This is a genomic window from Enterobacter cloacae complex sp. 2024EL-00214 (assembly GCF_043945575.1).
Taxonomy (GTDB): domain Bacteria; phylum Pseudomonadota; class Gammaproteobacteria; order Enterobacterales; family Enterobacteriaceae; genus Enterobacter; species Enterobacter cloacae_P.
In genome coordinates this window covers 228,932-286,602 of the sequence record NZ_JBIMRC010000003.1, presented here as the reverse complement: position 1 = coordinate 286,602, position 57,671 = coordinate 228,932, and the positions used below count along the sequence as shown (strand labels likewise).

Annotated in this window: 50 protein-coding genes (2 of these 50 running past the window's edge); 31 read left to right on the top strand and 19 right to left on the bottom strand. The window is 53.9% G+C overall.

All coding sequences use genetic code 11. The annotated features are described in order from the left end of the window. Nucleotides 1–651, bottom strand: partial view of a 30S ribosomal protein S2 gene (rpsB, locus tag ACHHZ6_RS05495; protein WP_013095653.1) — the 5' portion only. 75 nt of this gene lie to the left of the window's left edge; 651 of the gene's 726 nt are visible here — the first part of the coding sequence; the start codon lies at nucleotides 649–651; its stop codon lies beyond the left edge, outside the window. A 322-nt stretch (nucleotides 652–973) separates the two neighbouring features. On the opposite strand from rpsB, the gene map reads away from it, so the two are divergent. The 4 genes from map to ACHHZ6_RS05475 all read left to right on the top strand — a co-directional run bounded on the left by map (nucleotide 974) and on the right by ACHHZ6_RS05475 (nucleotide 5,865). Further along, entirely contained in the window at nucleotides 974–1,768 is a 795-nt protein-coding gene (gene map / locus ACHHZ6_RS05490) for a type I methionyl aminopeptidase (protein WP_182273808.1), read from the top strand. Between the two features lie 63 nt (nucleotides 1,769–1,831). Then, entirely contained in the window at nucleotides 1,832–4,507 is a 2,676-nt protein-coding gene (glnD, locus tag ACHHZ6_RS05485; protein ID WP_182919435.1) for a bifunctional uridylyltransferase/uridylyl-removing protein GlnD, read from the top strand. 32 nt (nucleotides 4,508–4,539) lie between these two features. Further along, entirely contained in the window at nucleotides 4,540–5,364 is an 825-nt protein-coding gene (dapD, locus tag ACHHZ6_RS05480; protein ID WP_008501915.1) for a 2,3,4,5-tetrahydropyridine-2,6-dicarboxylate N-succinyltransferase, read from the top strand. Nucleotides 5,365–5,475: 111 nt separating this feature from the next. Then, nucleotides 5,476–5,865, top strand: coding sequence for a DUF3461 family protein (locus ACHHZ6_RS05475; protein WP_008501916.1), 390 nt, complete (start codon nucleotides 5,476–5,478; stop codon nucleotides 5,863–5,865). Between the two features lie 59 nt (nucleotides 5,866–5,924). Here the strand turns inward: ACHHZ6_RS05475 and ACHHZ6_RS05470 are convergent, their stop codons facing one another. The 3 genes from ACHHZ6_RS05470 to dgt form a co-directional block, all read right to left on the bottom strand. Further along, nucleotides 5,925–7,082 (bottom strand): CdaR family transcriptional regulator, encoded by a 1,158-nt coding sequence (locus tag ACHHZ6_RS05470; RefSeq protein WP_182919434.1) that lies wholly within the window; start codon nucleotides 7,080–7,082, stop codon nucleotides 5,925–5,927. Between the two features lie 155 nt (nucleotides 7,083–7,237). After that, nucleotides 7,238–8,683 (bottom strand): serine endoprotease DegP, encoded by a 1,446-nt coding sequence (gene degP / locus ACHHZ6_RS05465; RefSeq protein WP_182919433.1) that lies wholly within the window; start codon nucleotides 8,681–8,683, stop codon nucleotides 7,238–7,240. Nucleotides 8,684–8,814: 131 nt separating this feature from the next. Continuing rightward, nucleotides 8,815–10,329, bottom strand: coding sequence for a dGTPase (gene dgt, locus ACHHZ6_RS05460; protein ID WP_182919432.1), 1,515 nt, complete (start codon nucleotides 10,327–10,329; stop codon nucleotides 8,815–8,817). Nucleotides 10,330–10,411: 82 nt separating this feature from the next. On the opposite strand from dgt, the gene mtnN reads away from it, so the two are divergent. The 3 genes from mtnN to ACHHZ6_RS05445 are packed head-to-tail and all read left to right on the top strand — an operon-like array spanning nucleotide 10,412 to nucleotide 12,562. Continuing rightward, on the top strand, nucleotides 10,412–11,110 hold the full coding sequence (gene mtnN / locus ACHHZ6_RS05455; RefSeq protein ID WP_182273803.1) for a 5'-methylthioadenosine/S-adenosylhomocysteine nucleosidase: 699 nt from the start codon (nucleotides 10,412–10,414) through the stop codon (nucleotides 11,108–11,110). Continuing rightward, complete coding sequence (gene btuF, locus ACHHZ6_RS05450; protein ID WP_196390834.1) at nucleotides 11,103–11,903, top strand: vitamin B12 ABC transporter substrate-binding protein BtuF; 801 nt, start codon at nucleotides 11,103–11,105, stop codon at nucleotides 11,901–11,903. The genes mtnN and btuF overlap by 8 nt, the downstream gene beginning before the upstream one ends. Nucleotides 11,904–11,938: 35 nt before the next feature. Then, nucleotides 11,939–12,562: a TRIC cation channel family protein gene (locus tag ACHHZ6_RS05445; protein WP_182273801.1), complete on the top strand. Its 624-nt coding sequence runs from the start codon at nucleotides 11,939–11,941 to the stop codon at nucleotides 12,560–12,562. Between the two features lie 60 nt (nucleotides 12,563–12,622). On the opposite strand, the gene erpA is transcribed toward ACHHZ6_RS05445, so the two are convergent. Beyond that, nucleotides 12,623–12,967, bottom strand: coding sequence for an iron-sulfur cluster insertion protein ErpA (gene erpA, locus ACHHZ6_RS05440; protein ID WP_182273800.1), 345 nt, complete (start codon nucleotides 12,965–12,967; stop codon nucleotides 12,623–12,625). A gap of 86 nt (nucleotides 12,968–13,053) precedes the next feature. Continuing rightward, nucleotides 13,054–14,454, bottom strand: a complete 1,401-nt coding sequence (clcA, locus tag ACHHZ6_RS05435) for a H(+)/Cl(-) exchange transporter ClcA (RefSeq protein WP_182919430.1) — start codon at nucleotides 14,452–14,454, stop codon at nucleotides 13,054–13,056. A 176-nt stretch (nucleotides 14,455–14,630) separates the two neighbouring features. Here clcA and hemL point away from each other — a divergent pair, with 176 nt between their 5' ends. Next, nucleotides 14,631–15,911, top strand: coding sequence for a glutamate-1-semialdehyde 2,1-aminomutase (hemL, locus tag ACHHZ6_RS05430; RefSeq protein WP_395121889.1), 1,281 nt, complete (start codon nucleotides 14,631–14,633; stop codon nucleotides 15,909–15,911). Nucleotides 15,912–16,050: 139 nt separating this feature from the next. Here the strand turns inward: hemL and mrcB are convergent, their stop codons facing one another. Next, on the bottom strand, nucleotides 16,051–18,579 hold the full coding sequence (gene mrcB, locus ACHHZ6_RS05425; RefSeq protein WP_182273797.1) for a bifunctional glycosyl transferase/transpeptidase: 2,529 nt from the start codon (nucleotides 18,577–18,579) through the stop codon (nucleotides 16,051–16,053). 189 nt (nucleotides 18,580–18,768) lie between these two features. Continuing rightward, on the bottom strand, nucleotides 18,769–21,198 hold the full coding sequence (gene hrpB, locus ACHHZ6_RS05420; protein ID WP_395121888.1) for an ATP-dependent helicase HrpB: 2,430 nt from the start codon (nucleotides 21,196–21,198) through the stop codon (nucleotides 18,769–18,771). A 73-nt stretch (nucleotides 21,199–21,271) separates the two neighbouring features. Between hrpB and thpR the strand changes: the two genes are divergently transcribed. The 16 genes from thpR (at nucleotide 21,272) to ACHHZ6_RS05340 (ending at nucleotide 35,552) form a co-directional block, all read left to right on the top strand. Beyond that, entirely contained in the window at nucleotides 21,272–21,826 is a 555-nt protein-coding gene (thpR, locus tag ACHHZ6_RS05415) for an RNA 2',3'-cyclic phosphodiesterase (protein ID WP_182273795.1), read from the top strand. Further along, a complete protein-coding gene (gene sfsA, locus ACHHZ6_RS05410) occupies nucleotides 21,816–22,520 on the top strand; it encodes a DNA/RNA nuclease SfsA (protein WP_395121887.1) in 705 nt (234 codons plus the stop codon). Before thpR ends, sfsA begins: the two co-directional genes overlap by 11 nt. Nucleotides 22,521–22,696: 176 nt before the next feature. Further along, nucleotides 22,697–23,152: an RNA polymerase-binding protein DksA gene (gene dksA, locus ACHHZ6_RS05405; RefSeq protein WP_001155232.1), complete on the top strand. Its 456-nt coding sequence runs from the start codon at nucleotides 22,697–22,699 to the stop codon at nucleotides 23,150–23,152. A gap of 57 nt (nucleotides 23,153–23,209) precedes the next feature. Then, on the top strand, nucleotides 23,210–24,100 hold the full coding sequence (gene gluQRS, locus ACHHZ6_RS05400) for a tRNA glutamyl-Q(34) synthetase GluQRS (protein ID WP_182919427.1): 891 nt from the start codon (nucleotides 23,210–23,212) through the stop codon (nucleotides 24,098–24,100). 42 nt (nucleotides 24,101–24,142) lie between these two features. After that, complete coding sequence (pcnB, locus tag ACHHZ6_RS05395; protein WP_196391345.1) at nucleotides 24,143–25,540, top strand: polynucleotide adenylyltransferase PcnB; 1,398 nt, start codon at nucleotides 24,143–24,145, stop codon at nucleotides 25,538–25,540. Beyond that, nucleotides 25,537–26,016 (top strand): 2-amino-4-hydroxy-6-hydroxymethyldihydropteridine diphosphokinase, encoded by a 480-nt coding sequence (folK, locus tag ACHHZ6_RS05390; protein WP_182919426.1) that lies wholly within the window; start codon nucleotides 25,537–25,539, stop codon nucleotides 26,014–26,016. Before pcnB ends, folK begins: the two co-directional genes overlap by 4 nt. Before the next feature lie 121 nt (nucleotides 26,017–26,137). After that, on the top strand, nucleotides 26,138–26,929 hold the full coding sequence (gene panB, locus ACHHZ6_RS05385) for a 3-methyl-2-oxobutanoate hydroxymethyltransferase (protein ID WP_182919425.1): 792 nt from the start codon (nucleotides 26,138–26,140) through the stop codon (nucleotides 26,927–26,929). Nucleotides 26,930–26,940: 11 nt separating this feature from the next. Next, nucleotides 26,941–27,792 (top strand): pantoate--beta-alanine ligase, encoded by an 852-nt coding sequence (gene panC / locus ACHHZ6_RS05380; RefSeq protein WP_395121886.1) that lies wholly within the window; start codon nucleotides 26,941–26,943, stop codon nucleotides 27,790–27,792. A gap of 58 nt (nucleotides 27,793–27,850) precedes the next feature. Further along, nucleotides 27,851–28,231, top strand: coding sequence for an aspartate 1-decarboxylase (panD, locus tag ACHHZ6_RS05375; RefSeq protein ID WP_003856284.1), 381 nt, complete (start codon nucleotides 27,851–27,853; stop codon nucleotides 28,229–28,231). Nucleotides 28,232–28,589: 358 nt separating this feature from the next. Then, complete coding sequence (locus ACHHZ6_RS05370; protein WP_182273789.1) at nucleotides 28,590–29,174, top strand: fimbrial protein; 585 nt, start codon at nucleotides 28,590–28,592, stop codon at nucleotides 29,172–29,174. A gap of 63 nt (nucleotides 29,175–29,237) precedes the next feature. Further along, on the top strand, nucleotides 29,238–29,957 hold the full coding sequence (locus ACHHZ6_RS05365) for a fimbrial chaperone (protein WP_395121885.1): 720 nt from the start codon (nucleotides 29,238–29,240) through the stop codon (nucleotides 29,955–29,957). Between the two features lie 63 nt (nucleotides 29,958–30,020). Continuing rightward, complete coding sequence (locus tag ACHHZ6_RS05360; RefSeq protein WP_395121884.1) at nucleotides 30,021–32,627, top strand: outer membrane usher protein; 2,607 nt, start codon at nucleotides 30,021–30,023, stop codon at nucleotides 32,625–32,627. 27 nt (nucleotides 32,628–32,654) lie between these two features. Then, a complete protein-coding gene (locus ACHHZ6_RS05355) occupies nucleotides 32,655–33,230 on the top strand; it encodes a fimbrial protein (protein WP_395121883.1) in 576 nt (191 codons plus the stop codon). 18 nt (nucleotides 33,231–33,248) lie between these two features. After that, a complete protein-coding gene (locus tag ACHHZ6_RS05350; RefSeq protein ID WP_182273786.1) occupies nucleotides 33,249–33,812 on the top strand; it encodes a fimbrial protein in 564 nt (187 codons plus the stop codon). 23 nt (nucleotides 33,813–33,835) lie between these two features. Beyond that, complete coding sequence (locus ACHHZ6_RS05345) at nucleotides 33,836–34,438, top strand: fimbrial-like protein (RefSeq protein WP_182273785.1); 603 nt, start codon at nucleotides 33,836–33,838, stop codon at nucleotides 34,436–34,438. A gap of 22 nt (nucleotides 34,439–34,460) precedes the next feature. Then, complete coding sequence (locus ACHHZ6_RS05340) at nucleotides 34,461–35,552, top strand: fimbrial protein (RefSeq protein ID WP_395121882.1); 1,092 nt, start codon at nucleotides 34,461–34,463, stop codon at nucleotides 35,550–35,552. Here ACHHZ6_RS05340 and ACHHZ6_RS05335 read toward each other — a convergent pair whose 3' ends face one another. From ACHHZ6_RS05335 to ACHHZ6_RS05320, 4 genes are all read right to left on the bottom strand, one after another. Further along, complete coding sequence (locus tag ACHHZ6_RS05335) at nucleotides 35,553–36,800, bottom strand: polysaccharide deacetylase family protein (protein ID WP_182919417.1); 1,248 nt, start codon at nucleotides 36,798–36,800, stop codon at nucleotides 35,553–35,555. A gap of 63 nt (nucleotides 36,801–36,863) precedes the next feature. Next, nucleotides 36,864–37,304, bottom strand: coding sequence for a PTS sugar transporter subunit IIA (locus ACHHZ6_RS05330; protein ID WP_395121881.1), 441 nt, complete (start codon nucleotides 37,302–37,304; stop codon nucleotides 36,864–36,866). A gap of 105 nt (nucleotides 37,305–37,409) precedes the next feature. Then, nucleotides 37,410–38,180, bottom strand: coding sequence for an ABC transporter permease (locus ACHHZ6_RS05325; protein ID WP_182273781.1), 771 nt, complete (start codon nucleotides 38,178–38,180; stop codon nucleotides 37,410–37,412). Then, nucleotides 38,177–39,103 (bottom strand): ABC transporter ATP-binding protein, encoded by a 927-nt coding sequence (locus tag ACHHZ6_RS05320; protein ID WP_182273780.1) that lies wholly within the window; start codon nucleotides 39,101–39,103, stop codon nucleotides 38,177–38,179. Before ACHHZ6_RS05320 ends, ACHHZ6_RS05325 begins: the two co-directional genes overlap by 4 nt. Nucleotides 39,104–39,210: 107 nt before the next feature. On the opposite strand from ACHHZ6_RS05320, the gene can reads away from it, so the two are divergent. Further along, entirely contained in the window at nucleotides 39,211–39,873 is a 663-nt protein-coding gene (gene can, locus ACHHZ6_RS05315) for a carbonate dehydratase (RefSeq protein ID WP_182273779.1), read from the top strand. Between the two features lie 109 nt (nucleotides 39,874–39,982). Here can and hpt read toward each other — a convergent pair whose 3' ends face one another. Then, nucleotides 39,983–40,519, bottom strand: a complete 537-nt coding sequence (gene hpt, locus ACHHZ6_RS05310; RefSeq protein WP_182273778.1) for a hypoxanthine phosphoribosyltransferase — start codon at nucleotides 40,517–40,519, stop codon at nucleotides 39,983–39,985. A 207-nt stretch (nucleotides 40,520–40,726) separates the two neighbouring features. Between hpt and ACHHZ6_RS05305 the strand changes: the two genes are divergently transcribed. After that, nucleotides 40,727–43,117 carry a glucose/quinate/shikimate family membrane-bound PQQ-dependent dehydrogenase gene (locus ACHHZ6_RS05305; protein WP_395121880.1) on the top strand — a complete coding sequence of 797 codons (2,391 nt, stop codon included), beginning with the start codon at nucleotides 40,727–40,729 and terminating at the stop codon, nucleotides 43,115–43,117. Nucleotides 43,118–43,209: 92 nt separating this feature from the next. Here the strand turns inward: ACHHZ6_RS05305 and cueO are convergent, their stop codons facing one another. Further along, nucleotides 43,210–44,778 carry a multicopper oxidase CueO gene (gene cueO / locus ACHHZ6_RS05300; RefSeq protein ID WP_395121879.1) on the bottom strand — a complete coding sequence of 523 codons (1,569 nt, stop codon included), beginning with the start codon at nucleotides 44,776–44,778 and terminating at the stop codon, nucleotides 43,210–43,212. Between the two features lie 146 nt (nucleotides 44,779–44,924). Between cueO and ACHHZ6_RS05295 the strand changes: the two genes are divergently transcribed. From ACHHZ6_RS05295 to speD, 3 genes are all read left to right on the top strand, one after another. Next, a complete protein-coding gene (locus tag ACHHZ6_RS05295) occupies nucleotides 44,925–45,272 on the top strand; it encodes a YacC family pilotin-like protein (RefSeq protein WP_014882582.1) in 348 nt (115 codons plus the stop codon). A gap of 114 nt (nucleotides 45,273–45,386) precedes the next feature. After that, a complete protein-coding gene (gene speE / locus ACHHZ6_RS05290) occupies nucleotides 45,387–46,256 on the top strand; it encodes a polyamine aminopropyltransferase (RefSeq protein ID WP_182273775.1) in 870 nt (289 codons plus the stop codon). Continuing rightward, nucleotides 46,257–47,051 (top strand): adenosylmethionine decarboxylase, encoded by a 795-nt coding sequence (gene speD / locus ACHHZ6_RS05285; protein WP_182273774.1) that lies wholly within the window; start codon nucleotides 46,257–46,259, stop codon nucleotides 47,049–47,051. Nucleotides 47,052–47,082: 31 nt separating this feature from the next. Here speD and yacL read toward each other — a convergent pair whose 3' ends face one another. Together yacL and acnB are read right to left on the bottom strand one after the other, a co-directional pair. Then, the gene (yacL, locus tag ACHHZ6_RS05280) at nucleotides 47,083–47,445 is read right to left on the bottom strand and encodes a protein YacL (RefSeq protein ID WP_182273773.1); all 363 of its coding nucleotides are present in this window, start codon (nucleotides 47,443–47,445) and stop codon (nucleotides 47,083–47,085) included. Between the two features lie 189 nt (nucleotides 47,446–47,634). Continuing rightward, nucleotides 47,635–50,232, bottom strand: a complete 2,598-nt coding sequence (acnB, locus tag ACHHZ6_RS05275; protein WP_182273772.1) for a bifunctional aconitate hydratase 2/2-methylisocitrate dehydratase — start codon at nucleotides 50,230–50,232, stop codon at nucleotides 47,635–47,637. A gap of 897 nt (nucleotides 50,233–51,129) precedes the next feature. On the opposite strand from acnB, the gene ACHHZ6_RS05270 reads away from it, so the two are divergent. Further along, a complete protein-coding gene (locus ACHHZ6_RS05270; RefSeq protein ID WP_395121878.1) occupies nucleotides 51,130–52,722 on the top strand; it encodes a DUF3300 domain-containing protein in 1,593 nt (530 codons plus the stop codon). Nucleotides 52,723–52,732: 10 nt separating this feature from the next. Then, the gene (locus ACHHZ6_RS05265) at nucleotides 52,733–53,524 is read left to right on the top strand and encodes a DUF2950 family protein (protein ID WP_182273770.1); all 792 of its coding nucleotides are present in this window, start codon (nucleotides 52,733–52,735) and stop codon (nucleotides 53,522–53,524) included. 67 nt (nucleotides 53,525–53,591) lie between these two features. Here ACHHZ6_RS05265 and lpdA read toward each other — a convergent pair whose 3' ends face one another. The 3 genes from lpdA to aceE form a co-directional block, all read right to left on the bottom strand. Beyond that, nucleotides 53,592–55,016 (bottom strand): dihydrolipoyl dehydrogenase, encoded by a 1,425-nt coding sequence (gene lpdA, locus ACHHZ6_RS05260; protein ID WP_182920003.1) that lies wholly within the window; start codon nucleotides 55,014–55,016, stop codon nucleotides 53,592–53,594. A 197-nt stretch (nucleotides 55,017–55,213) separates the two neighbouring features. After that, complete coding sequence (gene aceF / locus ACHHZ6_RS05255; RefSeq protein WP_395121877.1) at nucleotides 55,214–57,097, bottom strand: pyruvate dehydrogenase complex dihydrolipoyllysine-residue acetyltransferase; 1,884 nt, start codon at nucleotides 57,095–57,097, stop codon at nucleotides 55,214–55,216. A gap of 14 nt (nucleotides 57,098–57,111) precedes the next feature. Beyond that, nucleotides 57,112–57,671, bottom strand: the 3' end of a protein-coding gene (aceE, locus tag ACHHZ6_RS05250; RefSeq protein ID WP_182273768.1) for a pyruvate dehydrogenase (acetyl-transferring), homodimeric type. Its footprint extends 2,104 nt past the window's final position; the window shows 560 of its 2,664 coding nt (coding positions 2,105–2,664); its start codon lies beyond the right edge, outside the window; it ends in the stop codon at nucleotides 57,112–57,114.

Sequence of the window (57,671 nt, the reverse complement as noted above, 5' to 3'; positions counted from 1 at the left end):
TACAGCGCTCAGGTACAGGCTAACAGCACGGATGGCGTCGTCGTTACCCGGGATAACGAAGTCAACACCGTCCGGATCGGAGTTGGTATCAACGATAGCGAATACCGGGATACCCAGGTTGTTAGCTTCTTTGATTGCGATGTGCTCGTGGTCTGCATCGATTACGAACAGCGCGTCTGGCAGGCCGCCCATATCTTTGATACCGCCCAGGCTGTTTTCCAGCTTGTCCAGTTCACGAGTGCGCATCAGCGCTTCTTTCTTAGTCAGCTTGTCGAAAGTACCGTCCTGAGACTGGGTTTCCAGATCTTTCAGGCGTTTGATGGACTGACGAACAGTTTTCCAGTTAGTCAGCATGCCACCCAACCAGCGATGGTTCACGAAGAACTGGTCGCAGCTGTTAGCAGCATCTTTCACAGCTTCGCTTGCAGCGCGCTTAGTACCAACGAACAGAATCTTACCTTTACGGGAAGCAATCTTGTTCAGCTCAGCCAGGGCTTCGTTGAACATTGGTACAGTTTTCTCAAGGTTGATGATGTGAACTTTGTTACGTGCGCCGAAGATGAAAGGCTTCATTTTCGGGTTCCAGTAACGGGTCTGGTGACCAAAGTGAACACCAGCCTTGAGCATGTCGCGCATGGAAACAGTTGCCATGTTTAAAACCTCTATAGTAAAAGTTGGGGTTATGCCTCCACGTATCCCATATTACCGACCCCAAAGGGCACCCCGGAATATGTGCCGATACGTGTGTGTTGTTACACAAAGTGAGATTTGTCGCTTCCGTCCAACCTGTGTAGTCTTCGATGGATCGGAAGTCCGGCGCGCTTTATACCACAAAACACGACCAGAAACCAATAATTGTTGGCGGAGTGTGCTGTTAATGATTCTCAATTTGGCACGGGGTGCGCCTGACTGATACCATTGAGGACACGTAGATTTATATTGTCGAAAAAATCGACACCGATGGACAGATTACATGGCTATCTCTATTAAGACACCTGAAGAAATTGAAAAGATGCGCGTCGCCGGTCGTCTGGCCGCGGAAGTGCTGGAAATGATTGAACCGTTCGTTAAACCGGGCGTCAGCACCGGCGAGCTGGATCGCATCTGTAACGACTACATCGTCAACGAGCAGCACGCGATCTCCGCCTGCCTCGGCTACCACGGTTTCCCGAAATCCGTCTGTATCTCAATTAATGAGGTGGTTTGCCACGGTATTCCGGATGATGAAAAACTGCTGAAAGATGGCGACATCGTCAACATCGACGTCACCGTCATTAAAGATGAGTACCACGGTGACACCTCGAAGATGTTCATCGTTGGTAAACCCACTATTCTGGGCGAGCGCCTGTGCAAAGTGACTCAGGAAAGCCTCTACCTGGCGTTGAAGATGGTTAAACCCGGTATCCGCCTGCGCACCATCGGTGCCGCTATCCAGAAATTCGTTGAAGCAGAAGGTTTCTCTGTGGTGCGTGAATATTGCGGTCACGGTATCGGCCGCGTCTTCCACGAAGAGCCGCAGGTTTTGCACTACGATGCCGATGACGGCGGCGTGGTGCTGCAAAAAGGCATGACCTTTACTATCGAGCCAATGGTCAACTCTGGCGACTACCGCATCCGTACCATGAAAGATGGCTGGACGGTGAAAACCAAAGACAGAAGCTTGTCTGCGCAGTACGAGCATACTATTGTGGTAACAGACAACGGCTGTGAGATTATGACGTTGCGCAAGGATGACACCATCCCGGCGATACTGACGCACGATGAATGATAAAAAAGCCGGCAAATGCCGGCTTTTTTAATGGCGATAGCTTTTTCTTATGGGTGGCACGCGATGAGTAATCTATTACCCGAACAGTATGCGAATACAGCACTTCCCACCCTCCCCGACCAGCCCGACAACCCGGGCGTCTGGCCACCGCACGAGCTGACCTGCGCCCATATCAAAGCGCATATGGATGTTTTCCATCGCTGGCTGGGTAGCGCGTTTGATGCGGGTATTTCTGCCGAGCAGCTCATCGAAGCACGCACCGAATTTATTGACCAGCTCCTGCAGCGCCTGTGGATTGACTATGGTTTCGGTCAGATTAGCGACGTCGCACTGGTCGCCGTCGGGGGCTATGGCCGTGGCGAGCTTCATCCGCTTTCCGATATCGACCTGCTGATCTTAAGCCGTAAAAAGCTGCCAGACGAACAGGCGCAGAAAATTGGCGAACTGCTGACGCTGCTCTGGGACGTGAAGCTGGAAGTGGGTCACAGCGTGCGCACGCTGGAAGAGTGTCTGCTGGAAGGGTTATCTGACCTCACCGTTGCCACCAACCTGATTGAAACCCGTCTGCTGATCGGCGACGTTGCGCTGTTCCTGGAACTGCAAAAACACATTTTCAGCGACGGGTTCTGGCCGTCAGAGAAATTCTTCGCCGCAAAGGTCGAGGAACAAAATCAGCGCCACCAGCGCTATCACGGTACCAGCTATAACCTGGAGCCTGATATCAAAAGTAGCCCTGGCGGTCTGCGCGACATCCACACCCTGCAGTGGGTCGCCCGTCGTCATTTTGGCGCAACGTCGCTGGACGAGATGGTCGGGTTTGGTTTCTTAACCGAAGCCGAACGTAATGAACTGAACGAGTGTTTGCATCTCCTGTGGCGCATTCGCTTTGCCCTGCATCTTGAAGTCAGCCGTTACGATAACCGTCTGCTGTTTGACCGCCAGCTCAGCGTGGCTCAGCGCCTCAATTACAGCGGTGAGGGCAACGAGCCGGTTGAGCACATGATGAAGGATTTCTTCCGCGTTACCCGCCGCGTGACCGAACTCAACCAGATGCTGCTGCAGCTGTTTGACGAAGCGATCCTGGCGCTGACGGCGGACGAAAAACCACGGCCCATTGATGATGAATTCCAGCTGCGCGGCACGCTTATCGATCTGCGCGACGAAACGCTGTTTATCCGAGAGCCGGAAGCGATCCTCCGCATGTTCTATACGATGGTGCGCAACAGCGCGATCACCGGGATCTACTCCACGACCCTGCGCCATCTGCGCCACGCGCGCCGCCATCTGACGCAGCCGCTGTGTTATATCCCGGAAGCGCGAGCCCTGTTCCTCAGCATGCTACGCCACCCGGGAGCCGTCAGCCGGGGCCTGCTGCCGATGCACCGCCACAGTGTGCTGTGGGCCTATATGCCGCAGTGGTCGCATATCGTCGGGCAGATGCAGTTCGATCTTTTCCACGCTTATACGGTGGATGAACACACGATCCGCGTCATGCTCAAGCTGGAGAGCTTTGCCAAAGAAGAGACGCGCTCCCGCCATCCGCTGTGCGTTGAGCTGTGGCCGCGTCTTTCCCACCCGGAACTGATCCTGATTGCCGCCCTGTTCCACGATATCGCGAAAGGTCGCGGTGGTGACCACTCGGTACTGGGCGCACAGGACGTGCTGAAATTTGCCGAGCTGCATGGTCTGAACTCGCGCGAGACGCAGCTGGTCGCCTGGCTAGTGCGCCATCACCTGCTGATGTCAGTTACCGCACAGCGTCGTGACATTCAGGATCCGGAAGTCATTAAGCAATTCGCCGAAGAGGTGCAAACTGAAAACCGCCTGCGCTATCTGGTCTGCCTGACGGTAGCGGATATTTGTGCCACCAACGAAACGCTGTGGAACAGCTGGAAGCAAAGCCTGCTGCGCGAGCTTTACTTCGCGACGGAAAAACAGCTGCGTCGCGGAATGCAAAACACCCCGGACATGCGCGAGCGTGTACGTCACCATCAGGTGCAGGCGCTGGCGTTGCTGCGGATGGATAACATTGATGAAGAGGCATTACATCAGATTTGGGCCCGCTGTCGCGCCAACTACTTTGTGCGTCATAGCCCAAACCAGCTTGCCTGGCATGCGCGGCATCTGCTCCAGCATGATTTGTCGAAACCGATGATCCTGCTCAGCCCGCAGGCCACGCGCGGCGGCACAGAGATCTTTATCTGGAGCCCGGACCGGCCTTATCTGTTTGCCGCCGTCTGCGCCGAGCTGGACAGACGCAACCTCAGCGTTCACGACGCACAGATTTTTACCACCCGAGACGGCATGGCGATGGATACCTTTATCGTACTGGAGCCGGACGGCAGCCCGCTGTCGTCGGACCGTCATGAAGGGATACGCTTTGGTCTGGAACAGGCCATCACCCAGCGCAGCTGGCAACCGCCGCAACCGCGTCGTCAACCGGCCAAATTGCGTCACTTTACCGTCGATACCGAGGTCAATTTCCTGCCGACCCACACCGACCGCAAATCGTTCCTGGAGCTTATCGCCCTCGACCAGCCAGGGTTGCTCGCCCGCGTCGGCCAGGTTTTTGCCGATCTGGGAATTTCGCTTCATGGAGCCCGAATTACAACCATTGGTGAGCGAGTAGAAGATTTATTTATAATCGCAACGGCCGACCGGCGTGCCCTTAATAATGACCTGCAGCTGGAAGTGCAACAACGGTTGACAGCAGCCCTCAATCCAAACGATAAAGGGTGACGTGTTTTTTAGTGAAATGGAAAGAGTAAACAATGCAGCAGTTACAGAACGTTATTGAGTCCGCTTTTGAGCGTCGCGCCGAGATTACCCCGGCAAATGTGGATACCGTTACCCGTGAAGCGGTTAATCAGGTGATTTCTCTGCTGGATTCCGGCGCGCTGCGCGTGGCAGAAAAAATCGACGGTCAGTGGGTAACTCATCAGTGGCTGAAGAAAGCCGTGCTGCTCTCTTTCCGTATCAACGATAACCAGGTTATCGACGGAGCAGAAAGCCGCTACTTCGATAAAGTACCAATGAAATTCGCTGACTACGATGAAGCGCGTTTCCAGAAAGAAGGTTTCCGTGTTGTGCCTCCGGCGGCAGTTCGCCAGGGCGCATTCATCGCACGCAATACCGTGCTGATGCCATCCTACGTGAACATCGGTGCGTATGTTGATGAAGGCACAATGGTAGACACCTGGGCAACCGTCGGTTCTTGCGCGCAGATCGGTAAAAACGTTCACCTGTCCGGCGGCGTCGGCATCGGTGGCGTTCTGGAGCCACTGCAGGCGAACCCAACCATCATCGAAGACAACTGCTTCATCGGCGCACGCTCCGAAGTGGTTGAAGGTGTGATCGTTGAGGAAGGCTCCGTTATTTCTATGGGCGTCTACATCGGTCAAAGCACCCGTATTTACGATCGTGAAACCGGCGAAGTTCACTACGGTCGCGTACCTGCGGGTTCCGTCGTCGTCTCCGGTAACCTGCCGTCAAAAGATGGCAAATACAGCCTGTACTGTGCGGTTATCGTGAAAAAAGTCGATGCAAAAACCCGCGGTAAAGTGGGTATCAACGAACTGCTGCGCACCATCGATTAATCGGGTATAACAAAAAGCGGGGGCAACCCCGCTTTTTTTATATCTGAGGGTGGCGAAAATAGATTTTTTCGTTAATTATTCAAAGGTTATGTTGAGATCAAGGGTACCGCTATGTACGATAATCTGAAAAGTCTGGGCATTACCAATCCTGATGAAATTGATCGTTACAGCCTCCGCCAGGAAGCGAATAACGATATTTTGAAAATCTATTTTCACAAGGATAAAGGCGAGTTTTTCGCCAAGAGCGTGAAGTTTAAATATCCACGCCAGCGTAAGACCGTCGTCGCTGACGGCGTAGGACAAGGGTACAAAGAAGTACAGGAAATCAGCCCTAACCTGCGCTATGTGATCGATGAACTCGATCAGATCTGCCAGCGCGATCGCACCGAAGTCGATTTGAAACGTAAGATCCTCGATGACCTGCGTCATCTGGAAAGCGTTGTCACGAACAAGATCAGCGAGATTGAAGCGGATCTTGAGAAGCTTACTCGTAATAAGTAATGACAGGTGCGGCCTGATGCCCTCACCCCGGCCCTCTCCCACAGGGAGAGGGTGAAACCTCATCTCTGCTCATCTAACTGCAGCGCCAGGTACAGCAGCAGCCTGTCGTCAAAATTCCCCAGCTCCAGCCCGGTCAGTTCCGAGATCCGGTTAAGCCGGTATTCCAGCGTATTGCGGTGAATAAACAGCGCTTTCGACGTTGCCAGCGGCTGCACGTTATGATGAAACCATGCCTGCAACGTGCGGTACAGCAAACCGTTGTTGTCCATCGCTTTCAGACGGGCTAACGGACGCGCCAGCTCATCGGCCTGCCAGCCACCGCGCAGGCCATCGAGCAGCACCGGCAACATCAGTTCCTGGTAGAAGTAGCTCCGGCTTTCCGGCATCCGCTGTTTACCTGACATCATCGTGGTACGCGCCGTGCGCCATGAGCGGGCGATACTGCCCGGCCCGGTAAAGTAATTTCCCAGGGCAACGCGAAAACGCGGTTGTCCGCCCTCCTTCATGTGTGCAATCAGCTGCTCCACCCAGCGACGGTGATCTTCAACATCCCAGCGGCCAAACGGGTTAAGCGCCGGTTTGAGCACCACAATTTCAGTCAGAGAAACAATTGCCGCCAGGTTGTTGCGCTCCGGTGTGACCAGTGCATTTTGCAGCTGCTGCAGTTCGGCCATCGTGCTGTCTACGCCAGACTGGCCGCTATCGACTTCAATGACCACCGCCACGCGTGGCTGATCAAGATCGATGCCCAGACGCTGCGCCCACTCGCTCAGCGCAGGTGTATGTTCTTCTGCCTGGATCAGGTTCATGACCAGCTCTTCACGCAGGCGGCTATCCTGTGCCAGCAGGTGCATCAGACGCGACTGCTCCAGCATCATTTCGGCGGTCATGCAGACCAGCTCGCCATATTTACGCAGCGACTCCGGTTCGCCCGTCAGGCCGATCACGCCAACAATTTCCCCCTCCAGCCGCAGCGGGAAATTGATCCCCTGACGGACACCGTGAAGGTGTTTCGCAACCGCATCGTCGATATCCACCACGCGCCCCTGAGAGAGCACCAGCAACGCACCTTCGTGCACTTCCCCAATGCGTTCACGATCGCCACTGCCAATAATGCGCCCGCGAGCATCCATTACATTGATATTGGTATCAATGATGCGCATGGTACGCGCCACAATATCCTGCGCCATTTTGGTATCAAGATGCCTGCCAGCCATGTAACCCTCCTGTGAGCAGGGCTCAAGAATAGGGAAGTTCAGTCACGGCTGCATTGTGCAAATGCACAAAGCCACGGAGAGAAATATGGACTTGTGGAAAGGGTCACAGAAACAAAAATGGCCCCTGCTCGTGGTTGAGCAGGGGCGCGGAGGGATTACTGCATCAGAAGGTAAATTGAAGAATCACCACGCTGAATATTCAACGCCAGCACGGAAGGTTTGCTGTCGAGGATTTTGCGCAGTTCAGCGATGTTTTTCACCGGTTGCTGGTTAGCCCCCATGATCACATCGCCTTTTTTCAGGCCGATACGGGCAGCCGGGCTGTTCGCTTTCACGTTGTTCACCACAACGCCTTTATCTTCGCCTTTGTTGCTCATCTCAGCACCTTCAATACCATTGAAGATGGTGCTGGAGTCCACCTGATTCTGGCTGCTCTGCTGCAGTTCCAGGCTCACGTTAACCGGCTTACCTTCACGCAGCAGACCGAGGGTGATTTTGCTACCAATCGGCATGGAACCCACTTCAGCACGCAGGGCCGCAAAGCTGCTGATCGGTTTACCGTTCAGAGAAGTGATCACATCACCGGCTTTAATCCCCGCTTTCGCCGCAGAGGAGTTCGGCAGCACCTGGCTGACAAATGCCCCACGCTGGGCGTCCACTTTCATTGCTTTCGCCAGCTCGGAGTTCAGCTCAGTCCCCAGGATACCCAGCTCACCGCGTTTCACCTGGCCATACTGCACCATCTGTGCGGTCAGGTTTTTCACCATATTACTTGGGATAGCAAAGCCGATACCGATGTTACCGCCGTCCGGAGCCAGGATTGCGGTGTTGATACCAATCAGTTCACCGTTCAGGTTCACCAGCGCACCGCCGGAGTTACCCCGGTTAATCGCCGCATCCGTCTGGATAAAGTTCTCGTAGTTCTCTGCGTTCAGGCCGCTACGACCCAGCGCGGAGACAATACCAGAGGTCACGGTTTCACCCAGACCGAACGGGTTGCCGATGGCTACGGTGTAGTCACCCACACGCAGCGCGTCGGAATCGGCGAGCTTAATCGCCGTCAGGTTTTTCGGATCCTGAATCTGGATCAGCGCGATATCCGAACGTGGATCTTTACCCACCACTTTAGCGTCGAATTTACGTCCGTCGCTCAGCTGAACTTTAATGGTGTTGGCGTTATCAACAACGTGGTTGTTGGTCACCACGTAGCCTTTTGCCGCATCAATAATGACGCCCGAACCGAGTGCCATGAATTTCTGTTGCTGGCCGCCACCGTTACCGCCCTGGCTTTCATCCCCTGCACCACCGCCCTGACAGAACGGGGAGCTCTGGAAGGGTGAACCGTCCTGGCAGAACGGTGAGTTATCACCGAAGAACTGCTGGAAGTTACGCGGCATACGCGGCGTATTGACGGTCGTACTGCCCTCAACGTTAATACTCACCACCGATGGCATCACTTTTTCGAGCATCGGTGCCAGGCTTGGCATCTGCTGCGCGGTTGCTGCCGACGATGAGCTCTCAGCTGCAGTAGCAGTCAGAGGAGACAGCGCTAAACCTAAACTCAGAGCCAGTGCACTCATTGCTAATGTGGTTTTTTTCATGTTTCTCAATCTCGATTTACAGGTAACGCAAAATTGCTGTGTAACTCAGATTCGTTTTATACCGCTTAGTTCCGGGATTAAGTTTATGGAAAAAGTAAAAATTTATTGGCCGTCTTTACAAAACTCAGCGTTTATTCGACAGCCATGAGCTTGCGGTATTCATCCCAGGCATACAAATCCGTCATGCCGCTGATATAGTCCTGAATAAGACGGCAACGAGAATAATATTCCATAATAGGCCATTGAGGTGATTGTCGATCCAGTCTGCTGACTGCTTCAACATAAGCCAGGCGATGGCGGGTAGAAAGTTTTTGATAAAGCCGGGATTCAATTGGCAATCGCCGCACGCGCTCTTGTTCCACCAGCTCGCTGAACTCGTTGACCGATAGCTGAAGCAGTGGGCGGTAAATCTCCAGTAAACCGCTGATAACCCGGTATCCCTGCAGCTCCAGCTGCTCGACATCCGGATGGCTGAACACATGACGCATCGCCACGTTTTTATATAACTCAAGAAGCTGACTGAAGCTGCTGTCATCTTCCAGCAACGCGTGATTGAATTCCCCGCTAAAAATCATCGGCAAGTTGTCAATAAAACGCGAAGCCGCATACGGCACCAGTTTATTTAATGTATTGACCCGCAAATACATAAAGAACTGATCTTCCGTGCTGCGGCTTAATGAATTTGAGCGCGATTTTTCCCAGGCATTTTCGACAACCTGAGCAAACAGCGACCCTTTTTCATGTTTACCCCAGGCAACATAAAGATGCTGATAAAGTTCCTCAACACTGAATATTCTTTTCTCAACGGCGTCTTCGAGGTCGGCAACGCAATAGGAAATATCGTCAGCGGCTTCCATTATCCATGTCAATGGAAAGCGGCCATTCGGGGTCAGTGAAAGTTCTTTACGTAACCGCTCTATATAGGCTTCTTCAGATAAATAATAGCCCGGCTTTTTCATCAAATAACTGTGTGAGGCAGGTGTTTCCCCCATCCACCAGGCGGGGCGCGTATATTTGAGAATGCAGCCCACCTGCGCCCAGGTCAGGTTCATACGCATCAGGGAGTGTACCAGGCGGATCCCCTGCGCGTTACCCTCAAAGTGGCAAAGATCCTGACGCACTTTGCGGCGCAGATCGTTTAATCCTTCTTCACCTTCACGCAGGCGTAAATCCCTGACTACACAGCGATCATCACTGAGCGGCTGGCTTATCGCATCCGAAGGATAAAGTCGCTGTTTAAACCAGTCATTTATCGCCGCCTCCCCAAAATGGCCAAACGGCGGGTTGCCGATATCGTGCATCAGGCAGGCCATCTCGACGATGCTTTCGAACGGCCCCGTTAGCTCATCAAGACCATAGGTTTCCAGCAAACGCTGCTCTTTAAGGCGGCTTAAAATCTCTTTGGCAATGTAGCGCCCAACCTGCTGAACTTCCATTGAGTGGGTTAAGCGCGTGCGTACTGCCGCGTTACGCTCGAGCGGGAACACCTGGGTCTTTTGCTGTAAGCGACGGATTGCAGGTGAGTTAATAATGCGCCCACGATCGCTTTCGAAGATGCGCAGGATCTCATGTTCGCTCTTTTCGCCCTGTGGCGAACGGAAACGTCGGTGCCAGTTAATTTTGGTGCGAAAATCGATTGGTGCCATGTGCTCCCCCGCGTGAGAATGCGTTTCCCCTTAACCGCATGATAGACTATGCATCTTAACGAAGCACATCGCGAGTAAATCTATGAAAATCGGCATTATTGGTGCAATGGAAGAAGAAGTTACGCTACTGCGTGACAAAATTGAGAACCGTCAGACCCTCTCTCTGGGTGGTTGCGAGATCTACACCGGCCAGTTGAACGGCGTTGACGTTGCTCTGCTGAAATCTGGCATCGGTAAAGTTGCTGCAGCACTGGGCGCAACCCTGCTGCTCGAACGCTGCAAGCCGGACGTGATCATCAACACCGGTTCCGCTGGCGGTCTCGCACCAACGCTGAAAGTCGGTGATATCGTTGTCTCTGACGAAGCGCGTTACCACGATGCAGACGTGACTGCGTTCGGCTACGAATATGGCCAGCTCCCAGGTTGTCCGGCCGGGTTTAAAGCTGACGATAAACTGATTGCTGCAGCAGAAACCTGCATCGCAGAGCTGAACCTCAACGCCGTGCGCGGTTTGATTGTCAGCGGCGATGCCTTCATCAATGGCTCAGTTGGTCTGGCTAAAATCCGCCATAACTTCCCTCAGGCCGTTGCCGTTGAGATGGAAGCAACCGCGATTGCCCACGTTTGCCATAACTTCAGCGTCCCGTTCGTGGTGGTTCGTGCGATCTCTGACGTGGCTGACCAACAGTCTCATATCAGCTTCGACGAATTCCTGGCCGTTGCGGCAAAACAGTCCACCGTGATGGTGGAAAGCCTGGTGCAGAAACTGGCACGTGGCTAAACACCCTTTTAGGGCACTGGTTGCCCTGCTTCTGCTCGCACCGGCATGGCTTTATGCTGTGCCGCGTGTGATTACCCTCTCCCCCGCTAACACCGAGCTGGCCTTTGCCGCCGGGATCACTCCCGTTGGCGTAAGCAGTTTTTCGGATTACCCACCGCAAGCGGCTGGCATTGAAGAGGTATCGACCTGGCAAGGGATGAACCTTGAGCGCATCGTGGCACTTAAACCCGATCTCGTGCTGGCCTGGCGCGGTGGCAATGCCGAGCGGCAGGTCAACCAGCTCACTTCACTTGGGATCAAGGTGATGTGGATAGACGCGGTGAGCATTGAGCAAATTGCTCAGGCGCTGCGCGCGCTGGCACCTTATAGCCCAACGCCGAAGAAAGCCGAAAGTGCAGCACAACAGATGCTCAGCGACTATGCGGCACTGAAAGCCAGATACGACACCCCGACGAAAAAACGCATCTTCCTGCAGTTTGGCAGCCAGCCGCTGTTCACTACCGGGCAAGGCTCTATTCAGAACCAGGTGCTTGAGATTTGTGGCGGTGAAAATATCTTTGCTGCCAGCCGGGTTCCGTGGCCGCAGGTCAGCCGGGAGCAGGTTCTGGCTCGCCATCCGCAGGCTATCGTGGTGGTCGGAAATGCGAGTGAGATTCCTAAAATTGAACAATTCTGGCAACGCCAGCTAAAAATTCCGGTGATCCCACTCAACAGCGACTGGTTTGAACGCGCCAGCCCGCGTATTATCCTCGCCGCAAAACAACTCTGTGCCGCACTGGCAGAGAGTCACTAACATAGAAACAGACACAAAAGTTCGAGGATTTAACGATGCTCGTTTATTGGCTGGATATTCTTGGCACCGCCGTTTTTGCTATCTCCGGCGTTTTGCTCGCCGGGAAATTACGCATGGATCCGTTTGGCGTGCTGGTACTTGGCGTGGTTACTGCCGTTGGCGGCGGAACGATCCGCGATATGGCGCTGGCAAATGGCCCGGTATTTTGGGTGAAAGATCCCACCGATCTGGTGGTGGCAATGGTCACCTGCCTGTTAACGATCGCGTTAGTTCGACAGCCCCGCCGTTTACCAAAATGGGTGCTCCCGGTGCTGGATGCCGTCGGCCTGGCTGTGTTTGTCGGCATTGGGGTGAATAAAGCCTTTAATGCGGGAACCGGCCCAATGGTGGCTATCTGCATGGGGGTCTTAACCGGTGTGGGCGGCGGGATCATTCGTGACATTCTGGCGCGCGAAGTGCCGATGATCCTGCGAACGGAGATTTACGCGACAGCCTGTATCGTCGGCGGCATTGTTCACGCCACGGCGTATTATACCTTTGCCATTCCACTGGAGAATGCAGCAATGCTGGGGATGGTTGTGACGCTGGGGATACGTTTAGCGGCGATCCGCTGGCACCTGAAGCTGCCGACGTTTGCGCTGGATGATAATTCAAGATAAGGCCGTTTATAAGCCCGGTAGCGCGACGCTTTACCGGGCCCACAACGACACCAGACGCTATCAGATGCTGAACGAAGAACCACACCCACAGGTGCTTTTCGCGTTCGGGTTGGTCACAACAAAGCGAGAGCCTTCCAGACCTTCGGTGTAGTCAACCGCACCGCCCACCAGATATTGCAGGCTCATTGGGTCAACCACCAGCGCGACGCCCTGCTTCTCGATAGTCATATCACCATCGTTCACCTGGTCATCAAAGGTAAAACCGTACTGGAAGCCGCTACAGCCGCCACCGGTAATATAAACACGCAGTTTCAGATCCGGATTGTCTTCGTCGGCAATCAGGGTTTTCACTTTGTTGGCTGCTGCTTCGGTAAACTGCAACGGCAGCGCTACATCATCACTCATCTTATGCTCCCATGAATACTGCTTACTGCTATTGGGTAAAAATCACCCAATTCTTTTTTTCATTATCTAATACCCTGGTAATTCATTCAAGTATTCTGCTTCGCGGCCTGCTCAGCCTCAACTTTTGCCAGGGTACGGGCAAGAATGGTGGAGTATAGCGGTTTTCCACCCAGGAATTGGGCTAATAGTGTCGCGCCGAGACAGGTAATGATCATTGGCAAAATGAGCTGATAATTATCCGTCATCTCCAGCACCAGCACGATCCCGGTCAACGGCGCACGCAAAGACGCGGCCAGCAGCGCCCCCATCCCGGCAATGGCAAACGTCCCTGCATCCAGATGATACGCCGGGAACCCGGCAGCTGCCGCCATCCCAAACGCCGTTCCCAGTAGTGTTCCCAGCGCCAGCATCGGAGCGAAAATCCCGCCCGGCGCACCGGAAGAAAAGCAAAGCACCGTGGTTACCACCCGGGAAATAAACATAAACAGCAGCAGACCCACGCTGAAATTGCCCGCCGCCGCAATGGGGATCAACCCAAAACCACCGCCCGCTGCATTGGGTTCAATAACGCCGAGGATGCCACAAGCCCCGCCGAGGAAACCACCGACCAGCACCCATTTGGTCGTGTTACCGCCGTGGATGCGCTGGAACATATCCTGAGCGCGTAAAATCAGCGTATTAAAAAGCGGCCCTACTACGCCAAAAATCATGCCAAGAACCAGATACAACCACAGCGTATTCACTGGCGCATTGGTCAGTTTTCCCACTTCGATCACCGCCCCTTCGCCATTAAAAATGCGAAAGACGATGCTCGACATAATCACACCGGTAAAAACCGCTTTTATGGAGATCAGGTTGTAACGGAACTGGGCGCGCATCTCCTCGATAATAAACAGGATCCCCGCCAGAGGGGCATTGAATGCGGCAGAAAGCCCCGCCGCGGCACCCGTTGCCAGCAACGTATGGCGCGCTTCGGCACTGCGCATCCGAAACAGATCGCCCACCATGCGTCCCACATTACCGCCCAGTTGTACCGTCGGCCCTTCCCGCCCGAGCACCATCCCTGCCCCCAGCGTTCCCATGCCACCGATAAACTTAACGGGGATCACCCGCCACCAGCGAACCGGACGTAGTTCTTCAAGCGCCCCTTCAATCTCCGGGATACCAGACCCTCCGGCCTCAGGTGCAAATTTACGCACCAGAAAATAGCCCACCATCGCAAACACGGCAGACAAACCAAACGCCCACACCCAGACCAGCCATCCGCTATTGGCGAAACCGGCAATGGTGCCAATGCGCCAGTTCAGTACCGTGTTCACTGCCTTTTCGAACGCGACACCCGCCAACCCGGCTACCGAGCCCACCACGGCGGCGGCCAGCAGAATTGCCAGCGGCGTTTTATCGCGATTGAGCAATCGCCGGATGCTGATACGGTGTCTCGCACGTGTAAACTGTTGTTCTTCAAAAGAGGGAGATTCTGCTTTCATTGTCCGTTTTTTTCATCATACAAATCACTGCGGAAATTTTACCAGAGACTGTCTTCTCGTCCCCTGAAAAATCCTTAACAATTGTTTATGCATTAATGGGGCAAAAATTTCATAACCTTTCGCGAATCACTTAGAATAGTGTGCTTAATCATTTTATACGAACCAGGAACGACGCCATGAGCAAGTCTGAAAACCTCTACAGTGCAGCCCGCGAGCTTATTCCGGGTGGCGTAAACTCGCCTGTTCGCGCCTTTACCGGCGTAGGTGGAACCCCGCTGTTTATTGAACGTGCTGACGGCGCGTACCTGTTTGATGTCGACGGCAAAGCCTATATTGATTACGTCGGTTCCTGGGGACCGATGGTGCTGGGACATAACCACCCGGCGATCCGCAATGCGGTCATTGAAGCGGCCCAGCGCGGTCTGAGCTTCGGTGCACCAACCGAGATGGAAGTCAAAATGGCGGAGCTGGTCACTGAACTGGTCCCCACAATGGACATGGTGCGTATGGTGAACTCCGGTACTGAAGCCACCATGAGCGCCATTCGTCTGGCGCGCGGCTTTACTGGCCGTGACAAAATCATCAAGTTTGAAGGCTGCTACCACGGCCATGCGGACTGCCTGCTGGTAAAAGCCGGTTCCGGTGCGTTGACCCTCGGCCAGCCAAACTCTCCGGGCGTACCTGCTGATTTCGCTAAGCACACCCTGACCTGCACCTATAACGATCTGGACACCGTTCGCGCCGCATTCGAACAGTATCCGCAGGAGGTTGCCTGCATCATCGTTGAACCGGTTGCGGGCAACATGAACTGCATTCCACCACAGCCTGATTTCCTGCCGGGCCTGCGCGCACTGTGCGATGAATTCGGCGCGCTGCTGATCATCGACGAGGTGATGACCGGCTTCCGCGTGGCACTGGCGGGTGCGCAGTCTTACTATGGCGTCGAGCCGGATTTAACCTGTCTGGGCAAAATCATCGGCGGCGGCATGCCGGTCGGTGCATTCGGTGGTCGTAGAGATGTGATGGAAGCTCTGGCTCCGACAGGCCCGGTTTACCAGGCGGGTACGCTGTCCGGTAACCCGATTGCGATGGCAGCCGGTTTTGCCTGTCTGACCGAAGTGGCACAGCCGGGTATCCATGAAACGCTGACAGCTCTGACGACTCAACTGGCAAATGGCCTGATGAACGCCGCTGAAGATGCGGGAATTCCGCTGGTCGTCAACCACGTTGGTGGAATGTTCGGGATTTTCTTCACTGATGCCAAGACCGTGACCTGTTATCAGGACGTGGTGAAATGCGATGTTGAACGCTTTAAGCGCTTCTTCCACCTGATGCTGGAAGAAGGTGTATACCTGGCTCCATCCGCGTTTGAAGCAGGCTTTATGTCTGTGGCGCACAGCGAAGACGATATCAATAACACCATCGACGCGGCGCGTAAGGTGTTTGGCAAGCTCTGAGTTGTCGATGTGTTGCCGGGTGGCAGTTTAGCCTTACCCGGCCCACAACAGTACAGTTTGACAAGCCGGGTAAGCGTCAGCGCCACCCGGCTTTTTTACCTGCCCTGCTTTCTTAACAGAGACAAACAACCCCGTCAGATCAGTTACCGCCAAACATATCCTTGATCCAACCGGCTACACCATCGCTGTCTTTCTTCTCATTCTGCTGCTGCGGCTGTTGTTGCTGCTGTTGTTGCTGCGGCGGCTGAGAAGACGAGTCAAACGGATTACCCGCTGGTGGCTGAGACTGGCTTTGGCACAATGAATCCGGACTGGTCGTCCAGACCGGCAGCGTACGCATACCACCACCGCAGACAAAGTTCCCGGCACCGTCCACGCCCATATCGACGATATCTTCCGGTGCGACCAGATTCAGCGGAACCGGAGACTGATTAGCCAGATAGCGCTGGTAAATCGACATCGCCCCGCTGGCACCATACAGTTTAGTTGGCTGGTTGTTATCGCGGCCTACCCAGGTGATCACCACTTCACGGCCATCAATACCGGCGAACCAGGTATCGACGTTGTTGTTGGTGGTCCCGGTTTTACCTGCCAGGTGCAGGTTCGGATACTTCGCCCCAAGCTGACGCCCCGTACCACGCTGTACAACCTGTTGCATCGTCCACAGCGTCATATAGGCAGCCTGTGCCGGTACAGCGCGTTCCGCCTGTGGGAAGCTCTGATACAACACGGAGCCATCCTCGGCAATCACCGAGCGCAGTGCGGACAGTTGTGCGCGGTTACCCCCGCTGGCAATGGTCTGGAACGCTTGCGCGACTTCGATAGGCGTCAGGTTCAGTGCCCCCAGGATCATCGCCGGAACCGGATTCAGCTGATCTTTCGGTACCCCCAGTTTCTGCCAGGTGTCGACGATCGCTGGCAGACCCAGCGCCATACCCAGGTTAACCGTCGGCACGTTCATGGAGCGGGTTAATGCATCCACCAGCATGACCTGGCCGCTGAACTGTTTATCATCGTTCTGCGGTGACCATACCTGGCCGTTAGGCTGGCGCAGGGAGATCGGGGCATCGGCAATCCAGGTGTTCAGGCGATACTGATTGGGCTGGCTCAGGGCGGTGAGATAGGTCGCCGGTTTTGCCAGAGAACCAATCGAACGACGCGCCTGCATTGCACGGTTGTAGCCTGCAAACTGCGGCTCAGCCCCTCCTACCATTGCGCGAACTTCACCGGTGTTACGGTCAACCACCACCATCGCGGTTTCAAGATCGCTAAGCTTCCGCTGCTTCTTGAGCGCCGGAATGCCATCGACAGCGGCTTTTTCTGCCGCATCCTGAGCAACGGAATCGAAGGTGGTAAAGATCTTCACGCCAGAGAGATCTTTCACTTTATCGCCGAGCTTGCTCTGCAGCTCCTGACGCACCAGCTGCATAAATGCAGGCTGTGGAGAGATCACACCACCGCGTGGCTGAACGCCGAGTGGACGTGCGCTCAGCATGTCGTACAGTTCCTGGTCAATGACCTGCTGTTGCTGCAGCAGACGCAGCACCAGGTTACGACGCTCCAGCGCCAGTTTCGGGTTACGCCACGGGTTGTAGATGGACGCCCCTTTCACCATGCCCACCAGCAGCGCCTGCTGGTCAAGGCTCAGCTCTTCCACCGGACGGCCAAAGTAGTACAGGCTCGCCAGCGGGAAGCCGCGGATCTCGTTATCGCCGCTCTGGCCGAGGTACACCTCGTTCATATACAGCTCAAGGATGCGATCCTTGCTGTAACGCGCATCCATCAGCACGGCCATGTACGCTTCGTTGGCTTTACGCCAGTATGAGCGTTCGCTGGAGAGGAACAGGTTCTTCACCAGCTGTTGGGTCAGCGTACTCGCCCCCTGAACCGTACGTCCGGCGGTCAGGTTCGCCAGCACCGCACGGCCAATGGAGTAGAGGCTGATACCATCATGCTCGTAGAAGTGACGGTCTTCGGTCGCCAGCAGCGTATCCACCAGCAGATCCGGGAAACCGTTACGCGCCACGAACAGGCGCTGTTCGCCGTTCGCCGACGAAAGCATGGTGATCAGGCGTGGATCGAGACGGAAGAAACCGAACTGGCGGTTGTTATCCATGTTCTCGATGGTGTCCAGACGATCGCCATCAAAGGTCAGACGCGCACGCACCTGCCCCTCTTTGCTGTCCGGGAAGTCGAACGGACGACGGATCATCTCAACGCTATTCGCCTGCACGGTAAATTCGCCAGGGCGCGTCATTTTAGACACCTGACGATACTGAGTGGCTTCCAGCAGTTTCACCATCTCGTTCTTCGTGATGGCCATATCCGGCTCAAGGTTCACCATGCGGCCATACACCGCTGCAGGCAACTGCCAGACTTTCCCGTCGATACGGCTACGGATCTTCTGATCCAGATAGACGCCGTAAATCGCCATCAGCACAACAAAAACAATGAACAGCTTCAGAAGCAGCCAGAACCAGCCGCGCTTGCCACGAGGCTTACGCCCTTTGCCTTTCCCTTTACGCGGCATGGGTTCTTCATCCTCATAATCGTCTTCATAGTCATCGTCATAATCCTCATCTCTGAGTTGACGACGGCTCACCTTCTCTTTCGCCGGACGCGTTGGTTTTCCCTTACGTCCTATTGGCTCGCGGTCATTCCCCGCCATGCTTTTTCTCCGCAACTTTCAGGCGCAAAGGCCCGATTCTCTTTTCTTCCACCGATCTGTGGAAGAAGAAATCTCTCAAAATAAACAGCAAGACTTTCCTGACAGGAAAGTCTTTAGTGTTTTCTCCCTCTCCCCGTGGGAGAGGGCCGGGGTGAGGGCAACAGGCCGCACTCCCCTTTTTCACCTAACTCACGAATATTTCTTCGTACGTCTTGTCGGCGCGGTATTCGCCGGATCGTCAGGCCAGACATGTTTGGGATAACGTCCCTTCATCTCTTTTTGCACTTCACGATAGCTTCCCGCCCAGAACGCCCCCAGGTCGCGGGTGATCTGTAGCGGACGATGTGCGGGTGACAACAGTTCAAGCACCACAGGAACACGTCCTTCGGCGATAGAGGGCGTCACCGCCTCACCAAACATCTCCTGCATCCGTACCGCCAGCGCCGGAGGATTATCCTCGTGATAACGAATGGCAATCCGGCTTCCGGTCGGCACAGTGTAATGCCCTGGCAGTTCACTATCCAGACGTTGACGTAATGACCAGTCCAGTAAATTCTGTAACGCGACCTTAACATCAAGGGCTTTTAGCGCACGCAGCGAGTGTACACCGCTCATTTGCGGCAGTAGCCACGTTTCAAGAGAGTCCAGAAGGGTCTCATCATCAACCGCAGGCCAGGCATACTCCGGCAGCCAGCGTGCGGCGCAGTGCAGACGAATACGGTATTGCTCCGCCTCCGGCGTCCAGTTCAAAACGCTCAGCCCTTTTTCGCGAATGCCGTTCAGCATCGCCTGGTGCAGCTCTTCTTCTGATGGCTTCGCCAGCGGCTTCGTGCCCAGGGTTAATTTGCCAATCTGGCTACGCCGAAACGCCTTCAGCGTCCCGTGTACATCATCCCACTCCACGGTATCTGACTGCTGCAGTAAATGTGGACAAGCACGCGTCAGGACATCGATATCAACAGCCATCGCCTGCAATATGCGCGCATCCGGCGAGTGACTGCCCTGCAACAGCAATGGCGCAATCAACCATTCATGGCGCGTCAGGGCATCATCACTGTCCAGCATCGCCCCCATGCCGTTTGCCAGCTGATAGCGCCCGTCCAGCCCGCGACGGCGTGCAATCCTGTCCGGGAATGCCTGCGCCAGGAGAGGGGCTATCTTATCGCTGTCAGGCAGGCCCGCACGGATATTAAGCCGTTTACAGAGCTGTTTCGCCCTCTGCTGCCAGTTTCCCTGATTACGTGAAAAGGCCTGCGCCAGATCGCTACTCCCGCCGCGCGGAGGCTCCTCAAGAATAGCCGCCAGTTTTGCTGCCGTCGCAATTTCATCTTCCCCTTGCGCCGCCATCAACATTGCCGCCAGACGGGGGTCATTCCCCAGAGCAGCCATCTTCTGTCCACACGATGTCAGACGCTCCCCTTCCAGCGCACCAAGCCGGGTCAGTAAAGCCCGTGCAGCGGCAAGGTTTGCAGCAGGCGGCAGGTTGAGCCAGGTCAGTTGAGCGGGATCCGGACAGCCCCACTGCAACAGATCCATCACCAGGCCAGAGAGATCGCTTTGCAGAATTTCCGGTGTACTTTGCAGCGCAGCGCGTTCCGCCTGCTCTGCACTGGTTAAATGCAGACAGATACCCGGTTCAAGTCGCCCCGCGCGGCCTGCACGCTGAACCATTGATGCCTGGCTTATGCGTTGCGTAAGCAGTCTGGTCAGCCCGGTGCGCGGATCGAAGCTCGCCACCCTCTCCTGCGCGCTATCCACCACCAGACGGATCCCTTCGATGGTCAGGCTGGTTTCAGCAATATTGGTGGCCAGCACGACTTTGCGCTGCCCCGTCGGTGCGGGAAGAATCGCCTTACGCTGGTCAGCCAACGACAGCGCACCGTAGAGCGGGCAAAGTGCCACATCGCTACTCACACGCGAGGCCAGTTGCTCTTGTACACGCTGGATCTCACCCACGCCGGGTAAAAACAGCAAAAGCGAGCCGGGTTCCTGACGGAGCAGTTCTGCGGTTGCGATGGCAACGGCATCGTCAAAACGCTGATGAGCCGAAAGCGGTTGATAGCGTCTCTCAACCGGGAAAGCGCGACCTTCTGAGGCGATCACCGGCGCATCAGGCAGCATCTGCTGCAGCCGTTCGTTATCCAGCGTAGCCGACATGATGAGTAACCGGAGATCGTCGCGCAGCCCCTGCTGGACATCCAGCAACAGCGCCAGCGCCAGATCCGCCTGCAGGCTGCGTTCGTGGAATTCATCCAGAATGACCAGCCCGACGCCGGTCAGCTCCGGATCGTTTTGCAGCATGCGGGTAAGAATGCCCTCGGTGACCACCTCAAGCCGGGTGGACGGGCCGACGCAGGTTTCAGCACGCATACGGTAACCCACGGTTTCTCCGGGCTTTTCGTTCAGCAGTTCCGCCAGACGCTGCGCCACATTGCGCGCGGCCAGCCTGCGTGGCTCCAGCAGGATAATTTTCCCGCGGATATTACCGTCTTTCAGGATCTGCAGCGGCAGCCAGGTGGATTTACCCGCGCCCGTGGGGGCATTAAGTAAAACCTGCGGGGCATGGTGTAAGGCAGCAAGTAGCTCAGGAAGGACGACGGCGACCGGCAATGAGGACACTAACAGCTCCAGAGGGTTAACATTAGTCGGCGTACATTGTAGCATCGGCGCATATCATTACCGAGTCCCCCGTATGTCTGAGTCGAAACGGCTGTTTTTCGCCATTGAAATGCCTGCCACGATACAGCGGCAAATCGTCCGCTGGCGCGCCAGCCACTTCCCACCGGAAGCGGGCCGCCCCGTTGCGGCTGCCAACCTGCACCTGACGCTGGCCTTTCTGGGCGACATAAGCGCTGAAAAACAGCGCGCCCTGGCGTCAATGGCCGGACGGATTTCTCAGCCAGGGTTTACGCTGCACCTTGACGATGCCGGACAGTGGCTGCGTTCCCGCGTGGTCTGGCTGGGTACGCGCCAGCCGCCACGTGGATTGTTACAGCTTGCCAGTATGCTACGCGCACAGGCCGCTCGCAGCGGCTGTTACCAAAGCCCACAGCCGTTTCATCCTCATATTACGTTGCTGCGCGATGCAGGTCAGGCCGTCGCCATCCCAGCGCCGGGCTTTCACTGGGCCTTTCCGGTGAAGGAGTTCGCACTGTACGAATCTGTCTTTGCACAAGGACGCACTCGCTACACGCCGCTACAGCGCTGGACGCTGGGCGATACTTTAAGGAATTCTGATGAAGTTTAGTCCCGCGCTACAGCGCGCTACGCTTATCCAGCGCTACAAACGCTTTCTCGCCGACGTGGTGACACCGGAAGGTGAAACGTTAACTCTGCACTGCCCTAATACCGGCGCGATGACCGGCTGCGCGACGCCCGGTGATACAGTCTGGTATTCCACTTCGGGAAATACTAAACGTAAATATCCCCACACCTGGGAAATGACCCAGACACAACAAGGGGCGTTTATTTGCGTCAACACACTGCGTGCAAACCAGTTAGTAAAGGAAGCGATGACGAACGGGACGCTCCCCGAACTTGTCGGTTATGACACACAAAAAAGTGAAGTGAAATATGGCGATGAAGGCAGCAGAATTGACTTTATGTTACAGGCGGAAGACCGGCCTGAGTGCTATATTGAAGTAAAATCAGTGACGTTAGCGGAACAGGAAAATGGCTACTTTCCGGATGCAGTCACGTTACGTGGCCAGAAGCATCTGCGGGAGCTGATGAGTGTTGCGGCGGCGGGCAAACGCGCCGTGTTGCTGTTTGCGGTTTTGCATTCAGCCATTGAACGGTTTTCTCCAGCCCGCCATATTGATCCTAAATACGCGCAATTGTTGAATGAGGCACAAAAGCAGGGGGTAGAGGTTTTCGCTTATAAAGCGGAACTTTCTGCCGATAATATGACTCTGAGATCCTCTCTTCCCGTTGTCTTATAAGGGATTAGACGATTGTCTATTAAGTGTTCTGGCCGCGTGCGCAAATACGCTTTTCCTCACAGGCTTGTCAAGTGTTACGTTTAGATAATTGCCATACGGAAAAGCATCTGCTATTTATAGCGACCTGATTTTTCCCCCAACACGGGGATCGATAGTGCGTGTTAAGGAGAAGCAACATGCAAGAAGGGCAAAACCGTAAAACATCGTCCCTGAGTATTCTCGCCATCGCTGGGGTGGAGCCGTATCAAGAGAAACCGGGCGAAGAGTATATGAACGAAGCCCAGCTGTCGCACTTCAAGCGTATTCTTGAAGCATGGCGTAATCAACTCAGGGATGAAGTCGATCGCACCGTTACACATATGCAGGATGAAGCTGCAAACTTCCCGGATCCGGTAGACCGTGCCGCTCAGGAAGAAGAGTTCAGCCTCGAACTGCGTAACCGTGACCGCGAACGCAAACTGATCAAAAAGATCGAAAAAACGCTGAAAAAGGTTGAGGACGAAGATTTTGGCTACTGCGAATCCTGCGGTGTTGAAATTGGTATTCGTCGCCTGGAAGCGCGTCCAACTGCCGATCTGTGCATCGACTGTAAAACGCTGGCAGAAATTCGCGAAAAACAGATGGCCGGTTAATAACCGCTATCTCAATACTGTAAAGGCGGGAGTCACTCCCGCCTTGTTACTATTGATATGTCTGAATCACACTATATCGGGCGCTTCGCGCCATCTCCCTCCGGTGAACTCCACTTCGGCTCGTTAATTGCCGCCCTCGGCAGCTACCTGCAGGCGCGCGCTCAGCAGGGTAAATGGCTCGTTCGCATTGAAGATATCGATCCTCCGCGTGAAGTTCCCGGTGCGGCAGAAACCATTCTGCGTCAGCTGGAACATTACGGTCTTCACTGGGACGGCGACGTACTCTGGCAGTCAAAACGTCACGATTCCTACCGGGAACGCCTGGCCTGGCTCTGCGAGCAGGGGCTTTCCTACAACTGTACCTGCACGCGTGCGCGTATTCAGAGCGTGGGCGGCGTCTATGACGGCCACTGTCGTACGCTCAACCACGGCCCCGAAAATGCCGCCGTGCGTTTGCGGCAGCGCGCGCCGGTGACGCACTTTAACGATTTACTCTCGGGCGTTATCCATGCCGATGAACGTCTTGCGCGTGAGGATTTTATTATTCACCGCCGTGACGGCCTGTTTGCCTATAACTTGGCGGTGGTAGTGGATGATCACTTTCAGGGCGTCACAGAGATTGTGCGCGGAGCTGATCTGGTAGAACCAACCGTGCGGCAAATATCGCTTTACCACCAGTTTGGCTGGACAGAGCCGGATTACATTCATTTGCCGCTGGCGGTCAATGAACAGGGTAATAAACTGTCAAAACAGAATCACGCGCCCGCCCTGCCAGACGGCGATGCGCGCCCTGTTTTGATCGACGCCCTGCGATTTCTCAACCAGAATGTAACCAGTGAATGGCAGGATCTGCGTATTGACGAATTGCTGGATCTGGCGGTTGCCAACTGGACGCTCAGGACTGTGCCAAAAATCCAGCATTCTCAAATGCGTTGCGCTGAGCTATGATTAGCCGCTTTTTTCATAACAAAACACACTACGAGGTGTACCATTTTTACCCGAGTCGCTAATTTTTGCCGTAAAGTGCTAAGCCGCGAAGAGAGCATGGCAAATGATGCTATTGCGCAAACCCACATGTCGGTTATTCCGCGTGAGCAGCACAATATTTCCCGCAAAGATATCAGTGAAAATGCCCTCAAGGTGCTCTATCGTCTGAATAAAGCAGGCTACGAGGCCTATCTCGTCGGCGGCGGAGTACGTGATTTACTGCTGGGCAAAAAACCAAAAGATTTCGACGTGACGACCAGCGCCACACCTGAGCAGGTGCGCAAATTATTCCGCAACTGCCGTCTTGTTGGCCGCCGTTTCCGTCTTGCTCACGTGATGTTTGGGCCGGAAATTATTGAAGTAGCAACGTTCCGTGGCCATCACGAAGCGGGCACAACCGATCGCACCACCTCCCAGCGCGGCCAGAACGGCATGCTGCTGCGTGACAACATCTTCGGTTCTATCGAAGAAGATGCTCAGCGTCGCGATTTCACTATCAACAGCCTTTACTACAGCGTGGCAGATTTCACCGTTCGTGATTACGTCGGCGGCATGCAGGACCTGAAAGAGGGTCTGATTCGTCTGATCGGCACGCCGGAAACACGCTATCGCGAAGATCCTGTGCGCATGCTGCGCGCCGTGCGTTTCGCTGCCAAGCTGAATATGCGCATCAGCCCGGAAACCGCAGAGCCGATCCCACGTCTGGCAACGCTGATTAACGACGTGCCACCCGCTCGTCTGTTTGAAGAAGCGCTGAAACTGCTGCAGGCGGGTTACGGGTTTGAAACCTACAATCTGCTGCGCGAATACAGCCTGTTCCAGCCGCTGTTCCCGACCATCACCCGCTACTTCACCGAAAACGGTGACAGCCCAATGGAGCGCATGATTGCGCAGGTGCTGAAGAATACCGACACCCGTATCCACAATGATATGCGTGTGAACCCGGCATTCCTGTTCGCGGCGATGTTCTGGTATCCGTTGCTGGAAACCGCGCAGAAAATTGCCCAGGAAAGCGGTCTGGCCTATTACGATGCATTCGCGCTGGCGGCAAACGACGTGCTGGATGAAGGCTGTCGCACGCTGGCGATCCCGAAACGTATTACCACCCTGGTACGTGATATCTGGCAGCTTCAGCTACGCATGTCCCGTCGTCAGGGCAAACGCGCCTGGAAGCTGATGGAGCATCCAAAATTCCGCGCCGCGTTCGATCTGCTGTCACTGCGTGCTGAGATCGAAAAGAATCAGGAACTGCAGCGTCTGGCGCAGTGGTGGGGTGAATTCCAGGTTTCTGCGCCGCCAGAACAAAAAGATATGCTGACGGATCTGGATGATGAACCCGCACCGCGTCGTCGCCATCGTCGTCCACGCAAACGTGCGCCACGCCGCGAAGGCAGCGCATGACCCTCGCGTATATCGCCATCGGCAGCAATCTGGCCTCTCCGCTGGAGCAGGTTAACGCTGCCGTTCAGGCGCTGGGTGAGATCCCACAGAGCCGGATCGTGGCGGTTTCCTCTTTCTACCGTACACCGCCGCTGGGACCCCAGGATCAACCTGACTACCTGAATGCCGTCGTGGTGCTGGAAACCTTACTTAATGCCGAAACGCTGCTGGATAACACCCAGCGCATCGAACTGCAACAGGGGCGCGTGCGTAAAGCCGAGCGCTGGGGTCCACGAACGCTTGATCTCGACATCATGCTGTTTGGTCATCAGGTGATTAATACCGAACGTCTGACCATTCCGCATTACGATATGAAAAATCGCGGGTTTATGCTCTGGCCGCTGTCTGAAGTCGCCCCTGACCTCTCCTTCCCTGATGGCGTCTCTCTGCAGGCCGTTCTCGAAAGCCTGAACGCAGAAAAACCTGCCCGCTGGTAATCCTGTTTTTTTGCCGGTTAACCATCAAATATTTGTGGTTAATCGGTTGCCTAAAATCATTGTTCCCTCGAATGTTACTGTTAGAATGCGCAAAGATTCGCTTAGGCCATCAGGAAACAGTATGAAACCAACCACCATCTCCTTATTGCAGAAATGCAAACAGGAAAAAAAACGCTTCGCCACCATCACTGCATATGACTACAGCTTCGCCAAATTGTTTGCCGAAGAGGGTATCAACGTCATGCTGGTCGGAGATTCGTTAGGGATGACGGTACAAGGACATGATTCCACCTTGCCGGTCACGGTCGAGGATATTGCTTACCATACCCGCGCGGTACGCCGCGGTGCGCCAGCCTGCCTGCTGCTGTCCGATCTGCCATTTATGGCATACGCCACGCCGGAGCAAGCATTTGAGAATGCGGCAGCCGTGATGCGCGCCGGAGCCAATATGGTCAAAATTGAAGGCGGCGCATGGCTTGTTGATACCGTGAAAATGCTCACTGAGCGCGCCGTGCCGGTCTGCGGACACCTGGGCCTGACGCCACAATCCGTGAACATCTTTGGCGGTTATAAGGTACAGGGCCGTGGCGATGCGGCACAGACGCTGTTTGATGATGCCGTGGCGCTGGAAACTGCAGGCGCACAACTGCTGGTTCTCGAGTGCGTTCCCGTTGAGCTGGCAAAGCGGATCACCGACGCGCTGTCGATTCCGGTAATTGGGATTGGCGCAGGTAACGTCACCGATGGTCAAATCCTGGTGATGCACGACGCCTTTGGTATTACTGGCGGCCATATTCCTAAATTTGCCAAAAATTTCCTCACTGAAGCGGGCGACATGCGCGCTGCGGTCAGGCAGTATATTGCCGACGTTGAATCCGGTGTTTACCCGGGTGAAGAACACAGTTTCCATTAAGGAGTCTCGTTGTGCTAATCATTGAAACCCTGCCGCTGCTTCGCCAGCATATCCGTCGCGCGCGTCAGGAAGGTAAACGTATCGCACTGGTCCCCACCATGGGCAACCTGCACGACGGCCATATGAAGCTGGTCGACGAAGCGAAAGCACGTGCAGATATCGTGGTGGTCAGTATCTTCGTTAACCCAATGCAGTTTGACCGCGCGGATGACCTGGTGCGCTACCCACGCACTCTGCAGGAAGATTGCGAGAAGCTCAAAAAGCGCCACGCGGACATCGTCTTTTCTCCGGCTCCTGCAGATGTCTATCCGCAAGGAACCGACGAAGCGACCTACGTCGACGTTCCTGGCATTTCAACCATGCTGGAAGGGGCAAGTCGTCCTGGTCACTTCCGCGGTGTTTCGACCATCGTCAGCAAGCTGTTCAACCTGGTGCAGCCGGATGTCGCCTGCTTCGGTGAAAAAGATTTCCAACAGCTGGCGCTGATCCGCAAGATGGTGGACGATATGGGTTATGACATCGAGATCGTCGGTGTGCCAATTGTGCGTGCGAAAGACGGTCTGGCACTCAGCTCCCGTAACGGTTATCTGACCGCCGAGCAGCGTAAGATAGCCCCGGGTCTGAGCAAGGTCATGAACAACATGGCCGAACAACTTCTTGTCAAAGAGTTGACTGCTGAAGAGATCATTGCCCTCGCAGAGCAGGCCCTGAACGATAAAGGATTCCGCTCTGACGACGTACAAATCCGTGATGCTGACACGCTGCTGGAGCTGACAGACGACAGCAAACGTGCGGTACTTCTGGTGGCGGCATGGCTCGGCCAGGCACGTCTGATTGATAATAAAGTGGTTGAGCTGGCGTAGTTTTATCACCCTCCCCTCTTTCACAAGAGGGGTTAACGCATGATTAAAGGTAAACGTAATGATTCGCAAAATGCTGCAAGGTAAGCTTCACCGTGTGAAAGTGACTCAGGCTGACCTGCACTATGAAGGCTCCTGCGCGATCGATCAGGATTTTCTCGACGCGGCGGGTATTCTGGAAAACGAAGCCATTGATATCTGGAACGTGAACAACGGTAAACGCTTCTCCACCTATGCGATTGCCGCCGAACGTGGCTCTAAAATCATCTCCGTTAACGGCGCGGCAGCACACTGCGCGGACGTGGGTGATATTGTGATCATCGCCAGCTTCGTGATGATGTCAGATGAAGAAGCGCGCCGCTGGCAGCCGAAAGTGGCTTATTTTGAAGGCGACAACGAAATGAAGCGCACTGCGAAAGCGATTCCGGTTCAGGTTGCCTGATCTTTTACGGGGCTGTACCATATCAACAGCCCTGTTTTTTTCTCATCAATACCGCTTGATTTTACCGCCTTTACCGAACATAAATTAATATTATTATTATGTATTTTATAAATATAATATATATAAAGTATTATTATTGGAACATTTAATAAAACCAAAAACACAGTCATTCCAAAAACATTACAACGCAATTAATCCTTTAAATTCAAATACAAAAAATAAATTAAGTACATCTTAATTAAACCTGAACTGTTACTAATTTTCATTTATTAAAAAACAACATTATATTTATCCAGCTTTATGGCTGACAACCATAAGTCGTTTTAATAATCTTATTTAATAAATGGATATTTTAAATATGTTCAAGAAAACTATTCTGGCCGCATCTGTGGCAACAATGGCAATGGGTTCAATATCAGCAATGGCTGATGATGTTGGCCTGATCACATTTGATGGTGCGGTTACTGACACCACCTGTGTTATCACCACCAACAACGGTGTTGATGCAAACAACGTCACCATCACCATGCCGGTTGTAAAAAAAGCGGATGTTGAAGGTACCACCGTTGACACTGGCGTGGGCTCTAAACAGTTCGAACTGCATCTGAGCAAGTGCCCGGATACAGTGACGAAAGCCTCTGCAACCTTCACCTCCCAACAGTTCGCTGAACTGTCCAACGGTACGCTGAAGACTGACTCAACCGTTGCGGGTCACGCAAATAACGTCGGTCTGGCTCTGTTCAACAACACGACCAGCAGCACCGATCGTATCAAAGTCGGCCAACCCAGCAACAACACGCAGAAAGTCACTCTGGCCTCTGGTTCAGGTGTCCTGTCTTACCGTGTGGCCTACGTGCCAGCCGCAAACTGGGTGGCAACAACAAACCCCGTATCTGCCGGTAAAGTTAGCAGCAATGTGACCTTTACTATGAGCTACGAATAACAGCCCGGTTTAACGCATGCGCTCACGGATGAGGTGGGCGCTATTTTTTAATGGATGAATAAAATGCGCCTTTCTAAAATCGCCATGACCGCTCTGCTTTTCAGTGCAGCCTTGTCAGTTTCTCACTCCGCTCTTGCGGATATCGTTATCTCCGGCACGCGCGTAATCTACCCGCAGTCCGCCAAAGACGTCACGGTAAACATGGAAAACCGTGGCAATAAGCCGTTGCTGGTACAAACCTGGCTGGACGATGGTCGTGATACCACAAACCCACAAGAGCTAAAGCTGCCGTTTATCGTGACGCCGCCGGTTTCCCGCGTCGATCCCGCCAAAGGACAGACCGTACGCATCACCTGGCTTGGTCAGGCCATGCCGCAGGACAAAGAAACCATGTACTGGTTTAACGTGCTCGAAGTGCCGCCGAAAGCCAAAGGCGCAGAAAGCGAAAACGTACTCCAACTGGCATTTCGCACACGCATCAAAATGTTCTTCCGTCCGGACGGCCTGAAAGGCGACCCATCTGTTGCTGCCGGCAAGCTTAAATGGTCACAGCAGAACGCCACGCTGGTGGCCCGTAATGATTCACCTTACTACGTTTCTATCGCCAAAATCGATGCCACTGTTAACGGTAAAAAGGTCCTGGTTGAACCGCACTATGTTGAGCCGTTTGCAAGCCAGACTTACACCATTAAAGAAGCCGCATCGGCTCGCATTAGCAAATTAACCTATGCCGCAATCAATGATTTCGGTGGCTCGGATATTCACGAAACCACGGTGAATTAAGCCATCGAATAATTAAAGCGTAATAAATACTTATTATTAGCAGCTAACGGATTAGTGATAGCAATGTTATTTCGCCATTCAATACTTTGTCTTGCCATATACGCCGCAATTCAGACCACAGCATTTGCTGAGGAGAAAAAGGTTGCGTCTGCCTCTGGTAGTGAAGAGGTCGAATTCAACGATCAATTCCTGTTTAATACAGGAAGCAATATCGACGTTAGCCGTTTTTCCAAAGGTAACCCTGTTGTTCCCGGTACGTTCAAAACACAAATTATTTTGAACGGACAAAAAAAATTGCTCACAGATTTCACATTTAAAGAGAATGGAACGCCGCGAGCAACGCCCTGTTTTACCCCCAAATTATTAATGCAGATCGGCATAAAAACGGATTATCTGGAAAATGCGTCAGCGGAAGATAAGACCGATGACGAAAAAAAGGATGTCTGTGTTGATATCAGCCATTCGTTAGCAGGGTCGTCATGGGATTTTAACGCGGGAAACCAGGAACTCAGCCTTGTTATACCGCAGATCTTTATTGAGCGACGTCCTTACGGCTATGTCGACCCGTCCTTATGGGAGAACGGCATCAATGCAGGGATGCTGTCTTACGATCTCAACGCCTGGCATACCGATGGTACAGACGGTTCACAAGATACTGCCTATGCCGGGTTGAAGTATGGTCTGAACATGGGTCCGTGGCGTCTGCGTTCCCGTGGCACACTCAACTGGGACCAGGATGAGGGGACCAGTTACTCCAGCCAGGATGTCTACTTACAGCGTGATATCACCGCGCTACGCGCCCAGTTTTTGGTGGGTGACTCCTATACGCGCGGCGACACCTTTGACTCGTTAAACCTGCGCGGTTTGCGTATGTATAACGACGATCGCATGTTACCAGGTGGTATTTCCACTTACGCCCCAACCATCCGCGGCGTCGCCAAAAGCAATGCCAAAGTAACGGTCTCACAGAGCGGCAATAAAATTTATGAGGGCACGGTTCCGCCTGGCGCTTTCGAAATTAACGACCTGAGTACCACCGGATACGGTAGCGATCTGGTGGTCACCATTGAAGAGTCGGATGGCAGCACCCGTACGTTTTCTATCCCCTACTCCTCCGTTAGCCAGTTACTGCGTCCCGGTTACAGCCGTTGGGATATCGGTGCGGGTGAACTTAATGACAAGGGTCTGCGCGATAAACCCCGTCTCGGCTACGCCACGGGCTATTACGGCCTGAACAATACGTTTACAGGCTATGCAGGCTTCCAGTACATGGACACCGGTTACGTTTCCGGCCTGTTGGGTATTGCCATGAACACCGGTATCGGTGCCTTCGCGCTGGATGTGACTCATTCAGACGCCGACGTGGATGGTCTGGGAACGCTCACCGGGCAAAGTTACCGTCTCTCCTGGAGTAAACTCCTGGAGGACACCAACACCTCCTTTAACGTGGCGGCCTATCGCTTCTCCACGAAAAACTACCTGACCCTGAATGACGCCGCCTCGCTGGCAGAAGATGTGAAATATCGTGACCGGGAGCGTAACCCGACTCATACCAGTGAAGACGTTTATAGCAGCTTCCAGCGTATGAAAAACCAGGTGCAAATTAACATCAGCCAGCCGCTTTCCTCCGGGAAAGAAAACTACGGCTCGTTATATGTCACGGGCAGCTGGCAGGACTACTGGACCGAATCGGGTTCCACCTCTCAGTATTCCGTGGGCTATAACAACGCGTTCTGGCTGGGAAGCTACAGTATTTCCCTTCAGCGCAGCTACGATGAGTACGGCGAGAAAGATGACAGTATCTATCTGAACCTGAGTATCCCGCTGGAAAACCTGCTTGGGCATAAAAATCCTCCGGGCGGGTTCAACACCGTCAACATGAGCGTGAACTCAGACTTCAAAAATAACACCGCGTACAACACCAGCGCGAACGGTAACACCGATGACTACCGCTTCAGTTACAGCGTCAACGCAGGCATCAGCCATTCCGACACGGGCGATCTCAGCCAGATAGGCGGCTACGGTAGCTATAACAGCGCATACGGTCCACTCAGCCTGTCTGCCTCGGCGTCAGACGATAGCAGCCAACAATATTCCCTGAGCTACAGCGGCGGGATGCTGGTGCATTCCGGCGGCATTACGCTGGCACCGGGCAGTATCGGCGATACCGACACCCTGGCGTTGGTCAGCGCACCGGGTGCGAAAGGAGCGCACCTTTCTGTGGGTGACGGCATTATCGGTAGCTCCGGCTACGCCATCATGCCGTATCTGTCTGCTTACCGTGAAAACACGGTCGGTATTGATATCTCGAAAATGGAATCTGACGTGGAAGTGAAAAACACCAGCACGGTTGCGGTTCCCCGCAGCGGTGCTGTGGTTCGCGTCGATTTTGAAACCGATCAGGGACGTTCGTTGCTGCTTGACCTTCATCGTTCCGACAACGGTTTTATTCCACTCGGGGCTGACGTCGTAAATGAAAAAAGCGTGTCCGTCGGTTCCGTTGGTCAGGCCGGTCAGGCCTATGTCCGGGGCATTGAAGATAACGGTACGCTGCGCGTGGTATGGGGTAATGAAGCCAGTTCATCCTGCACCGTAACGTATCACATTACGCCATCTGCCCAGAAAGTCGGCCTGACGACCATGCTGAGCAATCAGATTTGCCATATGTAATACCTTTTATAACAGGGAGTTATTTTAATGAAACAAGCAATGTCACTTGTGCGTCCCGGCGCTCTGCTGGCGCTGGCGCTGAGCTCACAGGCAATGGCTGGTACTACAAATCTCGATGTCACCTTCACTGCTACCCTGCGTGAAACCACCTGCGATATGACAATCGAAGGGGGCACCGGTGATGGTCAAAGCAACACGATTCAAATCGGTACGGCGGGTAAGACATCGCTGGGGGATATCATCAACGGCGTTGATACCGTCACCGCACCATTTAAGCTCAAGATTACGGAATGCCCGACAAGTATAGCGGCAATAAAAACCACCGTCGCAGGGATCGCATCCACGGATATGCCGACGGCAATTAACAACGCCTCAACCACGGGCCCGGCGGCTTACATTGGGGTGACTATCGCCCGAGCGTCCGCACCGACCTCCATCTTTACGCCTAACTCAGCGGAAGACAGCAAGCGCCTGGTCTGGACCCAGGCAGAAATTAACGCCAAAGAAGTGGCGTTGCTCGCCCGTCTGGTACAAACCAAGAGCGGTAGCGCCACCACGGGTGATTTCAGCGCCCTTGCCACGTTTAACTTTACCTACGAATAAGCGAAAGGAAACGCATTCATGAAAACTAACTGGAATTCCGCCCTGATTGCCCTGACCGTTTCCGCCGGTCTTTATTCTGCAGGGGCCAGCGCCATTACCGGTACCACCAGCGTGCAGGCCACCTTCAAGTCGACCATTGGCGCAGGCACCTGCACAGCACAAATTCAGGATGCGGGGGGGCAACCTATCAGCACCCTGGGGTTTGGCGATGTATTCAAATCCGAAGTGGCAGCCAAGAGCCGCAGCGAGCCGTTTAAAATTGCCTTCACCAGCTGTGCTGGGGTGAAATCGGCTACCGTGCAGGCAATCACAGGTACGGGGGGAGCTTGCTCTGGTCCAAGCTCTGACGGTGACGCGTTCGGTTCACAGCATGGTGTCGGTTTTGAGGTCTGGAAAAATACCGTCGATACCGGGACGCTACTGAGCTGTAGCACCAAACCGGTTCAAAACGTCACCATCAGTGGTGCAACAGCCAATGTTGATCTGGCTGCACGTATCGTTATCGCCAAAACAAAAACGATTGCAGACGTGACCGCCGGTGACGTCACAACTCCCGTTACATTTGTTGTGACCTATCAGTAATACAGCGCAGGGGCAGAACAGCAATGTCGTACCAATCAACACAACGCGTTTTCAACAGATTTGTACTTCTGGCCGGACTTATAAGCTGGCATTGGTCTGCCCCATGCCTGTCCGCAGAGGCAGGCCTGGATGTAACGCTCAATGCCAATATTGTTGAAAATACCTGTCAGATCTCCATTCCGGGCGAGGGGAAAGTCCACCTGTCTACAGTGGGGAAAAGCTGGTTTTACAACACCGACGGGAGTTCACGCCTGCAGCCCACCGATGCAGCCTCCGGCACGGCGTTCACGGTGAAAGTGGAAAGTTGTCCGGGTGACAACACATCGATAAGCAAGATGAATTTCAGTTTTCAGCCGCAGACGAAACAGTGGCCTGCGGGCAGTAAGCAGATCTTTATTAATGAAACCCCGGTTACTGAAGGCGGTGCAGATAACACCGGTGTCGTTATTTTCTCAAAAGCCTTTAATACCAACGTATTAAATTCTGACGGTACCTCCAGTGTGAAATTAGATACCGGAACCGAGTGGGCAACGGAATATGATTTCTATGCTCGCCTGCAAAATACCGGCCCGGTGACATCAGGGAAAGTAACCAGCCGGGTCGTCGTCAATGCGACATACAACTAACCAAAACAGGGAGAATACGTTCATGCGTTTTAAAGGACATTTAGCAGGCACCGCCTGGGTAAAACTGTTTACCGCCGCGTTGCTGCTGGTACAGAGTTACGCATGGGGTGAATGTCATTTTGGGGCCAGGGGTGAGGGGGGGACGTCCACTATCATCAATACCGTTCCGGGTTCGCCTGTCTATTTTCATGAAGTCCCCCAGGGACAGTATCCATCTGATGGTATTGAGATTGGTGGTCCTTATAACGCCAGCCTGAGTCCTGCACTGTGGTCCCGATGTGACTCGGGTCAACAAGGGGATCAGATGTCGAACATCACCTACGACGCCATTGGTGGCGTAGATGGTGCTATGTGGCCGACAAATATCGAGGGGATTTACTACGCGGTCAGGGTTTATAGCGATAAAGATGATGGCTCATACTTTCAGGTGAGTTATGGTCAATGGCAAGACCTGCCTGTACATGCGAGCCAGGAAAGCGACAACTGGAAAATCCAGATTAAGCTCATTCAAATGAGCTCGTATTTAGGTAACGTCTCACATGCCACGGTAATCACGCCTAAGGAGTCCAAAAAAATCGGAGGAATGTCAATTGGCGGCCATACGGATAGTGATAACCAGCCCTGGTGGTTCGAAGTCACCCCATCGACCTTCAGCATCCCAATTGCCGCCTCAACCTGCCAGAGCACTGTCGTAAACAATGGGACGAACAATGTTGATTTTGGCGAAATTATGTTTTCCTCTATGAGGGATGGATATTTTCCGTACCAGACTTTTAATCTCCAGCTCACAGGCTGTAGTAATGTGGTTGCCATTAATTACCGGGTGTCGTCCAACAAAACGAATGGCGCTAGCGGATCGGATATCCTTATGCTCAACACGCTGACATCGAATGCAGCTTCCGGCATTGGGGTGGAGATTGCACAACAATTTCCTGCGAACCCATCATTCGGACCGCTTATCAATGATAGCAGCTATATCTACGTACCTTTGCCACAGGCAGGTGCCAGTGCAAGCAACAGCCTTCCTTTTATGGTCTGGTTACGTAGAGATGGCACCCCACTTAAAGCCGGTGACTTTAAAGCCATCGCAACCTTTACCATTGATTATCTTTAATCACCCCTGCGGCTGGTTGCTGATCAGCCGCGACATGGTTTCCAGAGAATCCGTTCTGAGAATATACAGCCGCTTCAACAGGAACGGATTATCCCCTGGCTTCACTTTCCCCCGCACCGTCGTCACCGCCAGATGGAAACCGGCATCGTTCGCCGCTTTAACCGCGTTCTCGTTGTAGCCGCCAAACGGATAGGAAAGGTACAGAACATGTGGGTTGAACTGCGCCAGATCGCGCCGCGAGCGCTTAAAGTCGAACAAAATAACGTGGTAGCTGCGGCTCAGTAAAATCGGCTGATGGTTGTCATCCACACGGTGTAAAAAGTGCGTGTGTGACTGGATATCAAACACATCCTGCATCTGCTCCAGTTCCGACACACTCATAAACTGCAGGTATTTTGGTGCCCACTTCTGCGGATGACGTTTGATTCGTGACGAGATGATAAAGGCCGTCGCCTTAAACCCGTACTCTTTCAGGATCGGGTAAGCATAGCGGTTAACGGACTTCAGGCCGTCATCAAAGGTGAGCACCACCGCCTTTGCCGGCAGGTTTATTTTATTTCGTACGTACCCTTCAAGCTGGTACATCGTCAGCGTGGTATAGCCCTGGTCGCGAAGCCAGGTCATCTGGTTACTGAAGGCACGCACGCTGGTTGTCGTGGAGGTATGACGAAAACGGGTGTTTTCCTCGTCACGTAAAATATGGTGATAAGTCATGACCGGAATACCGTGATCTTCCTGGGCATCCAGGCTACTGACCCACGCCAGACGGTTACCGATACGGATCTGGAACCAGGTCTGGTTCAGACGATCTTTAAGCTTGTTCAGGATCGGATAGCGAAGATTTGCACTTAATGTACCGAAAGGGGCGCTGCCGTTGTCGGCATCGTTATAAACAGGGGTGTCTTTCCAGGTAACCAGGTTTTGATTGCTAAGGGGTTTGTTCAGGTCGCCCAGGCCATCTTCAACGCGCTGTTTTCCCTGAACCGGCTCCAGGTGCCCCTTGTCGATAAAACCCGTACCAAAACCGAAGCGAAATTCATAATAGTCTGCCGCTGCGGGTACCACGGCCAGGATCTGCCCCGCACGGACATTACCCACGTTGATCACATTGTTCCCCACCTGCGCCCAGATCGCCGCATCTTCGGTGGTTTGCATATATTGAGCAGGCAGCCTTTTCTGGCTTAATAAACTGGCTGAACTGACGCCGGAAACGAACACCAAAAGCAGGAGAAGAATACGCGTAAACATTATGTTTTTATCGGTACGGAAGAACTGATGTCATTGTAGCAAAAGCGACACCAATACCAATGTTTAATTCTTATACAGATCGTGAAGCAGGATGAAAGGTGGGTTTTTCTGCTGCTGATGCCATAAACTACTGACATCGGGGGCACCTTGCGCCACGATCGCATGACGAAACTCCGTGCTGTTTAATGATTCACGCTGTGGATACATTAACTCCAGCAATGGCAGGCTAATTCCGGAAATCACTTCACAGCAGTCATGCTTATGGCTCATTAAGGCGGCGGAACGATACGGCGCAGCGCCAGATTTATCGGTGAGAAAGATAACCCCATCGCCGGTGTCGGTTTCATGCAGGGCATCACACATCATTCGGCCAAGCATATTGGTGCTCAACCCTCGCCAGTAATTAACCGCGCGACACTGCACCAGCGGGCCAAACCTGGCTTCAAGCTTTAGCAACATATCCTGCGCCTGTTCATCGTGGCAGGTGATGACCCATCCCAGCATAGCTCTCTCCTTAGCAGGCGAGTAGTTTAGCGGAGTGATGGTGAATTTACGGTGATAACTGTCAAAGAAAAGCGCCCGGCATACGGAAGGTTGCCGGGCAGAAGGTTAGCTGCGCAGCCCGCGGCCACGCTGGATCAGATACCAGCACAGCAGGTAGAAAGCGATGATAAACACCGCCAGTACCGCCACGGTGGTGAACAGTGGTACGTCAGTAATGCCGAGGAAACCAAAGCGGAAGCCGCTGATCATGTAGACAATCGGGTTCAGGTGGGACAGCGCCTGCCAGAACGGCGGCAGCAGCGTCAGGGAGTAGAACACCCCACCGAGATACGTCAGCGGCGTCAGCACGAAGGTCGGGATCAGGCTGATATCGTCAAACGTTTTCGCAAACACCGCATTCAGCAAACCGGCCAGCGAGAACAGGATCGCCGTCATCAGCAGCGTCAGCGCCACAAACAGCCACGAGTGTACCTGGAACGGTACAAAGAACAACGAAATCGCCGTTACCAGGATCCCTACGCACAGAGCACGCGCCACGCCACCGCCCACGTACCCGGCGATGATGACGTGCGTTGGCACGGGTGCCACCAGCAGCTCTTCAATGTTGCGCTGGAACTTGGCGCTAAAGAACGATGACGCCACGTTAGCGTAGGCGTTAGTGATCACCGCCATCATGATCAAACCCGGCACGATAAACTGCATATAGGTGAAACCGTGCATCTCACCAATGCGGGAACCAATCAGGTTACCGAAGATGATGAAGTAGAGCGTCATGGTAATAACCGGCGGTACCAGGGTTTGTACCCAGATACGCATAAAACGGGTGATCTCTTTCGCCCAGATGCTTTTCAGCGCGACCCAGTAAAGATGCGTCATGCCTTGTCTCCTTGTTTATCCTGCACCAGAGAGACAAACAGCTCTTCCAGTCGGTTCGCTTTGTTACGCATACTTAATACCTGAATGCCCTGGGCACTCAACTGGGAAAAGACGCTGTTGATGCCCTGCTCTCTCAGCACTTCCACTTCCAGCGTGGAGGTATCCACCAGACGATACTGGTACCCTTCCAGCTCCGGCAGCGGGCTTTTCGGTGCCAAATCCAGAATAAAGGTTTCTGATTTCAGCTTGGAAAGCAGATCTTTCATCGAGGTGTTTTCCACCAGCTCACCGCGCTGAATGATGCCGATGTTGCGGCACAGCATTTCCGCCTCTTCAAGGTAGTGAGTGGTCAGAATGATGGTCGTGCCTTTGTCATTGAGATCCTTCAGGAACCCCCACATTGAACGACGCAGTTCGATATCCACGCCTGCGGTCGGTTCATCCAGGATTAACAGTTTTGGCTCATGCATCAGGGCGCGGGCAATCATCAGGCGGCGCTTCATGCCACCGGATAACATCCGCGCACGTTCGTTACGTTTTTCCCACAGATCCAGCTGTTTAAGGTACTTTTCGCTACGGGCAATCGCCTCTTTACGCTCTACACCATAGTACCCCGCCTGGTTGACAACAATCTGCTGTACCGTCTCGAACGGGTTGAAGTTGAACTCCTGCGGTACCAGCCCCAGCTGGCGCTTGGCGTTGACCACATCTTTTTCCAGGTCGTAACCAAACACGCTCACCCGGCCAGAGCTCTTGTTAACCAGCGAACTGATAATCCCGATGGTGGTAGATTTTCCCGCCCCATTCGGCCCCAGAAGCGCATAGAAATCACCCGCTTCTACTTTGAGATCTATCCCGCGTAGCGCCTGAACGCCGCCCGGATAGGTTTTCTTAAGCTGCTCAAGCTCCAGTGCAATCGCCATGAATTAAACTTACCTATAGTTCTGACACACGTTGTGTAGTTTCATTAAAAGTCGGGTTACCCTATAGTAGCGCAACGCAATCACTTGGTTACAGGTCGTTAACCTCCATGAATGACATAGATACACTCATCAGCAACAATGCACTATGGTCAAAAATGCTGGTGGAAGAAGACCCCGGATTTTTCGGGAAGCTGGCACAAGCGCAAAACCCGCGCTTTCTATGGATTGGATGTTCCGACAGCCGCGTTCCGGCAGAGCGCCTGACCGGCCTCGAACCGGGTGAACTGTTTGTTCACCGCAACGTCGCCAACCTGGTGATTCATACCGATCTTAACTGCCTTTCTGTTGTTCAGTATGCCGTTGACGTTCTGGAAGTCGAGCACATCATCATTTGCGGCCACTACGGCTGCGGCGGCGTGCAGGCGGCGGTTGAAAACCTGGAGCTGGGGTTAATTGATAACTGGCTACTGCACATCCGCGATATCTGGTTCAAACATAGCTCACTGCTGGGTGAAATGCCGCAGGAACATCGTCTCGACGCGCTGTGTGAACTGAACGTCATGGAGCAGGTTTATAACCTGGGGCACTCCACTATTATGCAATCGGCCTGGAAACGCGGACAGAAAGTGTCCGTCCACGGCTGGGCGTACGGCATTCATGATGGTTTGCTGCGTAACCTGGAAGTGACCGCCACTAACCGTGAAACGCTGGAGCAGCGCTACCGTTCGGGTATTGCAAACCTCAAACTCAAGCACGTAAACCATAAATAAGTGCCCGTAAAAAAGCCGGGTGGCGGCTACGCCTTACCCGGCCTACGTTTTCTCCCTCTCACTGTGAGAGAGGGCCAGGGTGAGGGCACCAGACCACACCCAACGAGTATTACTCGTCCAGCAGCACCACTTTCCCGACATACGGCAGATGGCGATAACGCTGCGCGTAGTCAATGCCATAACCCACAACGAACTCGTCAGGAATGGCGAAACCGACATATTCCACAGGTACCTGCACTTCACGACGGCTTGGTTTATCCAGCAGGGTACAAATGGCCAGGGATTTCGGTTCACGCAGGCTCAGGATCTCGCGCACTTTAGAGAGCGTGTTGCCAGAGTCGATGATGTCCTCAACGATCAACACATCTTTGCCACGAATATCTTCATCCAGATCTTTCAGGATTTTCACATCACGGGTTGTGGACATGCCGCTGCCGTAGCTGGAGGCGGTCATAAAATCGACCTCATGTGACACCTGCACTTCACGGCACAGGTCTGCCATAAACATGAAAGAGCCACGCAGAAGACCCACCAGCACCATTTCGCTGCCGCTGTCCTTGTAATGTTCGGTGATTTGACGACCCAGTTCGGCGATACGCGCTTTGATCTCGGCTTCCGGGATCATCACTTCAACAGTATGTTTCATATTACTAACCATATGATTTTAATGAAAATCTCTCAATGCGGATGAATCATCTTCCAGCATCGATACGCAAGCTCGCCATTATACCAGCAAATGGATAACCCTGGCGTATGAGTTATAAAAAGCAATTTTTGTGATTCCGATCACACTTGCTAATACCTATAATTAATTGCTAGCAAATAATTAACAAAACTGACGAGTACATTTTCTATGGCTGAAACAAAAACTCAACAGTCGCGTCTACTGGTGACACTAACAGCGCTATTTGCCGCCTTTTGCGGCTTGTACCTGTTAATCGGTGGCGTCTGGCTGGTCGCAATTGGCGGTTCCTGGTACTACCCGATTGCGGGCCTGGTTATGCTTGGCGTAACCGTCCTGCTCTGGCGCAGAAAGCAATCTGCACTGTGGCTTTATGCTGCCCTCCTCCTCGCAACCATGATCTGGGGCGTCTGGGAAGCCGGGTTCGACTTCTGGGCACTGACGCCACGCAGTGACATTCTGGTGTTCTTTGGTATCTGGCTGATTTTGCCGTTTGTCTGGCGTCGCCTGATTGTACCGTCCAGCGGTGCCGTAGCAGCGCTCGTTGTCGCTCTGCTGATCAGCGGCGGTATCCTGACCTGGGCCGGTTTTAACGACCCGCAGGAGATCAAAGGTACGCTCAATACGGAATCAACGCCTGCTGCAGCCATCTCTCAGGTCGCTGACGGAGACTGGCCGGCCTATGGTCGTAATCAGGAAGGTCAACGCTACTCCCCGCTGAAGCAAATCAACGCGGATAACGTTAAAAACCTGAAGGAAGCCTGGGTATTCCGTACCGGCGACCTGAAGATGCCAAACGATCCGGGTGAACTGACCAACGAAGTGACGCCGATTAAAGTCGGTGACATGCTTTATCTGTGTACCGCCCACCAGCGTCTGTTCGCGCTTGATGCCGCCACCGGTAAAGAGAAATGGCACTTCGATCCACAGCTGAATGCCAACCCGTCCTTCCAGCATGTCACCTGCCGTGGCGTCTCTTACCACGAAGCGCGTGCCGATAATGCAAGCCCTGAAGTGGTGGCCGACTGCCCTCGCCGCATTATGCTGCCGGTGAACGATGGCCGTCTGTTTGCCGTCAACGCAGAAACGGGCAAGCTGTGCGAAACCTTTGCCAACAAAGGTATCCTGAATCTGCAGACCAACATGCCGGACACCACGCCGGGTCTGTATGAGCCAACTTCACCGCCGATCATCACCGATAAAACCATTGTGGTTGCCGGTTCGGTAACGGATAACTTCTCTACCCGCGAAACCTCTGGCGTTATCCGTGGCTTCGACGTGAATACCGGTAAACTGCTGTGGGCCTTCGACCCGGGTGCGAAAGATCCAAACGCGATCCCCTCAGACGAACACACCTTTACCTTTAACTCGCCAAACTCCTGGGCACCGGCTGCGTATGACGCGAAGCTGGATCTGGTCTATCTGCCAATGGGCGTGACCACGCCGGATATCTGGGGCGGTAACCGCACGCCGGAGCAGGAGCGTTATGCGAGCGCCATCGTGGCGCTGAACGCGACTACCGGTAAGCTGGTCTGGAGCTATCAGACCGTTCACCACGACCTGTGGGATATGGACATGCCATCCCAGCCGACGCTGGCAGATATTACCGTTGACGGTAAAACCGTTCCGGTGATTTATGCCCCGGCGAAAACCGGTAACATCTTCGTGCTGGATCGCAGCAACGGTAAACTGGTGGTTCCGGCTCCGGAAAAACCGGTTCCGCAAGGCGCGGCAAAAGGCGACTACGTCAGCAAAACGCAGCCGTTCTCTGACCTGAGCTTCCGTCCGAAGAAAGACCTCAGCGGTGCAGACATGTGGGGTGCCACCATGTTTGACCAGCTGGTGTGCCGCGTGATGTTCCATCAGTTGCGCTATGAAGGCATTTTCACTCCGCCATCTGAGCAGGGTACGCTGGTCTTCCCGGGTAACCTGGGGATGTTCGAGTGGGGCGGGATCTCCGTTGACCCGAACCGTCAGGTGGCGATTGCTAACCCAATGGCCCTGCCGTTCGTGTCTAAACTGATCCCACGTGGCCCGAGCAACCCAATGGAACCGCCGAAAGACGCGAAAGGTACCGGTACAGAATCCGGTATTCAGCCGCAGTACGGCGTACCGTTTGGCGTGACCCTGAATCCGTTCCTGTCACCGTTTGGCCTGCCGTGTAAACAGCCAGCCTGGGGTTATATCTCCGGTCTGGATCTGAAAACCAACCAGATCGTGTGGAAGAAACGTATTGGTACACCACAGGACAGCATGCCATTCCCGATGCCGGTTCCGGTACCGTTCAATATGGGTATGCCAATGCTGGGTGGCCCAATCTCTACCGCCGGTAACGTGCTGTTCATCGCGGCGACCGCAGATAACTACCTGCGCGCGTACAACATGACCAACGGTGAGAAACTGTGGCAAGGCCGTCTGCCCGCGGGTGGACAGGCAACGCCGATGACCTATGAAGTGAATGGCAAACAGTACGTTGTCATCTCAGCGGGCGGTCATGGTTCGTTTGGCACGAAGATGGGCGACTATATTGTCGCGTATGCATTGCCTGACGAAGGCAAATAAAAGCAAAACGGCAACGAAAGTTGCCGTTTTGAGTGTTTGTCCCCTCTCCCTGTGGGAGAGGGTCAGGGTGAGGGCATCAGGCCGCACCTGCTTTAAACCGTGAATCCCAACATCATCCCCGTATCTTCATGCTCCAGCAGATGGCAGTGCGCCATATAGGCAAATTCTTTCGGTGCCTCATGGTCGAATTTCACCAGCACCTCACTGACTCCACCTTCAACCCTTACCGTATCTTTCCAGCCCGCGCGATGCGCAACGGGTGCATTACCGTTCTCCGAGAGAATGCGGAACTGCGTACCGTGAATATGGAATGGATGCAACATCATGTCGCCAACACCGGAAATAACCCAACGTTCAAACTGTCCCTTTGTGGCAGCAAACATCGGTGTGTTCATGTCAAACGCTTTGCCGTTGATCCGGTTGGCATTGTGGAAATCGAAGCCATGATCGCCGTGGTTCATGTTCCCCATGCCGCCCATTTTCCCGTGATCCATATTCATGTGGCCCATCATCTGCCCGTGCTGCATACCCGCCATCGCCTGATTGCCGTACTTCTCCATCAGCGCCTGCATCCCCATCATGTCGAGCATTGGATCCATTGAGAGCTGCAGCGTGCGCTGGGTTAAGCCCTCAAGTGAAGGCAAGGCCGGGAGCGTGCTTAGCGTATCCGGCAGCGTACCGGAGGCGGCAATCTGCAGCGGCTGAATGCGCAACACCGGGTGAGCCTTATCAAAGGGTGCGACGGCCATCCCCATCTGGTTCACCGGCAGCGTGACCAGGTCAAACGATTTGCCATCACTGATATCCACCAGCACCTCGAATCGCTCGCCCATCAGCATCGGCAATTCGTTCACCTTAACCGGCTCAGGCAGTAGCCCGCCGTCACTCGCCACCACGTACAGCGGACGTTTATCGCTGGCAGCAAAATTCAGCGAACGCGCATTACACCCATTGAGCAGACGTAAACGCAGCCAGCCTTTCGGGGCGGCATGCTGCGGGTAAATAGCGCCGTTAGTCAGCAGCGTATCGCCAAACCAGCCTACCGCCGCGCTCATCACATCCAGCTGATAATCAATCTGACCGTCTGCAGTGAATTTCTTGTCCTGAACAATGACCGGGATATCGTCAATGCCCCACTGTTTCGGCAGGCGCAACAGGCGGCTTTCATCATCTTCAATCAGTACCAGACCGGCCAGCCCCATCGCCACCTGATGGCCCGTTTTTCCGTGCTGATGTGGGTGGAACCAGCAGGTCGCTGCGCGCTGGTTGGGGGTAAAGGTGACGCTACGCTTATCACCAGCCTTGATGATCCCCTGCGGCCCACCATCAACCTCCCCCGGCACTTCCAGACCGTGCCAGTGCAGCGTAGTCTCTTCTGCCAGCGTGTTGTGGATATCAACCGTCACGGCGCTCCCCTTGCGTAGCTGGATGGCCGGGCCAAGCAGGCTACCGTTATAACCCCACGTTGTGGCGTTATGCTTACCAAAGGTCGTTTTACCGGACTGAACAACAAGCTGAATGCGGCTACGGGCATCAGCGGTGAGTAATTCGGGAATCGGTAAGGTGGGTCTGTCAGCCGCAAAAACCGCACGACTCCACAGTGGTAATGCACTGGCAACCCCCAGCGCAGCGGAATATTTCAAAAAATCACGACGTTGCATGTTCATTTCCTTATTTCCTGCAGGCGATATTTTGAGCATAAACCCTCCCCTTACCGGAAGGTCAAGTAAAGCGGTAATAATTAAAGATCGTCGCCCTGGCATCAAGTATGCTAACGTTAATTTTCCGTGATGCAGTGGTAGAAGCAATGAAGACGTTTTTCAGGACAATTTTGTTCGGCAGCCTGATGGCAATGTGTGCGAACAGCTATGCGCTAAGTGAAAACGAAGCGGAAGATATGGCCGATTTAACGGCAGTTTTTGTATTCCTGAAAAACGATTGTGGCTACCAGAATTTACCCAACGGGCAGATTCGTCGCGCACTGGTCTTTTTTGCCCAGCAGAACCAATGGGATCTCAGCAACTACGACAGCTTCGACATGAAGGCGCTCGGTGAAGACAGCTACCGCGATTTAAGCGGTATTGGCATCCCCACTGCAAAAAAATGCAAAGCGCTGGCTCGTGATTCACTCAGCCTGCTCGCCTACGTGAAATAACCTTCCCGACGCCCCTGTTGACCGCTATAACCGTGAACCCACGGTTATAGTTAGCTATGCATGTTGCGCCCAATTCTCTGGGGTAACGGATGTTAACAAAGGAGGTGTCAACTCATGACCGATAACCCGGTATGGCATGAAACGCTGCATGACCAGTTTGGTCAATACTTTGCCGTCGATAACGTGCTTTATCACGAGAAAACCGATCATCAGGATCTGGTCATCTTCGAGAACGCCGCCTTTGGCCGCGTGATGGCACTGGATGGCGTGGTGCAAACCACCGAGCGCGATGAGTTTATCTATCACGAAATGATGACCCACGTACCGCTACTGGCACACGGGCACGCGAAGCACGTTCTGATTATCGGCGGTGGCGACGGTGCCATGCTGCGCGAAGTGTCCCGTCATCAATCCATTGAAACCATCACAATGGTGGAAATTGATGCAGGCGTCGTCTCCTTCTGCCGCCAGTATCTGCCCAACCACAGCGCCGGTAGTTATGACGATCCGCGCTTTAATCTGGTCATTGATGATGGCGTCAACTTCGTTAATCAGACCACGCAAACCTTTGATGTGATTATCTCCGACTGCACTGATCCTATCGGCCCTGGCGCATCGCTGTTTACCTCTTCTTTCTACGAAGGCTGTAAGCGTTGCCTGAAACCAGGGGGGATCTTTGTGGCGCAAAACGGTGTTTGCTTCCTGCAGCAGGATGAAGCCCTCGACAGCCACCGCAAGCTGAGCACTTATTTTAGTGACGTCAGCTTCTATCAGGCCGCTATTCCGACCTACTACGGCGGGATCATGACTTTCGCCTGGGCGACCGATAACGAAGTGTTGCGTCATCTCTCCACCGGAATTATTCAGGCCCGTTTCCACCAGGCCGGTCTTCAGTGCCGATACTACAATCCGGCTATCCATACTGCCGCATTTGCCTTGCCGCAGTACCTGCAAGATGCGCTGTCCTCTAAGGGGGTGAGCTAATTGAAAAAGCTTAAGCTGCATGGCTTTAACAACCTGACCAAAAGCCTGAGTTTTTGTATTTACGATATCTGCTATGCCAAAACCGCAGAAGAGCGCGATGGGTATATCGCCTATATCGATGAACTCTACAATGCCAATCGTCTGACCGAGATCCTGTCAGAAACCTGCTCTATTATCGGCGCAAATATCCTGAATATTGCCCGTCAGGATTATGAGCCACAGGGTGCCAGCGTGACGATTCTGGTCAGCGAAGAGCCGGTCGACCCTAAGCTTATCGACAACACCGAACATCCAGGCCCACTGCCAGAGGCCGTCGTGGCCCACCTGGATAAAAGTCACATCTGCGTGCATACCTACCCTGAAAGCCATCCTGAAGGCGGTCTGTGTACCTTCCGCGCGGATATTGAAGTCTCTACCTGTGGCGTGATTTCGCCTCTTAAGGCGCTGAACTACTTAATCCACCAGCTGGAATCCGACATCGTGACCATTGATTATCGTGTGCGTGGTTTCACCCGTGATATCAACGGCATGAAACACTTCATCGACCACGAGATCAACTCCATCCAGAACTTTATGTCCGATGATATGAAGGCGCTGTACGACATGGTGGACGTGAACGTGTATCAGGAAAACATCTTCCATACCAAGATGTTACTTAAGGAATTCGACCTTAAGCACTACATGTTCCATACCAGACCGGAAGATTTGAGCGAAGAAGAGCGCAAGGTCATCACTGACCGGCTCTGGAAAGAGATGCGCGAAATCTACTACGGCCGCAATATTCCGGCCGTGTAAAACGGGCCCGGAGCAGGGATGCTCCGGGGTGTTATTTCTGTTTCATGAACTCACGGTACGCAGCCACCACTTTGAGGAAGTCTTCAACGCCGCACAGCGACAGGCTCTCTTCGTCGTAGTAGCTCATCCCCTCTTCCATCTCATCGCCCGAGAATTCAAGCTGGTTGGCACGCACCATCACCTCTTCGCCGTCCATCCACAGCGTATATTCGTGTCCGGCACGCTGCCAGGATCGCTCACTGCCTTTTACCGTCTGCGCAGCCTGTTCCACTTCATCAAGTAACGCGAGGTTCTCTTTCACCTCTTCGTTAAACCAGTGTCCAACGGCTTCGTGGCCCATCGACATACGCACTTTCACCACTCCGGTGATGTCGCGCAGAAATTCGTAATCCATAGTATTTTCCTCTGCAAAGCCATTACGTTAATTATCGCAGCAGAGAGGAAGAAAAAAAGCGTGGGAGGTGGGAGGAATGAAAATAAAAAGTGAGAGCAAGACCCTGCGGCCTGATGCCCTCACTCCTGCCCTCTCCACGGGAGAGGGTGAAAACACGAAAAACCGTCTCTACAGAGACGGTTTTGCTGTTTATACCGCGGTCTGGAAGATAACCCCGTCAGCCTTCTCGGTGTACTGAGAGAGCTGGTCGAAGTTCAGATAGCGGTAGGTATCCACCGCCGTCTTATCAACCTGAGCGATATAAGTCTGGTACTCTTCCGGCGTTGGCAGTTTGCCAATCAGCGCGGCAACCGCCGCCAGCTCCGCAGAGGCCAGATAAACGTTAGCACCGGTACCTAAACGGTTCGGGAAGTTACGGGTAGAGGTGGAGACCACCGTCGCACCGTCGGCTACACGCGCCTGGTTACCCATACACAGGGAACAGCCAGGGATTTCAATACGCGCACCGCTCTTACCAAACACGCTGTAGTAACCCTCTTCAGTCAGCTGAGCAGCATCCATACGGGTTGGCGGAGCCACCCACAGACGGGTTGGCAGCTGGCCTTTGTGGGTATCCAGCAGCTTACCAGCCGCGCGGAAGTGACCGATGTTGGTCATGCACGAACCGATAAACACTTCGTCAATCTTGTCGCCCTGAACATCAGAGAGCAGACGCGCATCGTCAGGATCGTTTGGCGCACACAGGATTGGCTCTTTGATATCCGCCAGATCGATGTCGATCACCGCCGCATATTCTGCGTCAGCATCGGCTTCCAGCAACTGCGGATCTGCCAGCCATTTTTCCATGCCCTGGATACGACGCTCCAGCGTACGACGGTCGCCGTAGCCTTCTGCAATCATCCACTTCAGCAGCACGATGTTAGAGGTCAGGTACTCTTCGATTGGTGCCTGGTTCAGCTTGATGGTACAGCCCGCAGCTGAACGCTCAGCAGAAGCATCAGTCAGTTCGAACGCCTGTTCTACTTTCAGGTCCGGCAGACCTTCAATTTCCAGGATACGACCAGAGAAGATGTTCTTCTTACCTTTCTTCTCAACGGTCAGCAGGCCCTGTTTGATGGCATACAGCGGAATTGCGTGAACCAGGTCGCGCAGGGTGATACCCGGCTGCATTTTGCCTTTGAAGCGCACCAGAACCGATTCCGGCATATCCAGCGGCATCACGCCGGTCGCAGCAGCAAACGCCACCAGACCAGAGCCAGCCGGGAAGGAGATACCAATCGGGAAACGGGTATGGGAGTCACCACCGGTACCTACGGTATCAGGCAGCAGCATACGGTTCAGCCAGGAGTGGATAACACCATCACCCGGACGCAGGGACACACCGCCACGGTTCATGATGAAGTCTGGCAGCGTATGGTGTGTAGTCACGTCAACCGGCTTCGGATATGCCGCCGTGTGACAGAATGACTGCATCACCAGGTCAGACGAGAAGCCCAGGCACGCCAGGTCTTTCAGTTCGTCACGGGTCATTGGGCCAGTGGTATCCTGAGAGCCTACGGAAGTCATCTTCGGCTCGCAGTATGCGCCCGGACGGATACCGGTTACGCCGCACGCACGGCCCACCATTTTCTGCGCCAGAGAGTAACCACGGTTGCTTTCTGCCACATCTTTCGCATGACGGAATACCGTGCTGTGCGGCAGACCCAGCGCTTCACGCGCTTTGGTAGTCAGGCCACGACCGATGATCAGCGGGATACGGCCACCGGCACGGACTTCGTCAACCAGCACATCGGTTTTCAGCTCAAAACTTGCCAGCAGTTCGTTGGTTTCGTGGTTACGCACTTCACCTTTGAACGGGTATACGTCAATCACGTCGCCCATGTTCAGGTCAGAGACGTCGACTTCAATCGGCAGTGCGCCCGCATCTTCCATCGTGTTAAAGAAGATGGGTGCGATTTTGCCGCCGAGGCACAGACCGCCGCCGCGCTTATTTGGCACGTGCGGGATATCATCGCCCATGAACCACAGCACGGAGTTAGTTGCGGATTTACGGGAAGAACCGGTACCGACAACGTCACCCACGTAAGCCAGCGGGAAACCTTTTTTCTGCAACGCTTCAATCTGCTTGATTGGGCCGACCACGCCAGGCTGATCCGGCTCGATACCTTCACGGGCGTTCTTCAGCATCGCCAGCGCGTGCAGAGGGATATCCGGGCGAGACCATGCATCCGGTGCCGGAGAAAGGTCATCAGTGTTGGTTTCACCCGTCACTTTGAAGACGGTAACGGTGATTTTTTCAGCCAGCGCAGGACGGTTCAGGAACCATTCTGCATCAGCCCAGGACTGCATCACCTGCTTCGCGTAGACGTTGCCCGCTTTCGCTTTTTCTTCCACATCGTAGAAGTTATCAAACATCAGCAGCGTTGAAGAGAGCGCTTTTGCGGCAATCGGTGCCAGCGTGTCGTTATCCAGCGCGTCAATCAGCGGATGAATGTTGTAACCGCCCTGCATGGTGCCGAGCAATTCAATCGCTTTTTCAGGAGTTACCAGTGGGGAGGTGGCTGCGCCTTTGGCAATGGCAGCAAGGAAACCGGCTTTTACGTAGGCCGCTTCATCTACACCAGGCGGTACACGGTTGATCAACAGATCTAACAGGAATTCTTCTTCGCCCTTAGGCGGGTTCTTCAGCAGCTCGACGAGCGCGGCCATTTGGGTTGCATCTAAAGGTTTGGGTACAATCCCCTCGGCGGCACGTTCTGCTACGTGCTTACGGTATTCTTCTAGCACGACGGTTCTCCTCGCTCTCATTGTCATATGCGGCGGACGTTCTCTTCACGCTCCTGTGAGACAGCAGTTTGTAGGGTAAATGCCCGATACCGCGTCGGGCAGCATAGCAGGATTTCTGCACAGTGTTAATCCGTTTACAAAAAAGCAACATTAAAAAATTTGCTGAATCGTTAAGAGTGGTATAGCGGGAAGGCGAGGCGAATTTTGGGCACAAAAAAACCGCCTGACAGCGGTTAATTTGTTGCCTTGCGGTGGTAGCACACCGGGCTGGCAGATTTGCGGCAAAACCCCAACGCAGCGAATTTTGCTCTCCTGCGTATAGACTTGCAAGGTGATTTTTTCATTCTGCGCAGCGCTTTCCCGTTTTGAATGAAAGATTATGTAAATGCATTTTTCCCCTTCTTCATACCCTTTGAATCCACGACTCTTCTCATCGGCCTGCTTCGCTGGTGTAGCAGCCAGTCACCGGGCCCGGGAGCAGTTCCGTAATCTACGTGGCAAAACCCCAATTTGCCAGGTTCTGCCTTTCCCGGTGAAGAACGAACCCGCGTAGCCTGTACAGGAACGCACGCAATGGAGATGCGAATCACTGTGCTGATCGTTGTGACGGGTTTACTGCTTACCGCACTGCACGGTGGCTGGAACATATCCGACATCACGGTGCTGTTTGTCGTCAACCTCGGCAACTAGCTGCTGGCCGCTCGCAAGAGCGGCCTTCTGAATATCCCGGCGGCTTTTCAACTATCAGATATAATTGTGTAATAAATGCTCACACTCTTTATCCGGATACACCGCGTGGTTTCCCAATAAAAGTCAAAACTGCAAAACACGGGTGAACAATACTCGCAGCAACAGGAACGCCTTACGGCGCAGCACTTGTCTCGTTGGAGTCATTCTATGAAGTTGCCCTTTAAGCCACATCTGCTTGTCCTTCTGTGCAGTGCCGGGCTGTTTGCCGCCTCTGGCGTCATGTTTGTCAAAAGCCGTGCAACGGAGCCCACCGCTCCTGCTCCGGTTGCACAACAACCTTCGGCACCGGCTCCCGTTGCCACACCGGCACCAGCCGCACAAGCCGCCCCGGTTGCGCCGCCAACGTACAGTGCAGCGCAAATCGATCAGTGGGTGGCCCCCATCGCGCTCTACCCGGATGCGCTACTGTCGCAAATTTTGATGGCATCGACCTATCCGTCAAACGTTATCCAGGCCGCGCAGTGGTCAAAGGATAATCCTAAGATGCAGGGTGATGCCGCCATTCAGGCCGTTGCCAGTCAGCCGTGGGATCCCAGCGTGAAGTCGCTGGTTGCGTTCCCTCAACTGATGTCGCTCTTGGGTGAAAATCCGCCGTGGGTACAAAATCTGGGTGATGCTTTCCTCGCGCAGCCACAAGACGTGATGGATTCGGTTCAACGTCTGCGCCTGCTGGCTCAGCAAACCGGTGCGTTACAATCGACGCCGCAACAAACTGTCACCACCGTGACAAAACCCGCTCCTGCTAAAGCCGCAACCAGCGAGTCGACAACAACAAGTACAAGTACAAGTACAACCACCACGACAAACCCAACGGTCATTAAGATCGAATCTGCCGACCCGCAGGTGGTATACGTCCCCACCTATAACCCCAATACGGTTTACGGTACCTGGCCAAACACCGCCTATCCACCAACCTATCTCCCCCCAACGCCCGGTGAGCAATTTGGCAATAGCTTCGTGAACGGCTTAGGTTTCAGTCTGGGTGTCGCGACAACCTACGCTATCTTCAGCAACATCGACTGGGATGACGACGACCATCATGATGATGACTGGGATCATCACGGCGGCTATAACCGCAACGGTGATAACAACATCAATATCAACGTTGATAATTTCAATAAAATCAGTGGGCAACGCCTGACGGACGCCAACCGGACCTGGCAGCATAACCCGGCCTATCGCGAGGGCGTGCCATATCCAAACAATCAGCTCAATACCCGCTTCCACTCCACGAATACGGCAACGGGACTCAGTTCGACGCAGAAGACACCGATCAACCGTGACAGCCAGCGTCAGGCTGCGATGAACCAAATGGAAAAATCGACGGGCAAAACATTCCCTCAGACAGCGCGCCCGGGAACCAAAGACGCACAACGCCAGGCTTCCAGCCAACAACTACAGCAGATTTCCCAACGTAATAACTACCGTGGTTACGACACCAAACCTCAGACCGCGAAACGAACCAACACCCAGCAACGAGAGAATCGCCAGACCACAGCCCAGAGACAGGAGAAACGGGTTTCGCAAACAGCGCAACAGCGTAACCCTCAACAGCGGAATATTCAGCAGCGAACCAGCCAGCCGCGTGCTAACGCGCTAAGCGGCAACGACAGCCGCTCCGCCAACTGGCAAGCGCAACAGCAGCGAGGTGCGCAAAGCCGACAGATGTCTGCCCGTAATCAACAGCCACGGCAGATGTCCTCTGGTCGGGCTGAACACCGCGAATTCCGTCATCGTTAAGAGAACCGACATGAAAAGTAAATTACTCAGTGGAATGGTGTTGTTCATGGTTTCGGCCACCGCGATGGCACAGCAATCCTTCAGTACGCCAGACAAGGCAACCGATGCGCTGGCAAACGCCATCAGTGGGCAAAATGAAAATGCAATGAACAACCTGCTCGGGGAAAACTGGCGCGATTTCCTGCCGCCTGAAGGGGTCGATCCTGATGCCGTTGATCGCTTCCTTCGCGACTGGAAAGTTCGTCATAACACCGTCATCGACGGCGATACGGCACATCTTGTTGTCGGTGACGGCGACTGGCAACTGCCGATCCCGGTTATCAAGACCTCTTCCGGCTGGCAATTTGATATGAAGGAAGCTGCCGAGGAGATCCTGACCCGTGAGATCGGGCGCAACGAGCTCGCGGCTATCGAAGCGTTACACGCCTATGTGGATGCTCAGCAAAGCTATTTTGCGATGAACCAGACGTACGCCCGGAAAATTGTAAGTTCTGAAGGGAAAAAAGATGGCCTGTACTGGCCTGCATCACCGGGTGAGATGCCCAGCCCGCTTGGCCCGGCATTCAGCCCGAAAGAGCCGGGGGCCGGTTATCACGGATACCGTTTCCGCATCCTGCCGGATAAAAACGGCTTTGCCATGGTGGCCTGGCCAGTCAGCTACGGCCAGACGGGCGTGATGAGCTTTGTGATAAATCAGGACGACAAGGTATACCAGGCCAATCTTGGCAGCGAGTCACAGCAGAAAGCACAAGCGTTAACATCGTATAGCCCTGATAAAGCGTGGCAACCCGTCACGCCATAAAGCGGAATGGGTTCCTGAAGGCAAAAAAAAACGCCTCCGAAGAGGCGTTTAGCAAGCGTTAAGAAACTTATTTCTTCTTCGCTTTGGCGTTTGGCAGGTCGGTGATGCTACCTTCGAACACTTCTGCCGCCAGGCCCACAGACTCGTGCAGAGTTGGGTGAGCGTGGATGGTCAGCGCGATGTCTTCAGCGTCACAACCCATTTCGATAGCCAGACCGATTTCACCCAGCAGCTCGCCGCCGTTGGTACCGACAATCGCACCACCGATCACACGGTGAGTCTCTTTGTCGAAGATCAGTTTGGTCATACCGTCTGCGCAGTCGGAAGCGATAGCACGGCCAGAAGCAGCCCACGGGAAGGTGGCGGTTTCGTAGCTGATGCCTTTCTCTTTCGCTTCTTTCTCAGTCAGACCAACCCATGCAACCTCTGGCTCGGTGTACGCGATAGATGGGATCACTTTCGGATCGAAGTAGTGCTTCATGCCCGCGATAACTTCAGCGGCAACGTGACCTTCGTGAACACCTTTGTGTGCCAGCATTGGCTGACCGACGATATCGCCGATAGCAAAGATGTGCGGTACATTAGTGCGCAGCTGTTTGTCAACGCGGATGAAGCCACGGTCGTCCACTTCCACGCCAGCTTTGCCTGCGTCGAGGTTTTTACCGTTCGGCACACGACCGATAGCCACCAGCACGGCGTCGTAACGCTGTGGTTCTGCAGGGGCTTTTTTGCCTTCCATAGAAACGTAAATACCGTCTTCTTTCGCTTCAACGGCAGTCACTTTGGTTTCCAGCATCAGGTTGAATTTCTTGCTGATGCGTTTAGTGAAGACTTTAACGATATCTTTGTCAGCAGCCGGGATAACCTGGTCGAACATTTCAACCACGTCGATCTCTGAACCCAGCGCATGGTACACGGTACCCATTTCCAGACCGATGATACCGCCACCCATAACCAGCATACGCTTAGGTACGGATTTCAGCTCCAGCGCATCGGTGGAGTCCCACACGCGTGGATCTTCATGAGGAATGAACGGCAGCTGAATCGGACGAGAACCTGCCGCGATGATCGCGTTGTCGAAGTTGATCACAGTTTTACCGTTCTCACCTTCCACTTCCAGGGTGTTCGCGCCGGTGAATTTACCCAGACCGTTTACCACTTTCACTTTACGGCCTTTGGCCATACCCGCCAGACCGCCGGTCAGCTGAGTGATAACTTTCTCTTTCCAGGTACGAATTTTGTCGATATCGGTTTTCGGCTCGCCGAAGACGATACCGTGTTCAGCCAGTGCTTTGGCTTCTTCGATAACTTTCGCTACGTGCAGCAGCGCTTTAGAAGGGATACAGCCTACGTTCAGGCAAACACCACCGAGGGTGCTGTAGCGTTCTACGATTACGGTTTCCAGACCTAAATCAGCGCAACGGAAGGCTGCAGAGTAACCTGCCGGGCCTGCCCCAAGTACCACGACCTGAGTTTTGATTTCAGTACTCATCATGACCTCTTATTGATTTCCGGCGGTCCAGGTACTTGTCGCCCTTCATCCACCGGGACGTTCTATCCGCCCGCAGTTTACAAAATTGTTAACAATTTTGAAACAACAAACGGCTCACGAATTATCGCTTTCGCCAATAACCTCACAAACACCATGAGATTAACAGAAAAAAGCCGGCCGATTGGCCGGCTTTTCGATTACATCACCAGGCGGCGAATGTCGCTCAGGGTGTTGTTGATGATGGTGATGAAACGCGCACCATCAGCACCGTCGATCACGCGGTGGTCGAAGGACAGAGAGATTGGCATCATCAGACGCGGCATGAACTCTTTGCCATTCCATACCGGCTCCATCGCAGACTTGGACACACCGAGGATTGCCACTTCCGGCGCGTTCACAATCGGTGCGAAGTGGGTCGTACCCAGGCCACCGATGCTGGAGATGGTGAAGCAACCGCCCTGCATTTCGCCAGCAGTCAGCTTGCCATCACGCGCTTTTTTGGAGATCACGGTCAGTTCACGGGACAGCTCAGTGATGCTCTTCTTGTTCACGTCTTTGAAGACCGGAACAACCAGACCATTTGGCGTATCAACCGCAACACCGATGTTGATGTATTTCTTCAGCGTCAGCTTCTGGCCATCTTCGGACAGGGAGCTGTTGAAGCGTGGCATCTGCTCAAGAGCAGCAGCAACGGCTTTCATGATGAAGACCACTGGGGTGAATTTCACGTCCAGTTTACGCTTCTCAGCTTCGGCGTTCTGCTGTTTACGGAACGCTTCCAGATCGGTGATATCGGTTTTGTCGAAGTGCGTAACGTGCGGGATCATCACCCAGTTACGGCTCAGGTTAGCACCAGAGATTTTCTGGATACGGCCCAGTTCCACTTCTTCGATTTCGCCGAACTTGCTGAAGTCCACTTTCGGCCACGGCAGCATGCCCGGGATACCGCCACCAGTGGCAGCAGCAGGAGCCGCTTCAGCGCGTTTCACCGCGTCTTTCACGTAAGCCTGAACGTCTTCGCGCAGGATACGACCTTTACGGCCCGTCCCTTTCACTTTCGCCAGGTTAACGCCAAATTCGCGCGCCAGGCGGCGGATCAGCGGAGTGGCGTGGATGTAAGCGTCGTTTTCAGCGAATTCAGATTTGCCTTCCGCTTTTGCAGCAGGTGCCGCAGCGGGTTTAGCAGCCTGAGCCGGTGCAGCAGCAGGTGCCGGAGCGGCAGCGGCAACCGGAGCTGCCGCAGGCGCAGCGCCTTCCACTTCGAAGACCATAATCAGCGAGCCAGTAGACACTTTGTCGCCAGTGCTGATTTTGATCTCTTTAACAGTACCCGCGAATGGCGCTGGCACTTCCATAGAAGCCTTGTCGCCTTCAACGGTGATCAGTGACTGTTCAGCGGCAACTTTGTCGCCCACTTTCACCATCACTTCGGTCACTTCAACTTCGTCACCGCCGATGTCTGGTACGTTAACGTCTTTCGCGCCACCAGCAACCGCTGGTGCAACGGCTGCCGGAGCAGCGGCCTGCGCAGGTGCAGCACCCGCCACTTCGAAGACCATAATCAGCGAGCCAGTAGACACTTTGTCACCGGTGTTGATCTTAATCTCTTTAACAGTACCTGCGAACGGAGCCGGCACTTCCATAGAGGCTTTGTCGCCTTCTACGGTGATCAGCGACTGCTCAGCCGCAACGGTATCGCCCACTTTCACCAGGATTTCAGTGACTTCAACTTCGTCACCACCGATGTCAGGCACGTTAACGTCTTTCGCTGCCGCGGCAGCTGCTGGTGCAGCAGCGGCCGGAGCGGCTTTCTTCTCTTCCTGCGCAGGTGCAGCAGCTGCTGCACCGTCGACGGAATCGAAAATCATGATCAGTTTGCCCGTCTCGGTTTTATCGCCAACAGAGACTTTGATCTCTTTAACGATGCCAGCCTGAGGAGACGGGACTTCCATAGAGGCTTTGTCGCCTTCTACGGTGATCAGCGACTGTTCAGCTTCAACTTTGTCGCCCACTTTGACCAGGATCTCGGTGATTTCAACTTCATCAGCCCCGATGTCCGGTACATTGATTTCGATAGCCATTATTCTTTTACCTCTTACGCCAGACGCGGGTTAACTTTTTCTGCATCGATGTTGAATTTAGTAATTGCTTCAGCAACCACTTTCTTATCGATTTCGCCACGTTTAGCCAGTTCGCCCAGTGCTGCTACAACCACGTAAGAAGCATCAACTTCGAAGTGGTGACGCAGGTTTTCGCGGCTGTCAGAACGACCGAAGCCGTCAGTACCCAGTACGCGATAATCATCAGCCGGTACGTAAGTACGAACCTGCTCAGCGAACAGTTTCATATAGTCAGTAGAAGCAACCGCTGGAGCGTCGTTCATCACCTGAGCGATGTACGGAACGCGCGGAGTTTCCATTGGGTGCAGCATGTTCCAGCGCTCACAATCCTGGCCATCACGTGCCAGTTCAGTGAAGGAGGTTACGCTGTACACGTCAGAACCTACACCGTAGTCGTTCGCCAGGATCTGTGCGGCTTCACGTACGTGACGCAGGATAGAGCCGGAGCCCAGCAGCTGAACTTTACCTTTGCTACCTGCAACGGTTTCGAGTTTGTAGATACCTTTACGGATACCTTCCTCAGCACCTGCTGGCA

What these genes read in the sequence shown, in the direction of transcription:
- ACHHZ6_RS05330 (WP_395121881.1), bottom strand. Translation starts at nt 37,304, where the DNA reads ATGCTGGGATGGGTCATCACCTGCCACGATGAACAGGCGCAGGATATG.
- dapD (WP_008501915.1), top strand. Translation starts at nt 4,540, where the DNA reads ATGCAGCAGTTACAGAACGTTATTGAGTCCGCTTTTGAGCGTCGCGCC.
- yacL (WP_182273773.1), bottom strand. Translation starts at nt 47,445, where the DNA reads ATGGATTACGAATTTCTGCGCGACATCACCGGAGTGGTGAAAGTGCGT.
- mtnN (WP_182273803.1), top strand. Translation starts at nt 10,412, where the DNA reads ATGAAAATCGGCATTATTGGTGCAATGGAAGAAGAAGTTACGCTACTG.
- dksA (WP_001155232.1), top strand. Translation starts at nt 22,697, where the DNA reads ATGCAAGAAGGGCAAAACCGTAAAACATCGTCCCTGAGTATTCTCGCC.
- ACHHZ6_RS05370 (WP_182273789.1), top strand. Translation starts at nt 28,590, where the DNA reads ATGTTCAAGAAAACTATTCTGGCCGCATCTGTGGCAACAATGGCAATG.
- glnD (WP_182919435.1), top strand. Translation starts at nt 1,832, where the DNA reads ATGAGTAATCTATTACCCGAACAGTATGCGAATACAGCACTTCCCACC.
- ACHHZ6_RS05355 (WP_395121883.1), top strand. Translation starts at nt 32,655, where the DNA reads ATGAAACAAGCAATGTCACTTGTGCGTCCCGGCGCTCTGCTGGCGCTG.
- dgt (WP_182919432.1), bottom strand. Translation starts at nt 10,329, where the DNA reads ATGGCACCAATCGATTTTCGCACCAAAATTAACTGGCACCGACGTTTC.
- hemL (WP_395121889.1), top strand. Translation starts at nt 14,631, where the DNA reads ATGAGCAAGTCTGAAAACCTCTACAGTGCAGCCCGCGAGCTTATTCCG.
- ACHHZ6_RS05445 (WP_182273801.1), top strand. Translation starts at nt 11,939, where the DNA reads ATGCTCGTTTATTGGCTGGATATTCTTGGCACCGCCGTTTTTGCTATC.
- hpt (WP_182273778.1), bottom strand. Translation starts at nt 40,519, where the DNA reads ATGAAACATACTGTTGAAGTGATGATCCCGGAAGCCGAGATCAAAGCG.
- ACHHZ6_RS05295 (WP_014882582.1), top strand. Translation starts at nt 44,925, where the DNA reads ATGAAGACGTTTTTCAGGACAATTTTGTTCGGCAGCCTGATGGCAATG.
- sfsA (WP_395121887.1), top strand. Translation starts at nt 21,816, where the DNA reads ATGAAGTTTAGTCCCGCGCTACAGCGCGCTACGCTTATCCAGCGCTAC.
- panD (WP_003856284.1), top strand. Translation starts at nt 27,851, where the DNA reads ATGATTCGCAAAATGCTGCAAGGTAAGCTTCACCGTGTGAAAGTGACT.
- can (WP_182273779.1), top strand. Translation starts at nt 39,211, where the DNA reads ATGAATGACATAGATACACTCATCAGCAACAATGCACTATGGTCAAAA.
- ACHHZ6_RS05350 (WP_182273786.1), top strand. Translation starts at nt 33,249, where the DNA reads ATGAAAACTAACTGGAATTCCGCCCTGATTGCCCTGACCGTTTCCGCC.
- degP (WP_182919433.1), bottom strand. Translation starts at nt 8,683, where the DNA reads ATGAAAAAAACCACATTAGCAATGAGTGCACTGGCTCTGAGTTTAGGT.
- ACHHZ6_RS05325 (WP_182273781.1), bottom strand. Translation starts at nt 38,180, where the DNA reads ATGACGCATCTTTACTGGGTCGCGCTGAAAAGCATCTGGGCGAAAGAG.
- ACHHZ6_RS05340 (WP_395121882.1), top strand. Translation starts at nt 34,461, where the DNA reads ATGCGTTTTAAAGGACATTTAGCAGGCACCGCCTGGGTAAAACTGTTT.
- mrcB (WP_182273797.1), bottom strand. Translation starts at nt 18,579, where the DNA reads ATGGCGGGGAATGACCGCGAGCCAATAGGACGTAAGGGAAAACCAACG.
- ACHHZ6_RS05265 (WP_182273770.1), top strand. Translation starts at nt 52,733, where the DNA reads ATGAAAAGTAAATTACTCAGTGGAATGGTGTTGTTCATGGTTTCGGCC.
- lpdA (WP_182920003.1), bottom strand. Translation starts at nt 55,016, where the DNA reads ATGAGTACTGAAATCAAAACTCAGGTCGTGGTACTTGGGGCAGGCCCG.
- speE (WP_182273775.1), top strand. Translation starts at nt 45,387, where the DNA reads ATGACCGATAACCCGGTATGGCATGAAACGCTGCATGACCAGTTTGGT.
- map (WP_182273808.1), top strand. Translation starts at nt 974, where the DNA reads ATGGCTATCTCTATTAAGACACCTGAAGAAATTGAAAAGATGCGCGTC.
- ACHHZ6_RS05475 (WP_008501916.1), top strand. Translation starts at nt 5,476, where the DNA reads ATGTACGATAATCTGAAAAGTCTGGGCATTACCAATCCTGATGAAATT.
- aceF (WP_395121877.1), bottom strand. Translation starts at nt 57,097, where the DNA reads ATGGCTATCGAAATCAATGTACCGGACATCGGGGCTGATGAAGTTGAA.
- cueO (WP_395121879.1), bottom strand. Translation starts at nt 44,778, where the DNA reads ATGCAACGTCGTGATTTTTTGAAATATTCCGCTGCGCTGGGGGTTGCC.
- ACHHZ6_RS05320 (WP_182273780.1), bottom strand. Translation starts at nt 39,103, where the DNA reads ATGGCGATTGCACTGGAGCTTGAGCAGCTTAAGAAAACCTATCCGGGC.
- clcA (WP_182919430.1), bottom strand. Translation starts at nt 14,454, where the DNA reads ATGAAAGCAGAATCTCCCTCTTTTGAAGAACAACAGTTTACACGTGCG.
- ACHHZ6_RS05365 (WP_395121885.1), top strand. Translation starts at nt 29,238, where the DNA reads ATGCGCCTTTCTAAAATCGCCATGACCGCTCTGCTTTTCAGTGCAGCC.
- ACHHZ6_RS05345 (WP_182273785.1), top strand. Translation starts at nt 33,836, where the DNA reads ATGTCGTACCAATCAACACAACGCGTTTTCAACAGATTTGTACTTCTG.
- thpR (WP_182273795.1), top strand. Translation starts at nt 21,272, where the DNA reads ATGTCTGAGTCGAAACGGCTGTTTTTCGCCATTGAAATGCCTGCCACG.
- gluQRS (WP_182919427.1), top strand. Translation starts at nt 23,210, where the DNA reads ATGTCTGAATCACACTATATCGGGCGCTTCGCGCCATCTCCCTCCGGT.
- erpA (WP_182273800.1), bottom strand. Translation starts at nt 12,967, where the DNA reads ATGAGTGATGATGTAGCGCTGCCGTTGCAGTTTACCGAAGCAGCAGCC.
- ACHHZ6_RS05305 (WP_395121880.1), top strand. Translation starts at nt 40,727, where the DNA reads ATGGCTGAAACAAAAACTCAACAGTCGCGTCTACTGGTGACACTAACA.
- panB (WP_182919425.1), top strand. Translation starts at nt 26,138, where the DNA reads ATGAAACCAACCACCATCTCCTTATTGCAGAAATGCAAACAGGAAAAA.
- folK (WP_182919426.1), top strand. Translation starts at nt 25,537, where the DNA reads ATGACCCTCGCGTATATCGCCATCGGCAGCAATCTGGCCTCTCCGCTG.
- ACHHZ6_RS05360 (WP_395121884.1), top strand. Translation starts at nt 30,021, where the DNA reads ATGTTATTTCGCCATTCAATACTTTGTCTTGCCATATACGCCGCAATT.
- ACHHZ6_RS05335 (WP_182919417.1), bottom strand. Translation starts at nt 36,800, where the DNA reads ATGTTTACGCGTATTCTTCTCCTGCTTTTGGTGTTCGTTTCCGGCGTC.
- ACHHZ6_RS05270 (WP_395121878.1), top strand. Translation starts at nt 51,130, where the DNA reads ATGAAGTTGCCCTTTAAGCCACATCTGCTTGTCCTTCTGTGCAGTGCC.
- ACHHZ6_RS05470 (WP_182919434.1), bottom strand. Translation starts at nt 7,082, where the DNA reads ATGGCTGGCAGGCATCTTGATACCAAAATGGCGCAGGATATTGTGGCG.